Below are 56,832 nucleotides of genomic sequence, written 5' to 3'. Positions count from 1 at the left end.
CCGCACCGCTCCGACCAGGGCCCGCAGCCGCTCCACGAGATCGGCCGCGCTGGTCGCGGTCGAGTAGCCCCAGGCGTCCTCCGGGCCGTTCTCGGTGTACGAGATGCCGCCGAACTCGGTGAGCATGATCGGCGCGTCCGCCCGCTGGGCCGCATCCACGATCAGGCGCCGGCCGGGCAGCGTGAACGGGGCCGAGAGGATGCCCTCCCGGGTCGCGTAGCGCTCGGCGACCCGGCCCGCGTCGTGGTCGTAGTCGTGGATCGAGAGGATGTCCGAGTCCGCGTGCTCCCAGCCGTCGTTCGAGATCACGGGGCGGCTCGGGTCCAGCGTCTTGGTCAGCTGCACGAGCGTCTTCGCGTACGACACCATCCGATCGTCGTGGGCGATGTGCTGCACGCCCCAGCTCTCGTTGAGCGGCACCCAGGTGACGATCGAGGGATGCGAGCGGTCGCGGTCGAGGATCGCCGACCACTCGGCGACGCTGCGGCGCACCGCCTCCGGGGTGAACGCGTACGCCGCCGGGGCCTCGGACCAGACCAGCAGTCCCAGCCGGTCGGCCCAGTAGAGGAAGCGCGGGTCCTCGTACTTCTGGTGAAGCCGCGTGGCGTTGAAACCCAGGTCGAGGATGAGCTGCGCCTCCGCGCGGAGGGCGTCCGCGTTCGGGGCGGCGGAGTGCGACGCCGGCCAGTACCCCTGGTTCAGCACCGACCGCAGGTAGAGCGGCCGGTCGTTGAGCAGGAAGCGGCCGCCCTCGACGCCGACCGAGCGCAGCCCGAAGTACGAGCGCACCACGTCCTCGGCGGCTCCGGGCACCCGGAGGCTGACCGTCGCGTCGAGGAGCGTCGGGCGCGACGGGGACCAGAGCAGCTCCTCGTACGCCTGACCGTTGGTCTGCCGCTGGATGCGGAACGGCACCTCGATCTCGCGGCCGGAGACGGAGGTCTCCAGCGTCGCCAGCTCGTCGGAGCCGACGGCGACCTGGATGCGGATGCTCGTCCCCGCGGGGGCGGGCCGGCTCAGCCGCAGCTGCGCGGTCACCTCGCCGCGCGGGACGTCGGTGACCCAGTGGAGCTGCTCGACCCGGACGGCCGGAGCGGCCTCCACCCAGACCGGCTGCCAGATGCCGGTCGTGCGGTGATACCAGATGGAGTGCGGATGGTGCCGCCAGTCCTGCTTGCCGCGCGGCTGCGCCACGTCGGCGGGGTCGTCCTGGGCCCGGACCGTGATGGAGACGTCGCCGTCGCCGACCAGGTCGGTGATGTCGAGCGTGAACGGGGTCGATCCGCCCTCGTGGCGGCCGGCCGAGCGGCCGTCCACCCAGACCTCGCAGTCGTGGTCGACCGCGCCGAGGTGGAGGAGGATGCGCTCGCCCACCGGCAGGTCGTCGCGCAGGACGGTCCGCTGGTACCAGACGACGCGGTGGAAGCCGGTGTCGCCGACGCCGGACGCCTCCGACTCGAAGGGGAACGGCACCTGGATGACACCGGGCAGTGAGCCCCGCGACTCCCAGTGCTCGCGGCGGCCCCGGTCGTCGTCGTCGAACGCGAAGGTCCAGGCGCCGGACAGGTCGAGCCAGTCGGCCCGGACGAGCTGCGGGCGCGGGTAGCGTCCGTCCTGTGCGGTGGCCGCCCCTACGCGGCGTTCCTCGGTGAGCATCCACTTAGCATGCACGATTCGTGCAGCGCTGTAAAGCCGGTAAAGGTACCGGAACGGCCCGTCAGGGGATCGCGGGCGCGCTCTCCCGGGAGACCAGCGAGAACGGCGCCAGCTCGTGGCGGCCCATGCCGTCGTATCCGGAGATCCGCTCGAGGAGCATGTCGACGGCCCGCGAGGCGAGGCCGCGCATGTCCGGTGCGACCGAGGTGATGGACGGATACGTGACGGCGGTCATCGGCGTGTTGTCCCAGCCGGTGACCGCGACGTCCTCCGGCACCCGGAGGCCCCGTTCCTGCAGAGCGCGGAGCGCGCCGATCGCCGCCAGGTCGTCGCGGCACACCAGCCCGTCGAACCGGAGGCCGCCGTCGAGCGCGGCGCCCACGGCGCGCACGGCGTTGCCCGCGGTCACGGCCTGGCTGGAGATGAGGAGGGCCGGATCGGGCGTGATCCCGGCATCCTCGAGCGCCTGCTGGTAGCCCGCGATGCGCAGCTCGGAGGTGCGGGTGCGCCGGGGGCTCTCGTGGCCGGCGAAGGCGATCCGGCGGCGGCCCTGCGCCAGCAGGTGCTGGGTGGCGGTCCGGGCTGCCTCGACGTTGTCGATCATGATGCGGTCGACGGTGAGGGGCGCCGCGTTCTCGCCGAGCACGACCAGGGGGATGTCGGAGCGCGACTGCGCCAGCTCGGCCGAGTTCATGACGCTCGGCTGGAAGAGCATGCCGTCGACGAGGCCCGATTCGCTCGCCGTCACGACCGCGCGCTCGCCCTCGATCGTGCCCTCCGTCTGCTCCAACAGCACCCGGTAGCCGCGCCGCTCCGCCTCGTCGGCGACGACCCGGGCGAGCTCCGCGAAATAGGGCAGTGTCACGTCGGCGAAGGCGAGCGCCAGCAGTCCGGTGCGACCGGTCGCCAGCCGCCGGCCCATGATGTTGGGCCGGTACCCGAGCTCGTCGATCGCACGCTGCACGCGCTCCCGCATCTGCGGACTGACGTGCGCATAATTGCGGACGACGTTCGACACGGTCTTCATGGAGACGCCGGCGTGCTCCGCCACGTCCTGAAGCCTGACCGCCATCGCGCATCCTCTCGCGTCATGATGCGGTTTCCCGCGGGGTCACTCTACAGCGCGGCGCGCATACCGGTCACGCCTGGTTGACACCGGATGTCCAGCGCTGTAAATTCACGGAACATGCCGGGTGTCTCGGCTCCAGCACCAACCGATCACGTTCCCGCCCCGGCGGGGCCCCCGCGTGAGCGGCTCACTCAAGGGAGAGATCACATGAAGAAGCGATTCGCCGCACGCGCGATCGCCGTCGCGGTCACCGCGGGCCTCGGGCTCGCGCTGACGGCCTGCGGAAGCAGCTCCGGGTCAGGAGGAGCCGAAGTCTCCTCCGGCGACTACACCGGACCGAAGGTCACCATCAGCTTCTGGAACGGATGGACCGGTGGCGCAGCCCCCGTGCTCGTTCCGAAGCTCGTCGACAAGTTCAACTCCGAGCACAAGAACATCGTGGTGAAGGACGTCCCGATGGAGTGGGCGGACATCGCCCGCAAGATGCCGCTCGCGGTCAAGGCCGGCAAGGGCCCGGACGTCGCGGTCGGCCACGGCGACGACATCGCGACCTACGCGGCCCAGGGCCTCGTGCTCAAGGCCGACAGCATCGTGAAGTCCCTCGGCTACAAGGCCAGCGACTTCCCGGAGGGGCTGCTCGACGCCGGCCAGTACAACAACGCTCAGTACGCGGTGCCGTGGAGCGTCACTCCGCTCGGTCTGTACGTCAACAAGGACGTCCTGCAGTCCGCCGGCGTCGACGCGAACACGCTGCCGACCGACAAGGCCTCCTATACCGCCGCTCTCGAGAAGCTCAAGGCCGCCGGTGTCCAGGGCGAGTGGGTCGACGGCTACGTCTTCACCGGACAGTTCGAGTTCCAGTCGCTGCTGTGGCAGTTCGGCGGGGACCTGTTCGACAAGGACGTCACCAAGGCCGCGTTCAACTCCGAGGCGGGCGTAAAGGCGCTCACCTGGATGACGGACCTCATCAAGAACGGGTACAGCCCGGCCGACGTCCCGCAGGACGGCAACATCAACGCCCTGATCGCCGGAAAGAACGCGTTCAACTGGAACGGCGTCTGGCAGACGACCAACACGGGCTTCGGAAAGCTCAACTGGCAGGCGGTCGCCGTTCCGCAGATCGGTGACGAGAAGGCCGTCTGGTCGTCTTCGACCCACTGGATGTTCATGAACAACAAGGGTCAGGACAAGAACAAGACCGCAGCCGCCGCGACGTTCGTCAAGTGGATGAACGACCACTCGGCCGACTGGCCGCAGACGGGTGAGCTGCCCGCCAAGAACTCGGTTCGCAACGACCCGAAGCTGGTGGAGACCTACCCGAACCTGAAGCCGTTCCTCGACGAACTGAAGTACGCGCACTACGAGACCTCGGCCCCCGGCATCTCGCAGGTGATGGACACCGTCCGTCTCGGCGTGAACGAGGCCATCACCGGCAAGAAGGACCCCAAGCAGGCGCTGGACGACGCAGTCGAGAAGGCCAACGCCCTGCTGAAGCAGAACAAAGAGAAGTACGGTGACTGACACCGCTCCGATCGTGGCGCCCCGGGAGACCGGGGCGCCACGCCCGCTCCGTTCCGGCCGCTCCTCCGCGAAACGGCCCGGCGCCCCGCGCCGTACGGCGGTCGCCTATCTGTTCCTGGCGCCGTTCCTCATCCTGTTCATCGTCTTCGTGCTGGTGCCCGCCGTCTTCGGCCTCTGGGTCAGCCTGACGAACTGGAGCCCGTTCCGCACCGACCAGTCGTTCGTCGGTCTCAAGAACTACATCGACCTCTTCACCCCGGGCTCGGCCACCTCGGGCGACTTCTGGCAGTCGATGGTCGCGACGGGGATCTTCACGCTCGGCAGCGTCCCGCTGCTGCTGATCGTCCCGCTGCTGATCGCCGTGCTGCTGAATCAGAAGATCCGGGCCGGATCCTTCTTCCGCGGCGTCTTCTTCGCGCCCTACGTCCTCGGCGTCGCCGTCATCGGCGTGATTTGGAAGTACCTCCTCGACACGCAGTCCGGAATCGTCAACCACCTTCTCGGCATGATCGGGCTCCCCGACAACCTGCCCTGGACGGTCGACGTGCCATGGGCCTGGTTCACGCTCGTCGGCGTGACCGTGTGGTGGACGATGGGCTTCAACACCGTGATCATCCTGGCCGGTCTCAAGGGAATCAGCGCCGATCTCTACGAGGCGGCCGCGCTCGACGGCGCCGGCGCCTGGCGGCGGTTCATCAGCGTGACGCTCCCGGGCCTCCGGCCGGTCATGACCTTCGTCGTGACCATCACGATCCTCGCGAGCGCCAACATGTTCGGCCAGTCGTTCCTGATCACCAAGGGCGCTCCGGGGAATACGACCCGTTCGGCGATCATGTACATCGCCGACCAGGGCCTCTCCCAGAACAACATGGCCGCAGCCTCCGCGATGAGCTACGTGCTCTTCGCCTTCCTCGCGATCATCAGCATCATCAACTTCCGTCTCCAGCGGGAGCGGGTAGAGAAGAGCGCCTCATGACGACGACGACCGTTCCCGAGAAGACCGAGCCTGCCGCGCGGACCATCCGCGCGCATCGTAAGGCGACACCGCAGGCGAACCTTCGCAAGAGCGTTCTGTACGCCGCCCTGATCGTGCTGGCGCTCATCGTCATCCTGCCGCTGGTGTGGATCCTGATCACCTCGTTCAAGACCGACGGCGACGCCATCCGCAACCCGTACTCGGCCATCCCGAACCCCTTCTCGACGGACGCATACGCGACGCTGGCGAGCGGGCAGCAGCCGGTGTTCCGCTGGTTCCTGAACAGCCTCGCCGCTGCGGCGCTGCAGACGGTCATCATCCTCGTCACAGCGTCGATGGCGGCGTACGCCCTCGCCCGCCTGGAGTTCTGGGGCAAGAAGATCGTGTTCGGGCTGATCATCTCGACCCTGCTCGTGCCGCCGGTGATCTTCCTGATCCCGAACTACCTGATCGTGCAGAACCTCGGCTGGCTCGACACCATCTGGGCCATCACCATCCCCGGGGCCGCCAGCGCGTTCGGTGTGTTCTTCCTCCGCCAGTTCTTCGTCGGGCTCCCGGCGGAGATCGAGGAGGCGGCGCGCATCGACGGTGCGGGCGACTTCCGCATCTTCCTGCAGATCGTCCTCCCGCTGGCCCGCCCGGCGCTCGCCACGCTCGCCGTGCTCAGCTTCCTGGCGAACTGGAACGACTTCCTGTGGCCGGTCTACGTGCTCCTCAGCCCGGAGAACCTCACGCTGCAGCCGGGTCTGTCGCAGCTCCAGGGGGCGTACTCCACCCACTACGCCATCGTGATGGCCGGCGCGGTGATCGCCTCGGTGCCGGTGCTCATCCTCTTCTTCTTCGCGCAGAAGCAGATCGTGGAGAGCGTCGCCACCAGCGGGGTCAAGGGATGACGGCTCGCCGGCGCATGCTCGGAGCGGCGACGGCGGCGGCGGGCCTGCTCGCCCTCGCCGCCGCGCTCGCGGGCTGCTCGTCCGGCTCGGCGCCGAGCGGAGAGCCGTCGTCGTCGATCGCCCCGTTCCAGATCGACAGTGACTTCCCCGATCCCGGGGCGCTGGTGGTCGGCGACCGGGTCTACGCCTATGCGACGAACACCCCCGCCGTGAATGTGCAGGTGGCGTCCAGCACCGACATGAAGCACTGGACGGTCTCCGACCAGGATGCGCTGCCCCAGCTGCCGTCATGGGCCCTGCCCGGCAAGACGTGGGCGCCCGGACCGGCCGAGCTCGCGGACGGCCGCTTCGCCCTGTACTTCACGGCGTCGGATGCGGCCAGCAAGTTCCAGTGCATCGGCGTCGCGTTCTCCGACAAGCCGGAGGGCCCGTTCACGTCGACAGCCGACAAGCCGCTCGTGTGCCCGGTCGACGAGGGCGGAGCGATCGATGCGAGCGTGACGGCGGATGCGGACGGCCAGCGGTACCTCGTCTGGAAGAACGACGGCAACTGCTGCGGCTACGACACGTGGATCTCCGCGCAGCCGCTGTCCGCCGACGGCGCGTCCCTCGCCGGCGAGCCCACCCGGCTGATCAAGCAGACGGAGTCGTGGGAGGGCAAGCTCGTCGAGGCCCCGGTCATCGTCCGGCACGGCGACGAGTACGTGCTGCTCTACTCCGCCAACGACTACGCCAACTCCTCGTACGTGACCGGAGCGGCCACCGCGAAGAGCCTGCTCGGGCCGTACACGAAGTCGAAGCAGCCGCTCCTGTCGACCCCGGGGACCAAGGGACGTTATCTCGGACCGGGCGGCGAGGATCTCGTGACCTTCCAGGGCAAGGACTGGATGCTGTTCCACTCGTGGGACGAGGCGTTCGCCTACCGGGGGATGCACGCCGTCCCGGTGACGTGGAAGAACGGCCTTCCGGAGCTCGCATCGTGAGCGGGTCGTCGCTTCGCGTGATGCGGCACTGGGGTCCGGTGTGGGACGGCTACTTCGCCGACCCGTTCGTCCTCCGGCTCTCGGACGGCGGCTACGTCGCCTACGGCACGCACCCGGAGAGCGACGGCGACCGGGTCTTCGAGGCGCTCGTCTCGCCCGACCTGGAGCACTGGGAGAGCGCCGGACCGGTGCTCGAGCGGCTCCCCGGCCGCTTCGGCGACGACTACTGGGCGCCCGAAGTGGCGGAGGCCGACGGCGCGTTCTGGATGTACTACTCCGTCGGGCGCGGCATCGAGGGTCACCACCTCCGCGTCGCGCGTGCGGAGTCCGCGACCGGGCCGTTCCACGACCTCGGCGTCGACCTGACGCCCGGCGAGCTCTTCGCGATCGACGCGCATCCGTTCCGCGACCACGACGGCCGCTGGTACCTGTTCTTCGCCCGGGACGTGCTCGACCACGAGCGCCCGGGAACCCACCTGGCCGTCGCACCGCTCGACGCGGGCATGACGTCGCTTGCGGCTGCGCCCACGGCGGTGCTCGCCCCGGACGCCGACTGGCAGCTCTACGAGCGCGACCGGCTCATCCACGGACGCCGCTTCGACTGGCACACCCTCGAGGGTCCTGCGGTGCTGCACCGGGACGACCGGTACTGGCTGACGTACTCCGGCGGCGCGTGGACGGGCCCCGGCTATGCCGTCGGGGTCGCGGTCGCCGCGCATCCCCTCGGCCCCTGGACCCACGTCGATCAGCCCCCGCTGCTGAAGAGCGGCGGCGGCCTCCGCGGACCCGGACACAACTCGCTCACGACCGCGTCCGACGGCGGTGACGTGATCGCGTTCCACTCGTGGAACGCGGAGTCGACGGCCCGGCAGCTCCACCTCGGCACGCTGCGCATCGAGCAGCACGCGCGCGACGGACGGCTCGCGCAGACCACCACCTGAGAGGAACGACGACCATGGACGACGCGGTTCCGCACGTCACCCCCACCCTCCCGGACACCTCCGGCCTCGACCCGGAGCTCCGGAACGCCGTCGAGACGATCTACACCGACGGGATCGTCGGCAAGAAGGGCGCCTTCTCCGCCGAGTGGGCCGACCGGCTCCGCGAGGACATCGAGGTGGCCTTCGAGGAGGCCCGCGGCCGGCCGGGCGGCGCGGTCGGCCGCGGGACCAAGCGCTACTACGTCGAGATCCATCCCGAGCAGATGCGGGGATGGCTGGAGCTGGTCGATCACCCGTGGGTGCGGGGCGTCTGCGAGGCGGTGCTCGGGCCGGACTACCAGATCGTCGAGCTCGGCTTCGACGTTCCCGGGCCCGGCGCGAAGGACCAGCCGTGGCACCGCGACTTCCCGATGCCCGACGAGACCATCCAGACCGGACGGCTGACGTCGCTCGCCTTCAACCTCACCGCGGTCGACACCGCCGAGGACATGGGCCCGTTCGAGATCGCGCCCGGCACCCAGTGGGACCTGCCGGTCGGCTTCGAGCACGACATGTTCCCGAAGCCGGAGCTCTACCCCCGGTTCCTGGAGCGTGCCGTGCGCAAGTACCCGCAGCGCGGTGACATCTCCGCGCGCTCGGCGCTCACGCTGCACCGCGGCACGCAGAACACGTCCGACCTCTCACGCCCGGTCCTGGTGCTCGGTGTGGATGCGCCCGGCGCGGGGAACGCGGAGCACCACGACATGGCGGTCACCCACGGTTTCTACGAGTCGCTGCCCGAGCGCGTCCGTCGCCATCTGGTGTGCCCGGTGGTGGATGAGCTCACCCCGATCACGCAGAAGCACACGATCGAGGGCCTCATGATGGGCGACGCCTGACGGACCCGAGCGTTCGCCGTTAAACCACGATGCCGGGCTGTGGGAAGACTAGGGTTTCTTCCTACGGCCCGGCATACGTTCGGGGTTACGCAAGATGGATATTCGGGTTCCTCCTGCGCTCTTTGAGACTACACGAAAAGTCCGCGTTGTGTAGGTCAAATGGAGGACATTTTTGTACCCCGATACCTACCCAGTGTGGGGGGTAAGCGGTTCAGGCGTCCCGCAGCTCCTGCGTCAGCGCCGCCACGAACGCGTCGATGTCGTCCTCCGTGGTGTCGAAGGCGCACATCCACCGCACCTCGTTGTTGGCCGCATCCCAGTCGTAGAACCGGAAGTGCTGGCGCAGGCGGTCGGCGACGCCGGACGGCAGCGTCGCGAAGACGCCGTTCGCCTCAGTCTTCTGGCTGAACCCGACACCCTGGATGCTGCCGTCGGCGATGCCCGCCTCGAGGGCCGTGCGGAGGCGGGTGGCCATCGCGTTGGCGTGCGAGGCCGAGCGCAGGTAGAGGTCGTCCGTGAGCAGGGCGATCAGCTGCGCCGAGATGAAGCGCATCTTGGAGGCGAGCTGCATGTTCAGCTTGCGGAGGTAGATCAGGCCCTCGGAGGCCTCCGGGTTGAGCACGACGACCGCCTCGCCGTAGAGCATGCCGTTCTTGGTGCCGCCGAAGCTCAGCACATCCACCCCGGCGTCGGTCGTGAAGGCGCGCAGCGGCAGGCCGAGGGTCGCCGCGGCGTTGGAGATGCGGGAACCGTCCATGTGCAGCTTCATGCCGCGGGCGTGGACGTGGTCCGCGATCGCCCGGATCTCGTCGACCGTGTAGGCGGTGCCGAGCTCGGTGGTCTGCGTGATGGAGACGACCAGCGGCTGTGCACGGTGCTCGTCGCCCCATCCCCAAGCCTCCCGGTCGATCAGCTCGGGCGTCAGCTTGCCGTCGGGGGTCTCGACGGGCAGCAGCTTGATGCCGGCGACCTTCTCGGGCGCTCCCGCCTCGTCGGTGTGGATGTGCGCGGTCTTGGCGCAGACGACGGCGCCCCAGCGGGGGAGCATCGACTGCAGGCCGACCACATTCGCGCCGGTGCCGTTGAACACCGGGTACACCTCGACGCCGGCGCCGAAATGGTCGGCGAACACCTCGTGCAGGCGGGCCGTGTAGACGTCCTCGCCGTAGGCGATCTGGTGGCCGTTGTTGGCGGCGGCGATCGCGTCGAGGATCTCGGGATGCACGCCCGCGTAGTTGTCGGAGGCGAAGCCGCGCAGGGTCAGGTCGTGGAGTTGAAGCGTCACCCGTCCATCCTTTCAGGCTCGAGGGGGATGCGTCGGCCGTTGACCGCCGCCGCGTCCTGCTCCCACAGGCGCACGACCTCGTCTCCGAGCCGTGGCTCGAGGCCCTCCAGGGTCTTCACGACGAAGACGGTCGCCGCGGAGCGGGGTGCCTGCTTGGCGAAGCCCTGCGCGATGGCGCGCACCCAGGCGTCGGCCGCCGCCTTCGCCGCGGCGTAGTTCGCGCCGCCCGGGTACGGCTTGTCGACGGCGGTCGACGAGACGATGGCCAGCCGGCCCGCGGGGGAGGCGGCGAGGTCGTCGAAGAAGATGCGGGTGGTGTTCCGGAGGGTACGGAAGCCCCGCTCCAGGAACTCCCAGTCCTCGTCGCTCTGGCCGGCGATCCCGCCGCCGCCGCGCCAGCCGCCGACGAGGTGGATGAGGCCGTCGATGTGCCCGAACTTCAGGTGGATGCGCATGGCCAGCTCGGCCACCGCATCCCGGTCGGACAGATCGCACGGTCGCGTGTCGACGCCGGGGACCGCCGCGGCCAGCGCATCCAGCGCCTCCAGCCGGGTTCCGACCGCCAGCACGGTCGCGCCGGCCGCCACCAGCGCGCGGGCGACCGCTTCGCCCGACGCGCTCGTGGCGCCCGCGATCAGGACGAGACGGCCGCGGACGGTGTCCGCGCCGAGCGGCCCGGCCTCCGAAGAGGGCCGGGCCGCCTGGTCCGCCGTGAAGGCGTCGGTCATGCCGCGTCGGTCGTTCCGGTGATGCCGGCGGTGGACTCGATGACTCCCGCCATCTTCTTGTTCAGCGCCTCGTAGAACATCGAGAGCGGGAACTCGTCGTCCAGCACCTGGTCGGTGTAACCCTTCGGCGGTCCGGCCAGCACCTCATCCGACAGCCCGCGCGCCCAGTTGGAGGCGGGATGCGGGGTGACGGTCTCGGTGAGCATCTCGTAGGCGGCCAGCCAGTGCGCCACCTTCGGGCGGTCGATCGAACGCCAGTAGAGGTCGTTGATCCGGTCGCTCAGCGCGACGACCACGTCGGGGACGTTCTCCCAGTCGATGGTGAGCTGGGTGTCCGTCCAGTGCAGCACGTTGTGCTGGTGCATCCACGCGAACAGCAGCTGGCCGCCGAGCCCGTCGTAGTTGCGCACGCGGCTGCCGGTGATGGCGAACCGGAAGATCCGGTCGAAGATCACCGCGTACTGCACCAGGTGGGCGTGGTCGCGGATCGCCCGCTGCGCGTCCGACAGCTCCGACTCCGGCAGGGCTCCGAGCTCGCGCTCCAGCTTCACCGACTCGCGGAACGCCGTCAGGTCGCAGCGCAGCTCCTCCAGCGAGTAGAGGAAGAACGGCATCCGCTGCTTGATCATGAACGGGTCGAACGGCAGGTCGCCGCGCATGTGGCTGCGGTCGTGGATGATGTCCCACATCACGAAGGTGTCCTCCGTGAGGTGCTGGTCGTCCAGCATCGCGGCCGCGTCCGCGGGCAGCTCCAGCTTCGTGATCTCCGCGGCCGCCCGGACGACGCGGCGGTAGCGGGCCGCCTCGCGGTCCTGGAAGATCGCGCCCCAGGTGAAGGACGGGATCTCGCGCATGGCGACGGTCTCGGGGAACAGCACGGCCGAGTTGGTGTCGTAGCCGGGCGTGAAGTCGACGAAGCGCAGCGCGACGAACAGCTTGTTGCCGTAGTCGCCGGCCTCCAGCTCCGCGATGAAGTCGGGCCAGATGACCTCGACCAGCAGCGCCTCGACGAGCCGGTTCGGGCTGCCGTTCTGCGTGTACATCGGGAAGACGACCAGGTGGCCGAGACCGTCCACGCGGTGCTGCTGCGGCTGGAACTCGTTGAGCGCGTCGAGGAAGTCGGGCACGCCGAATCCCTCGTCCGCCCAGCGGCCGAAGTCGCGCTGCAGCGCGGCGAGGTAGGACGCGTCGTGCGGGAACGCCGGTGCGAGTGCGGCGATCGAGTCGACGATGGTGCGGACGTGCTCGGCGGCGGCGGGCCGGTCGGCCTCGTTCTCGACGGAGCCGTCCTTGACCTGCAACGCCTGCAGGGCGATGGCCGCATCCTTCAGGCGCAGCCAGGCGGGATCGTTCGCGACCTCGCGGACCGGTCGGCCGTCCTCGACGACCTCGGGCTCCCCGACAATCGCGTCTGCGGTGAAGTGCTGGACGAATTGAGACATGACGAACCTCCCGTCGCTGGTCGGCCGCTCGCACGCGGCAGTGGTGTGAATGGAACGAGCCTATCCGGGGATCGCAAGCGTTTTGTTGTCCATTCCGGCGGAAAAGTGCGCGATCTGCGCTGAAGGCGCAGCTAATCGCTAGCGTGCGGCCGGATCGGCGGCTGTCCACACAGGCGTGCACAGCGATTCGAGGCGGTCGCAGGCATCGAGCAGACCGCGCGGCTCGGTCCCTGCCGCGGCGACGATGTCGTCGAGCGCCCGAAGGCCGACCCGGTCGAGCAGCCGCTTCTCGTTCGTCACCCAGGCACCGCTCGCCGCGGCCGACGCGTGCGCGGTCTGGAGCGCGGCGACAATGAGGGTCGCGAGGCACTGGGCCGACCGCCCGGCGGCGGCGTGGCTCCGCGCGTACGCGGCGTGCAGGCGAGCCGTACCGGCCCAGACGGCGGGTGCCCGTTCTCGGAGCCGCGGCGGGTACGAGGGGCGCGGCAGCTCGCCGGCGAGCACCCGGGCGATCGCGAGTTCGGCCAGGAGGAGGTACCCGGGGATTCCGGCCAGGTGGAAGGACAAGGGCTCGATGTGCATCCGTCCCTCCTCGGCGTCGGCCAGTTCCCGCTCGACCATGTCGAGGTCGCGCCAGTGCAGGTCGACGGGCACGCCGCCGACGCGCAGCCAGGCGCCGCCGTTGAACACGCCCCCACCCCAGGCGCCGAGCTCGGACACCTCGCCGGGGTACCCGAGCGCCCGGACGGCGTCCGGGTCGAACGTGCCGCGGTAGTAGACCCCGAGGTCCCAGTCGCTGTCCGGGCGTTCGTCGCCCGTCGCGCGGGAACCGCCGAGAGCCACAGCCTGCACGCCGTCGAGGGCGGCCAGCTGCGTCACGAGTCGCTCGATCGCCTCATCCATCCCGCGATGGTAACGGCATCCCGCGATGGTAACGGTCCCTCGCGCGTCGGCAGGAGGCGGGGCGCGCCGGCGCCGACACTGCGATGATGGAGGCATGGGCAGGACGGTTCGCGGGGCGCGGGTGCTGGTGACGGGGGCGGCCTCGGGGATGGGGCGGCTCTATGCGGAGCGCGCCGTGCTCGAAGGGGCGCGCTCCGTCGTGCTGTGGGACCGGGACGAGGCCGCGCTGATGGATCTCACGCACCGGCTGCGCCGTGAGGTGCTCGCGGGGCGCACCTCGGCGGCGTGGGGCGCACCGCCGCGCTCGCCGAGCTCGGCCGGCGGCGCACCGGCTACCAGCGTGCTGCCGTACGTCGTAGACCTGACCGAGCTCGGAGCGATCGCGCAGAGCGCGCAGGCCGTCCGCAAGGAGCTGGGCGGGATCGATGTGCTCATCAACAACGCCGGGATCGTGCGCGGCAAGTACTTCTGGGAGCACGACAACGGCGAGGACACCCGTCCCACCATGCAGGTGAACGCGCTCGCTCCCATGTACGTGACCCGCGAGTTCCTGCCCGGGATGCAGCAGAGCGCCCGGGAGGCGCGGATCGTGAACATCGCGTCCGCCGCGGGCACCCTGTCCAACCCGCGCATGAGCGTCTACGCGGCGAGCAAGTGGGCGGTCATCGGCTGGAGCGACAGCCTCCGCCTCGAACTGGTGCAGCAGGGCTACGAGCACGTGAAGGTGACGACGGTCGCGCCGAGCTACATCGACACCGGGATGTTCGCGGGCGCGCGCGGTCCGCTGCTCACGCCGCTCATGACTCCCGACTACGTGGTCGACCGCGTGTGGCGCGCGATGCTGGCCGGACGTCCCATGCTGATGCTGCCGTGGACGGTGGGGCTGGCGAAGACGCTGCGCGGCATCCTGCCCACACGCGCGTGGGACGCGGTGGCCGGGCGGGTGTTCGGCGTCTACGACTCGATGGAGGAGTTCACCGGGCGGCAATAGCGTGCCGGTACTCCCGTTTCTGTGAGAACTCACATACAGTGCTCCCCAACGAGCGATCGAAGGAGCACACCGTGAGCGATCCGTCGTGGACCCAGGTGGTCAAGACCGTCGAACCGGAGCAACCGGAGCTGAAACGCGCCCTCGGGCCCGGCCTCCTCCTGCTCTTCATCGTCGGCGACATCCTCGGCACCGGCGTCTACGCCCTGACCGGGCAGGTGGCCGCCGAGGTGGGCGGCGCAGCGTGGCTGCCGTTCCTGCTCGCGTTCGGCGTCGCCACGGTGACCGCGTTCTCGTACCTGGAGCTGGTGACCAAGTACCCGCAGGCGGCGGGCGCAGCGCTCTACACGCACAAGGCGTTCGGCATCCACTTCCTCACCTTCATCGTGTGCTTCGTCGTCATGACGTCGGGCATCACATCGGCCTCGACCGCATCGCGCGCGTTCGCCGTGAACCTGACGGTCGCGTTCGGGCTCTCGGACGACAACCTGACCACCCTGCTCATCGCGCTCGCGTTCATCGTGCTGATCATGCTCGTGAACCTCCGCGGGGTGAGCGAGAGCGTCTGGCTCAACGTCGTGCTGACGCTCGTCGAACTGTCCGGCCTCCTGCTGGTGATCTTCATCGGGCTGTGGGCGATCGCCGGAGGCAACGCCGACTGGTCGCGCGTCGTCGCGTTCGAGACGCCGCAGGACAAGGGCGTGCTCCTCGCGGTCAGCACCGCGACCTCGCTGGCGTTCTTCGCGATGGTCGGGTTCGAGGACTCCGTGAACATGGCGGAGGAGACGAAGGATCCGAGCCGGATCTTCCCGAAAATGATGCTCAGCGGGCTCGGCATCGCCGCCGTCATCTACGTGCTGGTGTCCATCACCGTCGTGGCGCTCGTGCCGATCGGCGAGCTGGCCGGCAGCGAGACCCCGCTCGTCGCGGCGGTCGAGGCGGCCGCCCCCGGATTCCCGATCAACGACCTCCTGCCGTTCATCTCGATGTTCGCCGTGGCCAACACGGCACTGATCAACATGATGATGGCGAGCCGCCTGCTCTACGGCATGAGCCGGCAGAACGTCCTCCCGCCGTTCCTCGCCAAGGTGTCGCCGAAGCGGCGCACGCCGTGGACGGCCATCCTCTTCACCTCGGCGCTCGCTGCGGCCCTCATCGGCTACGTGTCGCTCGACCCGAAGGGGTCCATCGTGGCGCTGCTCGGAGGCACGACGTCGCTGCTGCTGCTGGCGGTCTTCGCGATCGTGAACGTCACCGTGCTGGTGCTGCGGAGGCAGCCGGTGGATCACAAGCACTTCCGCTCGCCGAGCGTCCTGCCGGTGATCGGCGCCATCACCTGCGTGTACCTGGTGCTGCCGTGGACCTCCGGACGCCCGGCCGGTCAGTACACGATCGCGCTCGGGCTCCTGGCGATCGGTGTGCTGCTCTGGGTCGTCGAGCGGATCTACTCCGCGGTGGCGCGGAAGCGCACGGCGGGCATCACGAAGTAGGTCACCGGGTGGGCCCGGGACCGGGGTCGCCGCGTTCCACGATGGCGGCCGGGTCCAGGTCGTCCTCCGGGGGCATGGGGACATCGCCGACGTCGTCCGGGCCGCCGGTGCCCGGGCGGACGCTTGCGCCGGTCGAGTCCGCCTGCTTGGCCTCTGTCTCGCGTTCGCTGGACGGGCTGTAGGAGCGGTCCTTCGCTGTCTGGTCCGCGTCGCTCTGGTGCTCGTCGGGCGCATCCGGTGTGGCGTTCATTGCGCGGACGGTACGCGCAGATGGCTCCCGGCTTAAGCCCCTGACCACCGACGGCGACGGGTGTTCCGTGGGGAGCACACGAATGGAGGTCATGGATGTCTTTCCCTGAGCAACAGCAGCAGCCGCCCGGCGAGACCGAGGCGATGGAACCGCGCCCCGACCACGGCGAGGAGAGCTATCGCGGCAGCGGCAAACTGACCGGCAAGATCGCGCTCATCACCGGCGCGGACAGCGGCATCGGCAAAGCCGTCGCCATCGCGTACGCGCGGGAGGGCGCCGACGTGGCGATCTCGTACCTGTCGGAGGACGAGGACGCGGAGGACACGGCCAAGTGGGTTCGTGAGGCGGGGCGGAAGGCGCTGCTCCTGCGCGGCGACGTCTCTGATCCGGCCCATTGCCGCGAGATCGTCCGGAGGACCGTGGAGGAGCTCGGCGGCATCGACGTGCTCGTCAGCAACGCCGCCTTCCAGATGAACCACGAGTCGCTGGAGGAGATCCCGGACGACGAGTGGGATCACACGATCGCGACGAACCTGTCGGCGTTCTTCCACCTCGCGAAGGCGTCGGTTCCGCACATGAAGCCCGGAGCGAGCATCATCGGGTCGTCGTCGGTGAACTCCGACATGCCGTCACCCACGCTGCTCCCGTACGCGGCCACCAAGGCGGCCATCGCGAACATGACCGCGTCGCTCGCGCAGCTGCTCGGCGAGAAGGGCATCCGCGCCAACAGTGTGGCCCCTGGGCCGATCTGGACGCCGCTCATCCCGTCGACAATGCCGGAGGAGAAGGTGAGCCAGTTCGGGAGCGACACCCCGCTGGGACGCGCCGGGCAGCCGGCCGAGCTGGCACCGGTCTACGTGCTGCTGGCCGGCGACGACGGCTCGTACATCTCGGGCGCGCGCGTCGCGGTCACGGGCGGGCGGCCCATCCTGTAACCGTCCGTACGGCGCCTCGGCACACGGAGCGGCGCCCGGTGCGTGATGCACCGGGCGCCGTGTTTGTCGTGGTTTTGCGTCGTGGGGGAGCGGTCAGACCGTCTCGCCGCGGTCGACCTCGCCGCGCCAGGCGCCGGTCTCGGTGCCCTGCGACTCGATGAACTTCTTGAAGTTCTCGAGGTCCTTCTTGACCGCGTGGTCGTCGAGGCCGAAGACCGAACCGATCTTCTCCAGGGCGTCCGAGGGCGCCCACTCGAGCTGGACCGTCACCTTGGTCTCGGCGTCCGAGAGGCGGTGGAAGGTGACGACGCCGGCGTGCTCGGTGTCGCCGGCCACGGACTTCCACGCAACGCGCTCGTCCGGGAGCTGCTCGGTGATGACGGTGTCGAACTGACGCTCAGCACCGCCGATCTTGACCCGCCAGTGGTTGGTCGTGTCGTCCACCTGGGTGATCTCCTCCACCTCGTCGAGGAAGTGGGGGAAGGACTCGAACTGGGTCCACTGGTTGTAGGCGGTGGACACGGGCACGTTCACGTCGATGGACTGGGTCACTGCAGCCATATCGGCTCCTTTCGTCGTCTGTTCGTCTCTGTCCTCCGCGACGGTAGGCCGGGCCCGGGTTCGATATAGGGCCTCGACTTCACAGGGAGTTCGTGCGATGGGAAGCGCTGTAAGACTCAGCTGCGCGTGCCGCTGGTGCGACCGCTCCAAGAGAGGGAGTGACGCGCCTGTTCCGCCGTGAGGGCGGTCTCGCCTCCGCAGTTGGTGCACTGGTTCACGTAGCGCGTCGACACGGGGAACAGCGGAATGAAGAACAGCGTGAAGCGGTTCGAGCGCTTCACGACGTTCTGGGGCGCGTCCACGCCGCAGTAACCGCACACGAAGCGGACCACGTTGATGATCGTCTCGTGCAGGCTGGAACCGAATATCAGGAGCATGCGTCGGGCCTTCCTCTGGGCAGCCGCTCCATCTAGCAGCGCTGTTCCCCATCGGGGTAAGCCCTTGACCGGGCCGGGGAACGGCGCTCAGAAGGTGGCGCCGGGCACGCCCGAGATCACGAGGGCGGCGCCGCCGACCCAGACGCCGACCGCGAGCAGCATGCCGACGATCGGCACCCAGAAGCTGATCCGGCGCAGCACGAGCAGGACGACCGCGGCGATGATCGCGACGACAGTCACCGCCGCCGGTCCGATCAGCGCCACGAAGAATCCGATGCCCATCCGTTCGGTGTCGCACACGGTCGACCCGCCGCACGGGTCGCTCGCGAACACCAGGAAGAACGCCGCGAACGTCAGGATGCCGGCGAGGACGACGCCGACGACCATCAGGACGATCGACGTGACCAGGTCCCAGACGATGACCGGGCGACGCGTCGTCGTCCCGGGCGGAAGCGTGGTCACGAGCGGATGCTCCTCAGCCGAAGATCATCGGACGGTCGTCGTCGTCCTCGGCCGCGGGAGGCGATGCGAGTTCGACGAGCACGGGTACGTGATCGCTGGGCGCGGTTCCCTTGCGCTCGTTGCGGTGGATGCTCGCACCCACCACGCGGTCGGCGAACGCGCGCGATCCCAGGATGAAGTCGATCCGGAGGCCCTCGTTCCGCGGGAAGCGCAGCTGCTTGTAGTCCCAGTAGGTGTAGCCGTCCGGGACGATCGGGCGCACCACATCCGTCAGGCCGGCCTTCTCGAACGCCGCAAAAGCCGTCCGTTCCGGCGGCGAGATGTGAGTGGACAGGCCGGGCACGAGGCTGGGATCGCCGACATCCGAGTCGAGGGGGGCGACGTTCCAGTCGCCCATCAGCGCCAGCTGGAGCTCGGGGTCATCGGTGAGCCAGCGCTGCGTGTCGGCCGCGAGGGCGGCCAGCCAGTCGAGCTTGTACACGTAGTGCGGGTCGGACAGGGAGCGGCCGTTGGGCACGTACAGGCTCCACAGCCGGAGGCCGTCGACGGTCGCGCCGATCGCGCGCGCCTCCTTCGGGAGGCCGGGGCCGTCGTGGTCCTTGAGGAATCCCGGCATGTCGGGGAAGCCGATCGTCACATCCTCGATCGGCAGACGGCTGGCGATCGCGACGCCGTTCCACTGGTTGAGACCGTGCAGCACGACCTCATAGCCCGCCGCCTCGAACTCGGCGTAGGGGAACTGCTCGGGCTTGCACTTGATCTCCTGCATGGCAAGCACATCCACGTCTTCGCGGACCATCCAGTCGACGACCCGGACGACGCGGGTGCGGATCGAGTTCACATTCCAGGTGGCGACGCGCATGCCCCGATCGTATCGGCCCCCGCCGACGTCGCCGGAGCCGGGAGCCGCAGCTGTGGACGGCGGGCGGCCTGTGCACAACTCCCGGTCGCACGCCCCTTCCCCTCTAGAATCGGGGATGTGACCGACGCACGACAGCAGCTCATCGACTACATCGCCGCCGAGGCCGTCTTCCACGGCGACTTCACCCTGACCAGCGGCAAGAAGGCGAGCTACTACGTCGACCTCCGCAAGGTGAGCCTCGACCACCGCGTCGCGCCGCTGATCGGCCAGGTCATGATCGACCTCATCCGCGATGTCCCGGACGTGGTCGCGGTCGGGGGGATGACGATGGGCGCCGACCCGGTCGCCGCCGCCATCCTGCACCAGGGCGCCGCCCAGGGTCTGTCGTACGACGCCTTCGTCGTGCGCAAGGAGCCGAAGGACCACGGCCGCGGCAAGCAGGTGGAGGGTCCCGACCTGCAGGGCAAGCGCGTCATCGTGCTCGAGGACACCTCGACCACCGGCGGCTCCCCGCTCAAGGCGATCGAAGCGCTCACCAAGGTCGGCGCCGAGATCGCGGCCGTCGCCGTGGTCGTGGACCGCGACACGGGCGCCCGCGAGGTCATCGAGGGCGCCGGCTACCCGTACTTCGCCGCCATCGGCCTGAAGGACCTGGGGCTGGCGTAGTGTCCGACGAACGCGGGAGGGGCGCGGGGGACGACGCCCACCTCGACGACGAGCGCCCGGGTGACGAGCGCCTCGGCGGCGAGCGTCCCGGTCACGACGACGCGGCACCGGCGGAGCCTGAATTCGGGAGCTCGGAGTGGCTGCTCCAGCAGCTCACCGGTGGCCGCCACGTCGACCGGCCCGTGGATGCGGACACCGCAGAGCCGGACGCGAACGGGCCCGAGGCCCCCGCGGAACAGCCCTCCGTCGACCAGCCGGCGTCGTCGGTCTCCGAACCCTTCGAGGATCTCCTCGGGCCGGGAGAGCAGCCCACCGCGGCCGCTGACGAGCCTGCCACCGAGTTCCCGGTCGCGTTCTCGTGGAACCTGAAGCCGGGCGAGGGCTACGACCCGCTGGTGGGAGAGCCCGCGGCGGAGTCCGCTCCGGCCGCCGCGGAGTCCACTCCCGTCGTCCCGGCCGCCGAGCCGGCACCCGAAGTTTTCTCGCTCGCCGAACCGACGCCCACTCCGACCACCGGCTGGGCATCGGGCATCCCCGCCGACGACGAAGACGTCCGTAACGAGGACGTCCACGACGAGGACGCCGACGGCGAGCCCGCGGACGAGCGATCCGACGCACCCACCCCGACGTCGGAGACACCCGTCGCCGCCGGCTCCTGGATCATCGAGACGCCCGCGCCGGCGCCCGCGGCTCCGGAGCCGACGCGCACCATCTTCGATCCGCCTGCGCCGCCTGCCGACTCGGACGACACGTCCGAGAGCCACGGGCTGGCCGCCCTGCTCGGTTTCGGCGCGCCGGAGGCGGACACCCCGTCCGGCCGCTCGATCATCGGTGACACGACCAGCGTCATCCCGATCCTTCCGGCGGACCTGAGCCGCCCACCGGCGAGCGACCCCGTCGAGGAACCGCCCGCCGGGCCGGACCGTTCCGTCGCCGATACGCCCACCCAGCAGCTCGACGCAGCGGCGATGGCAGCGCTCCTGCGCCACGACGAGCGGGACGATGTCCTCCCGTCGGAGCCCGCCATCCCCGCCGCGGAGGCCGAGCTCGCGATGGGCGGCGTGCCGTCCCCCGCCACGAGCCCGATCGACGCCGCCAGCATCGCCGCCGCGTCCGAGCCGGAACCGTTCGCGCCCGCCACGGAGGCGGCCGAGGCCCCGGAGGACGTGGATGCCGCCGACGACCGCGAGCAGACGCCGTCGGACGGGATCGCCGCGCTGTTCGGAGAGGTCGCCGTCCCGGTGGAGGACGTCGCCGCCCCTGCGGAGATCGACGAGCCCGCCGCCGAGGAGCCAGAACTCGCCGCGGAGCCGGAGCCGCAGCCGGAGCCGGAGCCGGAGCCGGAGCCGGCGCCGGGGCCGGAGCCCGAGCCTGCGCCGAGGCCGGAGCCCGCGCCGGACGCGGAGCCCGAACCCGAGCCCGCCGCCGACCTCGAGGGCCCGCAGCTCACGGCCACCATGCCCTTCTCGCGCATCGCCCCGGACGCCGAAGAGCAGCTGGACGGTCGCGCAGACGTCCTGTCCCCGCCGACGTTCACCCCGCTGGCGACGCAGCCGATCGCCCCGGCGAGTGCGACTCCGCCGGTGGCTGCCGCGACGGCGACCTCCGCGACCCCGCCGGGTGAGCCCGGTGACCCGGGCGCACCCTCCGGCCCGACCGGCCCCACTGGCCCCGGTGGCCCGACCGGCCCCGGAGGCCCCGGAATCTGGGCTTCGCGCAACAACCGCATTCTGCTGCTCGCGCTCGCCGGTCTCGCCGTCGTGCTGGTGCTCGTCGGGCTGTTCGCGCTGGGCACCCGCATCCCGTCGCTCGTCGGTGCGCCCGCACCCGCCGCGCAGCCCACCGGCTCGGCGAAGCCGTCCGCTCCGTCTCCGACGCCGACCCCGACTCCCACGCCGGTCCCGACCGTCACCCCGAAGCCCGCTTCCGCGGTCGGCCCGGGCACGCACCCGTGGGATGCGCTCGGCGGCGGCGAGTGCATCCAGCCGTTCACCTCCGTGTGGGCCGAGGAGTTCACCGTCGTCGACTGCGCCGCCCCGCACACCGCGCAGCTGCTCTACACGAATGTGCTCTCCGCCGATCCGGCAGCGCCGTATCCCGGGGCGGATGCGCTGGCCCAGCAGATCCCGGGCCTGTGCACCGCCTCCGGCGTCGTCGACCTCGGTGCGGCCGGCGCCTACCCGGACCTCCAGGTCATTGGCTCCTTCCCGGCCACGGAAGAGCAGTGGAAGAACGGCCAGCGCTCGTACTACTGCTTCGCGAACCGGTCGAGCGGCCAGCCGCTCACGTCGTCCGTCGCCGGTCCCGGCCCGTCCGCCTGACCGGGTCCGGGGCCGGGAACCCGCGCCGCGACCCTCAGAGCTCGGTCTCGACGGGCTCCCGCACGACCAGCTCGTCGACCCCGCGCAGAACCTCGTCCGGGCGGAACGGGTAGCGCTCGATCTCGCTGTGGTCGCTGATCCCGGTGAGCACCAGGATGGTGTGCAGGCCGGCCTCGATGCCCGCGACGACGTCCGTGTCCATCCGGTCGCCGATCATCGCGGTGTTCTCGGAGTGCGCGCCGATGCGGTTCATCGCCGAGCGGAACATCATCGGGTTCGGCTTGCCGACCACGTACGGGTCGCGGCCGGTGGCCTTGGTGATCATCGCGGTCACCGCGCCGGTCGCCGGCAGCGGCCCCTCGGCGCTCGGGCCGGTGGCGTCGGGGTTCGTGGAGATGAACCGTGCGCCCTTGCCGATCAGCCGGATGGCCTTCGTGATCGCGTCGAAGGAGTAGCTGCGCGTCTCGCCGACGACCACGTAGTCGGGGTTCGTGTCCGTCATGATGAAGCCGGCCTCGTGGAGCGCCGTGGTGAGTCCCGCCTCACCGATCACATACGCGCTCCCGCCGGGCATCTGCGACTTCAGGAAGTCCGCGGTCGCCAGGGCGGAGGTCCAGATCGACTCCTCGGGCACGTCGAGGCCCGAGGTGCGCAGCCGCGCCGCGAGGTCGCGCGGCGTGAAGATGGAGTTGTTCGTCAGCACCAGGAACGGCGTTCCCTGGTCGCGCCACTGCTGGATGAGGTCCGACGCGCCGGGCAGGGCCTGGTTCTCGTGGACGAGCACGCCGTCCATGTCGGTGAGCCAGCACTCGATCTCGTCGCGACGCGTCACGCGGACTCCTTCCACGGGGGATTCGATGCGTCCAGCTTAGGGGCCGGGGCCGCACAGCGGTGAGGCACCGCATCCGGTGGTGGATACGCTTGTGCGGTGGACGACACGCCCAACCCGACGCACGAGCTGACGACGCACGGTGTCGGACCGTGGCCGGGCGAGTGGCCGGACGACCCGCGCTACGACCCCGAGCTGCTGCGGCACGGGGACACCCGCAACGTCATCGACCGCTACCGGTACTGGCGCATGGAGGCGATCGTCGCCGACCTCGACGAGCACCGCCACCCCTTCCACGTGGCGATCGAGAACTGGCAGCACGACATGAACATCGGGTCGATCGTGCGCAGTGCGAACGCGTTCGCGGCCGACACCGTCCACATCATCGGGCGTCGCCGCTGGAACAAGCGCGGCGCGATGGTCACCGACCGCTACCAGCACGTCGTGCACCACGAGGACGTCGACTCCTTCGTCGCGTGGGCACGCGCACAGGGGCTGCCGGTGATCGCGATCGACAACGTCCCCGGCTCGGTCGGCATCGAGACGTTCGCGCTGCCACGGGAGTGCGTCCTGCTCTTCGGTCAGGAGGGTCCCGGGCTCTCGGAGGCGGCGCTGGATGCGGCGGACGCGGTGGTCGAGATCGCCCAGTTCGGCTCCACCCGCTCGATCAACGCCTCTGCGGCCGCGGCGATCGCGATGCACACCTGGATCACGCAGCACGTCCCGTTCGCCTGACAGCCGTGGTCAGCGGTTGACCCTCCGCCAGACGAGCTTCAGCCCCGACCAGTCGGTGTCGATCGCGGCGACCTTCACATCCACGAGTCCGCGCTCCAACGCCGCATCCCGGATCACGTTCTCGTTCAGGTCGCTCACGTGCCCCGCGGCCTTGCGCGGCCAGGCCGCCCAGATCATCCCGTCGGGTCGGATGCGCTCGCCGAGGGCGTCGAGCTCGGCGAGGAACTCCGCCGCCGAGCGGTAGAACGCCAGCACGAGTCTCGCCGGGCCGTCGTCGGCCCAGTCGACGGACGCCGGATCATCGAGGGGGATGCGCCACCCGGCGTCGGCGTGGAGCACGGACACCCGCATGCCGGGTTTCACACCGAGCTTCTTCCACAGCGGCGTGCCGGAGTATCCGGCGGCAGTGCTCACCGGCGCCAGCCCGCGTCATCCGCGATGCGCCGGATCGCCTCCGCGTCGAGGTCGTAGACGGTCTCGCCGTCGTCCTTCGCCGGTGCGGCGATCATGTGTGCCCGCATCGGGCCATCCGCGGGCAGCTGGATCCAGGCGAACCCGGCGCCGCGCACGGCACGCTCCCGCGGCGGCGGCCAGAGCACGTCCGTCGTGTTGGCGACCGCCGGCGCCACGACCACCGGGATGCCCGTGCCACCCGCCTCGGTGACCAGGCCGTGATGGAAGTGCCCGGCGAGGATGAGCCGGACGCCGCCTCCCGCGCACATCTCCAGCAGCGGCTCGGGCTCGACCAGCCGGAGCGGCTCGAACAGCACCGTGGTCGGCGGGACGGGTGGATGGTGCAGCACGACGACCGTGCCGTGCTCGGCCGGCGTCGACAGGGTCTCGCGGAGCCGGTCGAGCTGCGCTTCCGTCACCTTGCCGTACCCGGCTCCCGGCACGGAGGTGTCGACGGTGATGATCCGGAACCCGCGCACCGAGACCTCGGTCTCGCGGTCGCCGAGCACCTCCTCGAACCCGTCGCGGAGGTCGTGGTTGCCCATCGCGTAGACGACGACCGCACCGCGTTCCGCGGCCCACGGGTCCAGCGTCGCCTTCAGCCGCCGGTACGACGCGGCGCTTCCGTCCTCGGAGAGGTCGCCTGAGACGACCACCGCATCCACCTCGGTGAGCGACGCGGCGCGCGCCAGAACGCGGTCGAGCGCGCCCAGGGTGTCGACGATGCCGTAGTGCAGCCGCCCGTCGCCGAACAGGTGCGTGTCGGAGAGGTGGAGGATGCGCAGCGAATCGGTCACGCCGCCACCCTAGCGCCGGCCACCGTCGTCGCCCGGGCGCCGCCCGTCACTCGGTGTCGAGCGCCTGGATCAGCGCGTCCACCGCCGTCACCAGGTTGTGCAGCGCCTGTCGTTCGATGGAGTCCTCCGGCAGCTTCTGGATGTCGTAGCTCGCGGCGCTGGCCGCCTGTCGCGCCTGGGAAAGCGCCGCCTGGACTTCGAGATCGGCCATGGTCGTCCTCCTGAAGGTCGAGTGCTGGTGGGCGCCACACTAGCGCCAGGCGATAGGCGCCCACCAGAGTCTCCGGGCCCTCTCCGGGACGGGTCCGGCCGTCAGCCGATCAGCGACGGCCGGAGGTCGCGCAGAGTGCGGAAGTGCGTCATCCGCGTCACCCCGATGGCGGCGATCAGCAGGGCGATCAGCATCCACAGCGCCAGCACGCCGGCGTCCGCCCAGGCCGTCGCCGGGTTGCCGCCGTACATGAGCTGACGGATGCCGTCCACGGCGTACGACATCGGCAGCGCGTGGTGCAGGGCCGCGAGCGGACCGGGCAGCGTCTGCCAGGGGAACGTTCCGCCGGCGGTCACCAGCTGCAGCACCATCAGGACCAGGCCGAGGAACTGCCCGACGCTCCCCAGCCAGACGTTGAGCGCCAGGATGATGGCCGCGAACGTGACCGAGGCGAGCGCCATCATCCCGAACATCCCGGCGGGGTTGTCGATGCGGAACCCGAGAGCCCCCGCGACGATCGCGAACAGGCCGACCATCTGGATCGCGCCGAGCAGGCCCGGGGTGAGCCAGCCGGCGACGGTGATCTTGAGCGGCGAGTGCAGCGCCGTGATGGCCCGGCGCGAGACCGGCTTCACGATCAGGAACAGAGCGTAGATGCCGATCCAGCCCGCCAGTGCGACGAAGAACGGGGCGAGTCCGGCGCCGTACGTGCCGGCGGAGGTGATCGAGTCGTTCTTGAGGTTCACCGGATCGGAGATCGTCGACGCCTGCTTCTTCTGCAGGGCGGGGGAGTTGTCCGGGATGCGGTCCACACCCGACTTCAGCCCATCCGCCAGCTGCGTCGTGCCGTCGTGCAGCGTCGTCAGGCCGTCCCGGAGCTGCGCGGCCCCGGACGCGGCGCTCGAGGCGCCAGACGCCAGCTGCGATGCGCCCGCGGCCGCCTGCTGCGAGCCGGAGGCGACCTGCGACGCCCCGCCCGCCACCTGGTCCGCGCCCGCCGACAGCTGGTTGATCTGCCCGACGGCGGTCTGGATCTGCTCGTTGCCGGACGTCACCTTCGTGTCGAGGTCGCCGAGCACCGCCTTCACCTGGTCGAGCTGCTCCGGCGTGGCGCCCGCGGCGGTGAGGCGGTTCAGCAGGTCCTGCTGGGCAGCCGGCGCTGCCGCTGCGATCTGCGTCGCGGCCGCCGCGGCGTCGTTCGCCTTCGCGGCGAGCTGCCGATTGCCCGCTGCCACCTGTGCCGCGCCGTCGCTGACCTGCTGGGCGCCGGAGGCGAGCTCGCCGAGCTTGCCCGCCAGTTCCTGCGATCCGGACGCGAGCTGTGCGGTTCCATCGGCCAGCTGCGACGCGCCCGACTGCGCGGTCGCACTGCCGTCGACAAGTTTGTCCGCGCCGTCGGCGGCGGTCACGAGGTTCGAGCGGATGTCGGCGAGGCCGACGAGGAACTGCTTCGCCGCCTCCTCGTTGACCTGCTTGACGATGGAGGTGCGGATCTTCTCGGCGGCCTGCGTGCCGATGGTCGACGCCAGGTAGCTGTTGGTGTCGTTCGTGGTCAGGGTCACGACCGCGCGGTGCGGGTCGGTGCCCGACGCGGACGCCAGCGCCGAGGAGAAGTCCTTCGGGAACGTGATGCTGAAGTCGTACTTCGAGTCGTCCACGCCGCTGGCCGCGGAGCCCTCGGCGACGCGGTGCCACTGGAACGAGCCGTCCTCGATGAGCTGATCGGCCACCTGGTCGCCGTAGTTCACGGTGGCGCCGTCGACCGTGGCGCCCGCGTCGTCGACGACGATCGCGGCGGGGATGCGGTCGAGGTTGGCGTACGGGTTCTGGTTCGCCCACAGGTACAGCCCGCCGTACAGCACCGGAACGCACATCAGGGCGATGAGCGCCACGATGGACATGGGGCTGGCGGTCAGGCGGCGGAACTCCGCCGCGATCATCTGCGGGATCTTCATGCGCCTTCTTCAATCGGCTGGGTCATGATCAGGTCCGGGAGATCGTCGGTGTCGTCCCGGCCGGGGTCTTCGTCAAAGGTCTGCTGGTCGGTCTCGTCGATGCGCGAGACCAGGGATGCCGCGGCGATCGCGGCGGCGGAGGCGTCACCCGCCACCACGAGCACGGCGATGCCACGTCCGGCGAGCTCGCGCGCGAAGCGCCACCACTCGACGGGGTCGCCGCCGTGCCGGTCGGGCGAGACGAGCACCAGGCCGTCCACGCCCGCGCGCAGCAGCGCCAGCTCGGCGAGCAGGCGGATGCGCACCGTCGGCGGAACCGTCCCGATCGACTGCCGCGCCCATTCGGAGGCGCCCAGTTCGCGCAGGCAGCGGTTGACCGCGACGGGATGCGACGCGCGGCCCGCGAACATCAGCTCCTCGGCGACGATGCCCGCGACCGTCACATCGGCGGCCGGCTCCGACACGTCCGGCGCGTCGATCAGGGCGATCCGCCGCCGCATGGTGCGGAAGTCGGTGGCGCCGTCGATCGTCACGGTTCCTGCGTCGGGGCGCATCCGTCCGGAGGCGATCAGGCCGAGAACGGTGGGCCGCTGCTCCGTCTCGGCACGGGCGAGCGAGGCGCGCCCGGTCTCGAACGAAGCGGACGTGGGCGGCAGGGCGGCGCCCTTCGCGACGCGGTCGAGGACGATCTTCATCGGCGTGCCCCTTCCGCCGTGGTGGATGCTGTGGATGCGGGGGATGCGGTGGCTCCGGCGGCGCCGAAGGCCAGTTCCGGCGTCGCGGCGATGAGCGCTCCGGCGTCCGTCCATCCCATCCCCGCGGCGCCCAGCCCGGCCAGCATGACGAGGCGGTGACCCGCCTCGGGGCTGAGCCGTGCGCGGGTCGCCTCGTCGAGCACGGACACGGCGGCGTTCTCGATCAGGCGGGTGACCGTCTCGCGGTCGAGGTCGGTGCGGATGCGCCCCGACTCCATCCCGCGGCGCACCGTCTCGCGCAACCGCTCGCGGGCGGGGTCGAGCGCGGTGCCGACCAGCTCGCGGTGCGGTCCGCGGACCGCCAGAGCCGCGCTCACCCGGACGTGCTCGACCTCGGCCCACAGCGTGGCGCCGAAGAGGGCGATCTCGACCAGCGGGTCGGGATGCGACACCGGGTCGAGCAGGGCGGCCAGGCGACGTGCGCCTCGCGTGAACACCTCGACGAGGAGCTCGTCACGGGTCGCGAAGTGTCCGTACACAGCACGGCGGCTGAGGCCGGCGCGGGCGGCGATGTTCTCGAGGGAGGCGTCGATGTCCTCGTTCAGCGCCACCGCGGCGGCGGCGAGGATCGCCTCGCGGTTGGCGGTCGCGTCGCGGCGCGGTGCGCGGGTGGAGGGGGTGGGCATGCCACCAGTGTACTCCCTTCTTGCACACGTGTGTGCAACTTAGTGTCTCGCGATAGGATCGAGTGCGACGGTCGTCCGGGTGGCGCCGACGCGTTCCATCCACCGAGAGGACATCCACGTGCCCGCGATCGTGATCATCGGCGCCCAGTGGGGCGACGAAGGCAAAGGCAAGGCGACCGACGTCCTGGGGAGCCGCATCGACTACGTGGTCAAGTTCAACGGCGGCAACAACGCCGGCCACACCGTCGTCGTCGGCGACGAGAAGTACGCCCTGCACCTGCTGCCGTCCGGCATCCTCACCGAGGGCGTCACCCCGGTCATCGCCAACGGCGTCGTCGTCGACATCGAGGTGCTGTTCGAGGAGCTGGATGCGCTGATCGCCCGCGGCGTCGACGTCTCCCGCCTCAAGGTCAGCTCGAACGCGCACGTCATCACCTCGTACCACCGCACGATCGACAAGGTCACGGAGCGCTTCCTCGGCAAGCGCCAGATCGGCACCACCGGCCGCGGCATCGGCCCGACCTACGCCGACAAGATCAACCGGGTGGGCATCCGCATCCAGGACCTCTTCGACGAGAACATCCTGCGGCAGAAGGTCGAGGGCGCCCTCGACCAGAAGAACCACCTGCTCGTGAAGGTCTACAACCGCCGCGCGATCACGGTCGACGAGGTCGTCGAGCAGCTGCTCGAGTACGCCGAGCGCCTGCGCCCGATGGTGGTCGACAGCTCCCTGCTGCTCAACCAGGCGCTGGAGGACGGCAAGTACGTGCTCTTCGAGGGCGGTCAGGCGACGATGCTGGATGTCGACCACGGCACCTACCCGTTCGTCACCTCCTCCAACTCCACCGCCGGCGGCGCCGCGACCGGTTCGGGCATCGGACCCAACCGCATCGACCGCGTGATCGGCATCGTGAAGGCGTACACCACCCGCGTCGGTGCCGGTCCGTTCCCGACCGAGCTCTTCGACGAGTGGGGCGAGTTCCTGCGCGAGCGCGGCTTCGAGTTCGGAACCACCACCGGCCGTCCGCGCCGCACCGGCTGGTACGACGCCCCGGTCGCCCGCTACACGGCGCGCGTCAACGGCGTCACCGACTTCGTGCTCACCAAGCTGGACACGCTGACCGGCATCGACCGCATCCCCGTCGCGGTCGCCTACGACGTGGACGGCGTGCGCCACGACGAGGTCCCGGCCTCGCAGAGCGACTTCCACCACGCGACGCCGATCTACGAGGAGTTCCCCGGCTGGACCGAGGACATCAGCGGCGCGCGCACCTTCGAGGACCTGCCGAAGAACGCACAGGACTACGTGCTCGCCCTCGAGCGCATGTCCGGCGCCCGCATCTCCGCGATCGGCGTGGGCCCGGCCCGCGACCAGATCGTGGTGCGCCACGACCTGATCGACTGAGGCGGACGCTCTCGGCGCCTGAGGGTTAGGTGGCCCCAGGCCGGCGAGCGGCGAGCGCATTCCGCGGGGCCATAGCGGGTAATTGTGGCCACCAGACATTTCACACTGCAACGTGTCGCGTCATACGCTCCTGCGAGTGTTCAAGCACTTGCGTCTTCTCCCAGCGGCCCTCGGCATCGTGGCAGCCACCGCCCTGGTCGCCTCCGACCTCCAACCTGCCGCGGCGGCAGAGCCGGAATCAGCTGCCCGGAACATCCTCGCCCTGCCGCAGCAGGCGTCGGAGCCTCTCGACACCCCCGAAGGATCGGCGTCGAGCGGCGACTTCGAGTCCGCGCCTCGGCCGGAACCTGTCCCCGACGGGGAGGAGGCGACGCTTCCGACCCCGCCCGCGCACAAGAAGCGCACCTCGCAGGGTCCCGAGGAGGGCGCCACTGTCGATCGACGCGACGAGTTCTCGACGACCTGGAAGAACCCGGACGGAACCAAGACGCAGCAGATCTCGACGGATCCGCTGAACGTCAAGGATGGCCGCGGAGACTTCGTACCGGTGCGGACCGAGGTCGACGGTAGTGGTTCGTTGTCCATGGTCGGGTTGGGCGGTGGGGTGGTGGACGACCATCCCCTGCATCCGACGTTCTCGGAGTTCGCGGACGCGGATGACGCGCTGACGGTGACCAAAGACGGTCACACGGTACGGTTCACCCTTCAGGGTTCGCGCAATTCGCGGCTCGTTCGCAATCTGAACCCGTTCGCGTCGAAAGCCGACCGATCCAACGTCGTCTACGGGGATGTTCTAGACGACACCGACGCTGAGTACGCGGTCGAGAACGCGGGCGTCAAAGAGACGCTCAAACTGAAGGCGCGACCGGGTGTGAAAGGCAAGGCGTCGTGGAGCTGGACGGTGGATGCGCCGGGTCTCACGCTCAGCAAGAACCCGCGCACGGGTGACATCGAATACTGCGATGAGTCAGACGACGTGGTGTTCGTGACGCCAGCGCCGCGCATGTGGGACTCCTCCGGGAAGGCCGGGGTCAAAGAGCCGGATGATCACCCTGTCGATGTCGCCGTCAAGCGCACCGGGAAGACGTGGCGGCTCACTCTCGATGCTGATCGCTCGTGGTTGAACGACGCAAAGCGCGCCTATCCGGTTTACGTGGACCCGTCCGTATGGTCGGACAACCAGGATGTGCACGCCTTCCGTTCGGACGGCGCCACCCGTACGAACACGGGGACGTTGGTGGGGAACGCGCGCGCGAATGGAGACACGTTCTGGCGGACGATCACTCACTACAACTACGAGGCCTTCTTCGGCAAGCAGATCACGGATGCCTTCATCTACGGCGTCGTGAATGGCGAAGGAACGACCAACGCGTATCCGGGTGGGGTGCACTATGCCACGGCGTTCTCCTACTACGGGGTGGGCGACCATCTCTCGTCATTCCCTGTCGCTGCAGACGGCTTCGCCCAGGACGGCGGCCTCGAGCAGCGCGTCGCGTCCTGGGTGAACGCGCGTTCCGCCGGGAACTACCTGATGGTCGCTGGAGACGACCGCGGCGGGATCTACTCCTATAAGCGGCTCGAGACTTCCATGTACATCACGTACAAGGACTTTCCCACAGCGGGCACCTTGACGGCACCCTCGCCGGCCAATGGCGGGTCCTCCTCGGTGAACCCCACCCTTGCCATTGCGGGCTCCACGGACCCGGGTGCGACGGGTTTGATCTACCAGTTCCTCGTCTCCGAGAACCCGAACCCGTCCGTCGGCACGGCTTGGGCTTCCGGCTGGACGAGCCAGCCCAGCGTCAAGGTGCCACAGACGGCTCTGCAGGGCAACAAGACCTACTACTGGAAGGTACAGGTTAAGGACGGTTACGACGGTTGGCTGGGCACCTCCACGCTGCGGGAAAGCGCCACTTGGCGATTCAGCACCATTCCTCCTCCCACGCCCAATGCGGCCACGGCGGCCCCGACGGCCGACCAGATCGTCACCACTGTGACACCCACCTTCGCGATCGACCCCGTCTCGTCGCAGTCGGGTGCAACGCAGTACCAGTTCCAGGTCGCCACGGGAGCTGACGCCGTCACCGGTCAGGTCGTCTCGTCCGGCTGGACGACGCGCACGACATGGACGCCTCCCGCCGGGACGTTGCAGGACGGCGGCCGATACCGCTGGGGTGTCTCGATCAAGGACGGCGCCACCACCTATCTCCCTTTCTGGGCCAAGGCGTTCACCGTCAACCTCCGTATCGGCGAATCCGGGCCAGCTCCCACCGACACGGCAGGCCCGCTGACCGTCAACCTCGCCAACGGCAACGCGCACCTATCCTTCTCGTCGCCGACCGTCCGCACCCTCGGCGGTGAAATGGGGCTGTCGTTCACGTACAACTCACAGCAGCAGTCCAACCGGGGGCTCACTGCGCGCTACTTCGACGTGACTCCAGCTCCCGGTGGGAACGCTGCCTTCACTTTCGGTGGTCGCACTCCTCAGCTGGTGCGGACGGACGCGTCGGTATCCTTCAACTGGGGACTCGATTCGCCAGGGCCAGCGATCCCCAGCGACTACTACACCGTCCAGTGGACCGGTTTCATCAATCCGCCGAAGCCAGGGAACTACACCTTCGGGTTCACCCGCGATGACGGAGCTCGCCTCAAGCTCGACGGCAAACTGATCGCAGACCTGTGGTCCGCGTCCAAAGCGGACCACATCGACTGGATGCCGGCTTCTGCACTGAAGGCGGGCGCGACGCCCATCACCGTCGAGTATTTCGAGGGTACGGGCGCTTCTCGGATCGAACTGTGGGTGCGCGACATCGATGGGCGCGAGTATGTCGTCCCGCCGGACTGGTTCAGCACGAGTGCCCCCGTGCTTCCCGGTGGATGGGCTTCTTCGACCGCGCTCACCGGCGTCGACAGCTACCTGCGCGCGCAGATCACGGAGTCGGCTGTCATTCTCACCGATTCCGCGGGCGGGGCCCACACTTATACGAAGACTGCGAATGCGGCGGGCCTGGGCGCGGCGAACGGCTACGCGGCACCGCCGGGCGAGAGCGGCGTTCTCGCGCTCGACAAGTCAGGGAATTTCACACTCACCGATGAGGCGGGCACCGCCTACGTGTTCGACGCGACCGGGGTGGTGAAGTCCATCTCGGCCATCGAGGACACCCGCAAACCGTCCTCCCCGATCCCGTCCTGGAGGGCGGGCACCGCGCAGCTGGACCGGATCAGCGACCCGCTGTCGGCGAGCGGTGGCGGATATGGCCGCGAGGTGCGGTTCGCGTACACCGGGGACTCGGCGGCATCGGTCGGCCTCTCCGCTGCCGATTCCGACCTGTCGGGTGCGGCGGTCCGCTCCGGGTACGCCGCGGCACCGCCCGGAATGATCTGCCGCATCATCTACCCCGGGCACGTCGCCGGCTGGTGGGACAACACCGAGATCCTCTACAACGACAACGGTCAGCTCGCCGGCATCCTCGACCCCGGTCCTGAGCTGACCACGTTTGCCTACGACAAGGCCGGCCGGCTGACCACGATTCGTGACGCGCTGGCCAACGAATGGATGATTGCGGACCCCGCGCGAGCGATGCTGGCGACCTCGCCCACGACCGCAACCACGGTCGGATACGACGGCGATGGGCGCGTCACATCCGTCACCCTCCCCGCCCCAGACGGTGTCACCAGCGGCACCCAGGCAGCCAAGACCTACAACTACGGCGACCACAGCACCACAGTGGACGTGAAGGGCATCACCGTCCCCACCGACGGTGCCTCGAACGGTCACGCACGCACCGTCACCTACAACGACGCGCTGCAGCAGGTCACCGACAGTTCGGCGTCAGGTCTCACGGGCCGCTCCGAATGGAACGTCTTCGACCAGGCGATCTCGCTCACCGACCCGCAGGGTCGGACATCAACCCGGCTGTACGACGTGCGCCACCGGCTCACCGACACCTACGGCCCGGCTCCGCAGTCATGCTTCGCCGCTAGCGGTATGCCGGAGGGGGCGTGTCCGGTCACTCCCGCTCACTCCCACACGGGGTACGACGAGGATCTCCACGGCCTCAACGTGCAGTACTTCGACAACCCCTCCTTCGCGGGCAAACCGAAGGCGTACTCCCTCGGGATCGGACCGAGCGATGGAACAATGTCCAAAGACTGGGCCAGCAACTCACCAGCGACCGGCGTCCCGGGCATCAACTGGTCTGCACGTATGACAGGCGTGATTACCTTCCCGACGGCTGGAACGTACAAGCTCTCCACCTACGCCGACGACGGAACCCAACTATGGCTGGACGACATCCTCACAATGTCGGACCCGTCGCCCGGCGCCCCCCACTGGAGTCCCGACGGCGTGGTGACCGTCGCTGCCGGGCAGAGCGTGCGTATCCGAGCCCAGTATTGGCAGATCACCGGAGTGGCCGTGTTCAACCTTTACTGGATCGCGCCCGGAGGCAGCACCCGCACTCTGGTCCCCGGCACGCTGCTCACGCCTGACTACGGTCTGGTGACATCCACGGTGACGGACGACAGCGTTCCTGCTGGCGCGCCAAGGGCAACTGCCGACCAGGTGACGGGACTGCGCACCAGCACTGGCTACGGCAACACCCCCTGGTATGGGATGCCGGTCACAGAGACGTCGGACCCCTCGGGACTCAACTTGACGACCATGCACGGTTACGAGCCAGAAGGATCCGGCTACCTCCGCGAACAGTTCACAGCGCTCCCCGGTGCTGTCGCCCGCAATCTCCCCGCTAACTCCGCCACCACAAACTCTTACTACGGAGACGCGCAGACGCTGCAGATGATGTGGGGATCCGGGGTCTGCGGGCTCCCTGGTTCCACACCGCAATATGGAATGCTCGCCCGGCACACCGACCCCGCCAACTCCAGCGGCGTCATGATCACGACCGACACAGCCTACGACCTCATGGGCCGCGTGGTCGGAACACGCCAGACCGGTGACGCCGACTGGACCTGCACAACCTACGACGGACGCGGACGGGAAACCAAGAGGAGCATTCCAGCGTTGGGCGCCGCGAAAGCGCGCACCGTTTCCACCAGCTACACAAAAACCGGTGCTGTGGGCGGAGATCCCCTCACGACGTGGGTGGAGGATGCGGAGGGCCGCATCACCACTCAAACCGACATGCTGGGTCGAACAATCTCCTACACAGATGCCAGCGGATCGACCACGAAGACGACCTATTCGATCGCCGGATTCGTGGACCGCAGCGAGACCCAGTACCCGAAGGGTGGAGGCACGACAACCTCGTATTCGTACGATCTCGACGGCAAACCGCTCACTATCACCGTCGATGACGCAGTGATCGCTCACATCCAGTACGACCACGGAGAGCCGGTATCGGTGTCCTACCCGTCCGGACCCGGGTCCGCGGGGAATGGCACAGCGATCGCGAACGCACGAGACGCAGCCGGCCGGGTCGTTGCAGGCAGCATCACCTTCGCCGACGGCTCGACTCTTACCGACACCGTTGTGCGCTCGCAATCAGGTCGAGTGATTCACGACACCATCAACGACGGGGAAGCTGCCTTCGACTTCTCATACCGCTTCGACCCAGCAGGCCGGCTAGTGCACGCCTCGATACCTCGGCACGAATTGGACTACGGCTTCAGCGTCTCCGGCGGCTGTGGCGCCGACCCCGCCGCAGGCGCGAATAGCAATCGCACCACGATGAGTGACTCCTTCGACGGCGGGCCGGCCTGGACGATCGCGTACTGCTATGACAACGCCGACCGTCTCACGGGGACACTCACCGCAGGCGCTCCCGCTGACCCGGACCCGGCGAACGGGACACCGCTGACCTTGGTCGGCCCAGCCGCGTCGCTGGCCTACGACGCTCATGGAAACACCACCCGGCTGGCTGGTCAGACCCTCGCCTTCGATGCCACGGATCGTCACATCTCGACCACATCAGATGACGGTTCGAGAGTCAGCTACGCCCGAGACGCGCTCGACCGCATCATCAGTCGCACCACCACGTCCTCCTCCGGCGCCTCCGATGTGACCTGGTATGTCTACGCCGGAACCGGCGACGCACCCGTGGCCGAACTGAACGACCGTAAGGTTCTTCGCAGGACGACCCTCGCCCTGGCGGGCGGAGTCGTGCTGACTCGCCCCGTGGACGGCGACCCGGTGTGGTCGTACCCGAACCTGCACTCGGATGTCGTCGCCACAGCGGGAGCCGCAGGCGAGAGGACGGGAGGCACGTACCTCTACGACCCGTACGGCCAACCCCTCGACCCGATCACCGGACGAATCGGCACGGTGTCATCCGGAAATGCCGCTCCCGACAATACGTCCAGTCCGATCACGTCAAACGCGTGGGTCGGCCAGCACCAGAAGATCTACGAGCATGGCACCGGCACACCCTTCATCGAAATGGGTGCGCGGGTCTATGTTCCCGCCCTGGGACGGTTCCTCTCCACCGACCCCGTTGAGGGAGGGACGCCCAACGACTACGTCTACCCCGACGACCCCATCAACGAGTTCGACCTCAACGGGCAGTTCGCATTCCTGCTCCCCTTGGTGGCGGCGGGAGCAACGATGTCGTGGAATCCGGTCGGTTGGGCACTTCTCGCCGCGGTCGTGGTCGTCGGCGCTGTCTATCTCACCTCACTTGCCGTCAAGCAGGCGAACCGCAGCAGCGGGACAATGGAGATGTCCCACAAGAAGCGCGCTCCCGCCAAGAACGCGGAGCGTAAGGGACACGATACAAGTAAGGCAAAGAGCAAGCGGGATAAGCATACGAAGGCGCAGAGTCACGGTGGCGGCAAGCGAATCGTAAACCCGAACAAGAGGCGAAAATGAATGACGACGATCGCACGGCACAAGCTTTGGTGGATGACGGCAACGCTCTTGCGGCCGCGGGCTCTCATGAGGAGGCGATTGCACGTTTCCGAGAGGCCGAGCGCCTCGGGGCGACGTGGGTGGGCCTCAACATCGGGAACAGCTTCAGGGCCCTTCACCGCGATCGCGAAGCTGAAATTGCTTACAGATCCGCGTGGAATCAGGCTGGTGATGAAGAGGCCGCAGTCAATCTCGCCGTGGTGCTGGCCGAACGAGGGGACGCCGACGCTACTTCTCTCTATGAGTCGTTGATCGCTCGAGGTAATCCGCAGGCGGTGTTCAATCGAGCGCTGGATCTGGCTGAGGAGGGCCAGAGGCGCCGTGCCATCGGGCTGCTGAGAAGCGTGCAAAGTGCTCCGTCCTTGAAGCAGCATGTAGCTGGGGAACTCGGAATCCTTCTCGAGGAGGAGGGCCGATACGTCGAAGCGGAACCGCTGCTTCGACAGGCTGTTGATGCAGACCCGCGGGCACGTGCCAGCCTGGCGATGCTCCTCCTGAACCGCAAGCGCAGCGACGAAGCTCTTATCGTGCTTCGCTACGGCGTGGATCGCGGAGAGGTCGAGAGCATGGTGCCGCTTGCGAACTACCTGTGCGACCACGGCAGGGCCGCGGAAGGGAAAGTGCTCTATGAGCAAGCGTCCCGATTGGGCGACGCCTACGCCATGACAAATCTTGGAATCGAACTGCTCCGGGAAGGCGAGGAAGACCCCGCCCGCAAGTGGCTCCAGCGAGCCGTCGACCATGGAGATCCCATGGCGAGGTCGATCCTCGAGGACATAGGCGATCTAAGTACTTGGAGCGAATGAGGCTGAGGGAGCGTTCACGTGGGTGGTGTCACCTTGCTGATACGTGGACGGCGCGCGCCACGACGAGGTCCCGGCCTCGCAGAGCGACTTCCACCACGCGACGCCGATCTACGAGGAGTTCCCCGGCTGGACCGAGGACATCAGCGGCGCCCGCACCTTCGAGGACCTGCCGAAGAACGCACAGGACTACGTGCTCGCCCTCGAGCGCATGTCCGGCGCCCGCATCTCCGCGATCGGCGTCGGCCCGGCCCGCGATCAGATCGTGGTGCGCCACGACCTGATCGACTGAGGCGGACGCGCTCGGGCCGCTCCGGCCTCAGAACCAGGTGCTGAGGCGCGGGGGCACCGCCGTGCGGAACAGCCGATCGAGCGCCTCGGCGTCGCCCTGGATGCGGCCGGCCAGCGCGAGCGCCCGGGCCGTGTCGTGGCCGAGGTACACGCTGCCCAGCGAGGCCACGGGCAGGGTCACGTCCGCGTCGTCCTCGGTGGTGGCGACCTCGGCGCGGCCGTCCGTCACCGTCAGGCGGTAGCGGCCGCCGGCCATGCCGAGGTCGTCGGCCACCTCGAGCACGATCGAGCCGTCGCCCTCGTATGTCCGCGCCTGCAGCGCCGCCGGGACGTCGAGGATGCGCACCCACAGGTGGTCCTCGACCGCGGTGACCTGGGCGCCGCGGATGTCGGAGACCAGCGCGGGCAGCGGCTCGTCGACGCCGCGCGTCCAGACCTTCACGCTGGCCACCAGGTCGAGCTCCAGCAGGTAGCGCCACAGGGCGGTGAGCGCCTCGTCGGTGGCCGCCGCCAGGTAGCTGACGTCCACCGTGTGGCGCGTGAAGTCGTCGTCGCCCTTGACCGTGTACGACACGAACCCCTCCGGCTCGCCGGACGGCGAGTCGTAGCGCACCAGGCGGTACTGGTCCGCTTCGGTGTTGCCCTTCAGCGGTCCGGTCAGGCGGTGGGCCAGGTAGGTCTCCAGGCCGATCTCGCCGTGCCGGCCCGCCATCACGCGGTCGAGCACCCGCTCGGCGGTGTCCCGGTACTCCTCGGGATCGGTGAACGACAGGCGCCCGGTGGTCTCGGCGCCCGCCCAGCGGACGCGCTTCGTGTCGACCGTCCAGGCCGTCGCGTACGTCGCGGGACCGAAGCCCCAGCGTCCGTAGATCACCGACTCGGACACGGTGAGGATGGCGAGCGGAACCCCGAGCGCGTGCGCGGTGCGCAGCTCGCCGCCGAGCAGGGCGCGGGCGATGCCGCGGCGCCGGTGCGTCGGCGCCACGGTGACGGAGCTGATCGCCCAGGCGTCGACGCGGGCGCCGCCCGGGACGGTGAGCGGCGCGACCCACGAGTTGACCGTGCCGACCGGTTCCCGCGTCGGGATCGCGTCGTCGTACACGCCGGTGGTGCGGCGGCCGCCGAGGTAGCCGCGCGCCTCCTCCAGCACCTCCTCCTTGGGGCGCCCGCTGTGGAAGCCCCGGAAGTCGGCGCGGATCCAACCGTCGAAGGCGGCCGCATCGGTCGTGTCGACCAGCGCGAGGCGCAGGCCGCCCGCGGAGAGGTCACGTTCGGAGGTGGGATCGATGGGCTGGGTGCGGTAGTCCATCCCTTCACCGTATCGGCCGCGGGGCGGCCGCGGCAGGTCCGGCCGTCCGATACCGTTGGAGCATGAAGGTGCGGGGACTCATCCAGACCAGTCTGACGAGCGAACTCACCGCCGAGGCGGACGATGCGGAGTCGGCCCGCGCGCTGATCGAAGCGCAGGTGCCCGGCGGATTCGACCTCCTCCAGGTGCACAACGCCATGCCGCGAGGCGGGCGGGTCATCGCGACCGCCGTCATCCGCGAGTCGGCGGTCCAGGAGCTCGAGGCGGAGGGCGCGGACTATGACGCTGCCCGCGATGCCCTCCGCGCCAAGGTGCCGGCCGACCACCGGCTGCTCTCCATCGTCGTCGCCGCGTAGGCGCGCCGGGCGACCGGCGCGCCTAGCGGGTCAAACGTCGCGCCGACGCACCAGCACCAGCCCGGCGACGAGCGGCACGACCGCCCAGCCGACCACGATGAGGAGGCTCTGCCACGGGGCCATCGCGCCTTCGGCTCGGGGTATGACGACACCTGTCGCCGCGTTGCTCAGCAGGTAGTCCTGCGCGTGGGCCAGCCACTCGGCCTGGGTGACCCCGATGACGATCTGGACCACGATGGTCAGCACCAAGAGCACCCCGACGCAGATGGAGATCGCGACGGCGGTGGACCGGACGATCGCGCCGACGGCGAGCCCGAAGACCGCGGTCAGAGCCAGGCACCCGGCCGTGCCGAGGATCGACCAGAGCGGGACGGAGAGGTCGGGGAACGCGATCGACGCGCCGCGCGCCACCAGGATCGCGTACGAGGCCGCCCACGAGAGCACAGCCGTCACGGCGCCGAGAACGAACGACGCCGAGCCGACGATGATGGCCTTGCCTCCGAGCAGGGAGATCCGGCCGGGGACAGCGGCGAACGAGGAGCGGATCATGCCGGTCCCGAACTCCGAGGTGATCGAGATCACACCGAGCACCACGACGATCAGCTGGAGGAAGGCGAGGGCGATGCCGACCGGGAGGGCGACGGTGCTCGTGCCGTCGTGATTCCGCGGGTCGTCGAGGACGTCGCCGCCGAGGGAGAACGCCAGGAGTGCGCTGATCGCCACGCCCAGGACGACGAGGCTGCTGGCGACCCACCACGTCGACCGCAGCGATCGCAGCTTGACCCACTCCGACGACAGGATGCCGCCGAAGCTGACTCCGCCGCCGCGCGGTCGGGTGCGCTCCCGTTCAGGTGCCGCGACACTGCCGCTCATCGTGCGACCTCCGTCCGGTACTCGACGGCGTCCTTCGTCAGATCCAGGTACGCCTCCTCGAGGGATGCACGGACCGGGGTCAGCTCGTGCACCGGGATGCCCGCCGACGCGGCGGCGTCGCCGATCACCTGTGCTCCGACACCGCGCACCTCCACCGTGTCGTCGCCGACGGGTGTCACCGTCACATCCGGGGACTGGATCGCGGCCGTCAGCGCGCCGACGCGTGGGCTGCGCACCCGGACGTGGTCACCGGAAGCCGAGCCGACGATCTCGCTGATCGGCGCATCCGCCAGCACCCGGCCGCGGCCGAGCACGATCACGTGGTCGGCCGTCTGCGCCATCTCGCTCATCAGGTGCGACGAGAGCAGCACGGTGCGGCCCTCGCGCGCGAGCTGCCGGGTGAACTCCCGCACCCAGCGGACCCCCTCGGGGTCGAGTCCGTTCACCGGCTCGTCGAGGATGAGGACGCCCGGATCACCGAGCATGGCGGTCGCGATGCCCAGCCGCTGACCCATGCCCAGCGAGTAGCCGCCGACGCGCTTGTCGGCGACCGATTCGAGGCCTGTCATCCCGATGACCTCGTCGACGCGGCGACGTGGGATGCGGTTCGTCGCGGCGAGGGCGATCAGGTGATTCCGGGCGCTGCGCCCGGGGTGGGCCGCCTTCGCGTCGAGCAGGGCGCCGACCGTGCGCAAAGGCGCGTCCAGGTCGGCGTAGCGGCGTCCCTCGACGAGTGCCGAGCCGGCATCCGGCCGGTCGAAGCCCATGATCATGCGCATCGTCGTCGACTTGCCCGCGCCGTTCGGACCGAGGAAGCCGGTGACCGCACCCGCCTGGATCGTCGCCGAGACGTCGTCCACCGCGCGCCGATCCCCGTAGCGTTTCGACAATCGATCCAGTGTGATCACGCGCAGTCCTCCGTCGCCGGTCGCCCGCGGTCGATCCGCGGGCTGTGCTTGTTAAGACGGCGGCGCGGTCGTGTCGTGACGGGAATGCGACGAGAGTCTCAGAGCAGGGCGAACGGCTGGCCGGAGGCCTGCTCGAGCAGCGGCCACAGGCGCGCTCCGAGCCGCGGCGACCGCGACGCCCGGGTGGCGGGTGCGTGGACCGGGGCGCCCTTGGTCCAGAGCGCTGGGCCGAGGTAGTCGCCGCCCTCGATGTCCGCGTCGAGCACGGCCCGGACCGGCACGTGGGCGCCGTCGTCCTTGCCCTGCGTCCAGGCCGCCTGGAGGTTGTCGGCGAAGCGCTTCAGCCGTGTCGGCTGATTGACCCCGCGGATGCCCGGCGTGCGACCCGAGGTCGAGTACCCGGGGTGCACCACGATGCTTCGCACCGGCGTCGCCGAGGCGCGGAATCGCCGGTCCAATTCGAAGCCGAAGGCCTGAGCGGCGATCTTCGACCCCGCGTACGCCCGCCACGACGTGTACGACCGTTCCAGCTGCAGGTCGTCGAGGCGGAGGCGGCCGAGACGGCTGGCCAGCGAGCCGAGGGTCACGACGCGCGCGTCCGGAGCGGAGGTGAGCGCGGGCAGGGCGCGCGCCACCAGCCGGAAGTGGCCGAGGACGTTCGTGGAGAGCACGAGCTCGTTGCCCTCGTCATCGGTCCGCCGAGACCGGGGAGGGTGCACGATCCCTGCGTTCAGGACCAGCGCATCCACTGTGCCGTGCTCGAGGATCGCCTCCGCGGCTGCGTCGATGGAACGGCGATCGGTCACGTCGAGCGGCATCGCCTCCACGCTCGCGCGGGTGACCCTGCGGCGGATCGCCGAGACCGCGGCCTCCGCGCGCTCGGGGTCGCGGCAGGCCAGCACGACGTGCGCTCCGGCGCGCGCGAGCTGCTCGGCGGTGAAGTAGCCCACGCCCGCGTTCGCGCCGGTGATGACGACCGTGCGGCCGCTCGCGTCCGGCAGGGACGCCGCATCCCAGCCCACCGGCTCAGCGACCGTTCTCGCCGGCGATGCGCTCGTGGTGGTGGATGACCTCGGCGACGATGAAGGTCAGGAACTTCTCCGCGAACGCGGGGTCGAGGTGGCTCTCCTCCGCCAGCGCGCGCAGCCGCTGGATCTGCTCCTTCTCGCGCTCCGGGTCGGCCGGGGGCAGTCCGTGCTCGGCCTTCAGCGCGCCCACCTGCTGGGTGAACTTGAACCGCTCCGCGAGCATGTGGATGACCGCCGCGTCGATGTTGTCGATGCTCTGACGGATGCTGTGCAGCTGCGCCAGCGCATCCTCCATCTCGCGCTCCCGGTTCTCTCCCATGCCTCGACCCTACTGGACCGGCGGACCGGTCACAGGCTCGGTGACGGCTCCGCAAGCACCCGGGAGAGCACCGGCCGCGTCGCGCGCAGCGCGCCCCAGACCAGGCCGATGCCCGCCGCGAGACAGCCCGCGATCGTCGCGAGCGTGAACGGCGACAGGAGCAGGCTCAGACCGGTCAGCGGGAAGAGGACGACGGCGGCGGTCACGGCGGAACCGATCGACGTGATCCGCAGCGGCCACAGCACGGCGCGGCTGCGGGCGGCGTTCATCTCGGCGACGGGCATCCCGATCCGGTCCAGGCTGACGTAGAGGTCGCGCCGGTCGAGGATCGCCGCGGCCTGGTTGACGCCGACCGAGCACGCGACCATGAGGAAGGAGACGATCAGGGTGATGATCACGCCCGTGCGGAGGTCGGCGACGAGCTGGCGGGTCTCGGCGTCCGCCGACCCGCCTGCCGCATCCATGACCGCCAGGCCGACGCCGGCAACGACGGCGACGAAGCTCGTCATGGTCACACCGGAGACCTGGCGCCAGGCCGCCTTGGGCGATTCCAGGATGCTGCGGGCGGCGAGCAGGCGGCGCGCGGTCGTCGCCCGCCGCGCCTGCCGGGAGGCGAGCACCCGCAGCAGCCACGGGCCGACGAGGTGCGAGACGGTGAGGCTGCCCGCGAAGGCGATGGTGAGCACGACCAGCACCACGCCGAGGTCGGGCACGACCTGGACCAGCGCCATCAGCCCGACGATCGCGGCCAGGGCCAGCACCGTGGCGATCGCCCTGACCCAATGGATGCGCGGAGCCTGCTGCCGGGTGCGGATGCCCAGCGGTGAGAGCACGACACGACGAAGCCCGACGACGGCGCTGACGGCCGAGAGCACGACCACGCCCGCGACCATCGCCAGAATGCCGACCGGAGCGAGCAGCGACGACGGGCCGAGCGGCGCGCCGCGGAAGGGGATGATCGCCACCAGCGGCGAGGCGGCGACGGCGAGCACCACGCCCAGGACGGCACCCGCCAGGGCGAGGCCGGCCGACTCGATGACGGCCAGGCTCTTCACCATCCGGGGGGTGGCCCCGAGCAGCCGCAGACCGGCGAGCCGGTCGTCGCGTCGGCGTGCCGACAGCCGGGCCGCCGAGCCACCGAGCGCGAGGAGCGGCGCCACCAGCAGCGATAGCGCGACGACGGCCAGCACCTGGTAGAGCCCCGCGCGGTCGTCGGTCCACGAGAAGAAGGCCTGCGCCCCTCCGGCGACGATGATCAGGAGGGCGGTGACGACGGCGAAGGCGGTCAGCGGCAGCGCGACCGTCGACCGGTCGGAGCCGCTGCGCCGGGCGAACAGCCAGGCGAGACGGAGGGTGGTCATCGCGCGCTCACCCCGTCCACGATCCGCCCGTCCGCGAGGCGCACGGTGCGCGCGCAGCGCGCGGCGACGGACTCGTCGTGGGTGACGACCACCAGCGACCGCCCCCGTCCCGTGGTGGAGCGGATGAGCGCATCCATCACCTCCGCGGAGGTCACCGAGTCGAGTGCTCCGGTCGGTTCGTCCGCGAACACGACCGACGCGCCGGTGGTCTGCGCGCGGGCGATCGCCACGCGCTGCGCCTGGCCGCCGGAGAGCTCGCCGATGCGGCGCGACTCGAGACCGGCGAGGCCGAGGTCGGCCAGCCAGCCGGCCGCCGTCGATTCGGCCGAGCGGCGATCGGATCCGGTCAGCATGAGGGGAAGCGCCACGTTCTCGACTGCGGTCAGCTCCGGCAGCAGAAGTCCCTGCTGGAAGACGAAACCGAACTCCTCCCGTCGGAGGCGCGACCTGCCGGTCTCGTCCATCCCGGTGACGTCGAACCGGCCGGAGCCGGTGGTGAGGACCACGGCTCCGCTGTCCGGACGGACGATCCCGGCCAGGCAGTGCAGCAGCGTCGTCTTGCCCGAGCCGGACGCGCCCATGATGGCGACGGACTCGCCGGCGGCGACGCGGACATCCACCCCGGCGAGGGCGGTGGAGGGACCGTAGCTCTTGACGAGGCCGGTCGCGACGAGGGCGGGTGCGGAGGCAGGTGCGGAGTCGGGGGATGGTGCTGTGTTCATGCCCTCAGCCTGGCGGCGGGGCCGCGGGCGGACATCGTCCGGTGGAGGCATCTCCGGGGGCCGGCGTCATCCTCGGGATGTGGTCCCGCGGTACGAGAGTTCAGCCGGTGGCGACGCGGCCGACCTTCTCGGTCTTGTCCCAGCGCGCCTCGGTGCCCGCGAGCTCCTTCAGGTAGGAGTCGAAGGTGATCGCGCAGAGCAGCGAGCCGTAGCCCGCGAGGTAGATCAGGGCGGGGGACAGCCAGCGGCCCGCACGCGTCTTCTCGGCCTTGCGCGCCAGCCACGCCACCACCATCGAGAACGGGATCCAGATGTAGATGGCCAGCGTGATGGCGAACAGGGCCGGTCCGTCGAGCGTGACGCCGAAGAGCCCGGGCAGCCAGACCAGCATCACGGGCGGGAACAGCGCCGTGACCATCACCAGCATGTTGATGATCCCGGGGAACAACAGCACGTGACCCAGTTCGCGCTTGGTCGTCGCCCCGTCGGTCTGCGAGCCCAGGATCAGCACGAAGAGGTACGCAAGGGCCGCCGAGATCCACAGGACGCGGAACACCCCGGTCGCCACCTCGTTCGAGAGGAACAGTAGCCCGGCCAGCCCGATCGACGACAGGATCATGATCAGCGGCAGCAGCCAGAGCGAGAACCAGACGATCCCGAAGCTGATGCCGCCGAGGTGGTGACGGCGGGTCGGGCGGAACCAGACCTTCGCGTAGCGGGCGGTCACGGACACGTTGCCGCGCGCCCAGCGCAGCCGCTGCTTCCAGAGCCCGTCGATGGCGCGCGGCTCCTCCGCGAGCACGTGCGCGTGCGGCTCGAAGACGACCTTCCGGCCCTGCAGCTGCGTCTCGAACGTGGTGATGGTGTCCTCGGCGAGGGTGGAGGTGTCGATCCGGCCGCCGATGGCGAGCAGGTTCTCACGTGTGTGCAGCTGCGCGCCGCCCGCGAGGCAGGCCTGCGCGCCGAGCACGTTCTGCGCCCGGCGCGCGGCCGGCTGCGAGAGCACGTACTCGGTGCTGATGAACTTGGTCAGCCAGTTGCGGTCCTCGCTGCCCTCGTGGATGTACGCCGACACCGCGCCGACCTCCGGGTCCGCGAGGTGACGGGTCATGCGGCGCAGCGAGGTGGGCGTGTAGATGACGTCGGCGTCCATGATGAGGAGCGCTTCCATCCAGTCGTCCTCGAGCACCTTGGCGATGCCGTGGTTGAGGGTGTGCGCCTTGCCCTGGCCGCCCTGTTCGCGGCGCAGCAGGTGGACGTTGCCCGGGTAGCGGGATGCGCGGTCGCGCACGACATCCGGGGTGTCGTCGGTGCTCGCGTCGTCGACGACATAGATGCGGAGCGCCTCCAGCGGGTAGTCCAGCTTCATCAGCCGGTCGATGGATGCGCCGATCACCGCGCCCTCGTTCCAGGCCGGGACGACGATGGCGACCCGCGGGAGGTACGGTGCGGCCTTCTTGTAGTGGTTGATCCACGCGTGGAACGGGATGACCACGAACGTCGCCGCGGCCGCGACCACCGGGATGAGCCCGGAGAGCGCGAGGATCAGGCAGACGACGACGCCGATCCACTGCAGCACGCTGAGAACGTCCAACCCCAAGACCTCCCTGTTCTACCCTGCACCCTACCGCGGCCGCTCCGGTCCCGAGACGGCAACAGGCCCCGGCGATGCCGGGGCCTGTTCGCGGACGGAAGGCTGTCCGCGGTTATCGCCGGGCGCCGGGAAGGGTCCCGCCCGCGGCGAGGCGCATCAGGTCGGAGCCGAGGTCGATGCCGAGCTCGTTCCCTCCGGCCGAGCCGAACTCGTGCTGGTAGCTGTCCCACGACGTGTCGGTGATCTTGGACTCGACCTCCGACTCCATCAGCACGACCAGCTCGCGGGCCGCGCGGTCGATCCGCTTGCCGAGCGACTTGTCCTGCCAGTCCTCGGTCGACGCGAACACCGAGGTCGGCGCGGTCATCGTGCGGAGGAAGGCGAACAGGGAGCGCATCTCGCCGTCGACCACGAGCGCGTGCCGGGCCGTGCCGGCGGTCGCGCCGAGCACGACGGGCTTCGCGATCAGCAGGTCGTTGTCGAGCACCTGGAAGAAGGAGGTGAACAGCCCGCTCGGACCGGCCTTGTAGACCGGCGCGGTCGCGATGATGCCGTCCGCCGACTTGAGCGCCTCGATCGCCTTGGTGAACTTCGGCCCGAGGTGACCGGAGGCCAGGGCTGCGCCGAGCTCGGGCAGCACCTCGCGCAGGTCGAGGTTGAGCGTCTCCACGGTGCGGCCGTCGCGCTGGGCGGCGGCCTCGACCCGCAGGGCGAGCCGGTCGGCGAGCATCTTGGTGGACGACGGGTCGCTGACGCCCGCGTTCACCACGACGACGCGGAACGGTCGCGGGGATGTGGTCATGATCTTCCTTCTCTCAGGTGCGCTGTTCTCACGGCCGCCGTCAGAGCGACGGGTAGCTGGCCTGGAACTGCTCCTCGGTGTCCTGGTAGGGGGACGCGCCGGTGACGTTGTCCCCGCGGTTGGCGTTCGGCCGCGGCTGGCGCGGGTCGGCGTCGCCGTACTTGGCCTTGATGAGCGACTCGTGCGTCGGGGCGTCGGGCGTCTCCGGGTCCTTGCGGGCCTCGGTCTCCTTGCGGAGCACGGGGATGACGTGCTCGCCGAGCAGGTCGAGCTGCTCGAGCACCGTCTTGAGCGGCAGGCCCGCGTGGTCCATCAGGAACAGCTGGCGCTGGTAGTCGCCGGCCCACTCACGGAAGGTCAGCGTCTTGTCGATGACCTCCTGGGGGCTGCCGACGGTCAGCGGGGTCGCGTCCGTGAACTCCTCCATCGTGGGGCCGTTGCCGTACACCGGCGCCTCGTTGAAGTACGGACGGAACTGGTTCTTCGCGTCCTGCGAGTTCTTCGCGATGAACGCCTGGCCGCCGAGGCCGACGATCGCCTGCTTGGCGGTGCCGTGGCCGTAGTGCTCGAAGCGCTCGCGGTAGAAGGCGATCAGGCGCTGGAAGTGCTCCTTGGGCCAGAAGATGTTGTTGGCGAAGAAGCCGTTGCCGTAGAAGGCGGCCTGCTCGGCGATCTCCGGGGTGCGGATGCTGGCGTGCCAGACGAAGGGCGGCACGTCGTCGAGCGGGCGCGGCGTGGAGGTGAAGCCCTGCAGCGGTGTGCGGAAGCGTCCCTCCCAGTCCACGACGTCCTCACGCCACAGCCGGTGCAGGAGGTTGTAGTTCTCCAGCGCGAGCGGGAGGCTCTGGCGGATGTCCTGGCCGAACCACGGGTACACCGGGCCGGTGTTGCCGCGCCCGACCATCAGGTCCATGCGGCCCTTGGAGAGGTGCTGCAGCATCGCGTACTCCTCGGCGATGCGCACCGGGTCGTTCGTGGTGATCAGCGTGGTGGACGTGGTGACCGTGAGGCGCTCGGTGAGCGCGGCGATGTGGGCCAGCAGCGTGGTGGGGGACGAGGAGAAGAACGGCGGGTTGTGGTGCTCGCCGATGGCGAAGACGTCCAGCCCGACCTCCTCCGCGTGCTTCGCGATCTTCACGATCGCGTCGATGCGCTCCGCCTCGCTCGGCGTCTGCCCGGACACGGGGTCGCGGGTGATGTCGCTGACGGAGAAGATTCCGTACTGCATGGCTGGCTCCTCTTTTCGGTCTTGCTGTTCTATGCAAATGCATACAACGTGGAGGCGCGGGAAGTATTCCCGCCTCCATGATGGCCGCTGGGAGGCGGCTCGGCGAGGCTCCGCGGATGGCCGGATCTCATCCATTCGTGTCCCATTTCCGCGCGCGGAGGGTCGGCGGCACCCGCTAGCGTCGAGGGGTGAAGGTCGCTCTGCAGTTCGCCGCGATGGGGCTCGTCTGGGGCGCCAGCTTCCTGTTCATGAAGGTCGCTCTCACGGGCGTGAGCTTCGGGCAGGTCGCCTGGGCGCGCCTGGTCTTCGGAGCGATCACCCTCGGCATCATCGCGCTCGTGATGCGCGCCCGTCTCCCGCGTGAGCCGATCATCTGGCTGCACTTCACCGTCGTCGCCATCACGTACTGCGTCATCCCGTTCCTCCTGTTCGCGTGGGCGGAGCAGTACGTGTCGTCGAGCCTGGCGAGCATCTACAACGCGGTCACGCCCATCACCACCGCGATCCTGGTCACGGCCGCGTTCCGGGTCGAGAAGCTGAACCGCGACCAGGTGCTGGGCGTGCTCATCGGCATCCTGGGCGTGGTCATCGTCGTCGGACCGTGGGCGGTGGATGCGCTCGCCGGCAGCCTCTGGGGCCAGCTCGCCTGCCTCGGCGCGGTCACCTGCTACGGCTTCAGCTTCGGCTACATCCGCCGCTTCATCAGCCCGCGCGCGATCTCCGCGACCACGAGCGCCCTCCTCAACATCGGGTTGGCCGCGGTGATCATGATCCTGCTGACGCCGATCGTCGCCTGGCATCCGATCGCGTTCAGCTGGCCGGTGCTGCTGTCGCTTCTCGCGCTCGGCGCGCTCGGGACGGGCGTCGTCTACATCTGGAACATGAACGTCCTCCGCGCCTGGGGACCCACCACCACGTCGGGCGTCACCTACGTGACGCCGGTCGTCGGAGTCGCGCTCGGCATCCTCGTGCTCGGCGAGCACCTGACGTGGAACGAGCCGGTCGGCGCGGTGGTCGTGCTCGCGGGCATCCTGCTCACGCAGCAACGGGTGCGGCTGTTCACGCGGCGGCAGGCCGAGCTCGCGGCGCAGGAGGCGGCGACCCGCTAGGCCGCACTCTCGGCCGTCGGGCGCGCCGGAACCTGGGGTCTGTCTGGGAATCGGACGCATCAGGCGAGCCCGCGTCAGAAAGCGGGCATTACTTCGTCTCTAAGTCCGAGGGACATCCGCCGTTTCCGTTCCAGAGGTGAGCGTGCAGGGTTCCCGGGACTTTTCCGACTCGAAGGTATGGAGCACACATGTACAACTCAACGGGCGTCGTCGTCGGCGTGGGAGCGGCTGGTACGCAGGCCCTCGCGATGACAGGATCCAGCGTCGGCTGGCTGGGATACTCGCTCGCCGCGGCGGCGATCGTCATCGGCGGGCTGATGACCCTGCGCACCTACCTGCTGAAGCGCCGCCAGGAGGTCGCCGGGGACGCGGACTGATGAGGGATGGATCACCGGCGGCGGAGGTTTTGAGGCTGTGACCGCCATCATGATGGTCATCAACGTCCTCGCGGCGCTGGTGATCACCCTCTCGCTGGTCTACTTCCTCTGGGTCACCTTCGCCGGCTTTCACGAGCTCCGGCGACGCAGGCTCACTGTCGGTGTGCAGGGGGACGCCACCTACGGCCGGCCCTTCGTCGATGAGCCGGCGACGTTCGACACGTATGTGCTGGTCCCGTGCCTGAATGAGGAAGCGGTGATCGGCGCGACGGTCGCCGCGCTCAACGGCGGTCGGCGGAACACCACCATCGTCATCGACGACGGCTCCGACGATCGCACGGCGGCCATCGCCGAGGATGCCGGCGACTCCAGCACCATCGTCCACCGGCGTACTGCCCCTCACGCGCGACAGGGCAAAGGCGAGGCCCTCAACGACGCGTTTCAGCTGGTGCGGAAGCTCGTCGCCGAGCGGGGGCAGGATCCGTCCCGCGTGCTGATCGTGGTGATGGATGCGGACGGGCGGCTCTCCGACGGGGCGTTCCGCGAGATCCTCCCCGTCTTCGAAGATCCGGAGGTGGGCGGCCTGCAGGTCGCCGTGCGCATCCGGAACCGGGAGACCAACTTCCTGACCCGCTTCCAAGACTTCCAGTTCTGGTCGCTGGCGGCGCTCGCACAGTACGGCCGCCGCAAGACGGGCACCGTGAGCCTCGGAGGGAACGGGCAGGTCACCCGATTCACCGCACTCGACGGCATCGGAGCCAAACCGTGGTCGAGCTCCCTGACGGAAGACCTCGATCTGGCCATCACCCTGGCCCAGCAGGGCTGGGCGCTCGAGACCGTTCCGACGGCATCCGTCGACCAGCAGGGGGTGACCGAACTCCGCCGACTGTTCGTCCAGCGGCGGCGCTGGTACCAGGGTCACATGATGACGACCAAGCGCCTCGGCGAGATCTGGTCGAATCCGCGGCTCACGAATGTCCGTGCGCTCGAACTGAGCGCTTACCTGCTTGTTCCGTGGCTGTTCGATCTCCCGTGGTCGCTGCTGTGGCATTGGAACATCGTGCAGACGTTGCTGCGCCTGGATGCGATCTTCGCCTACGTCGACGGCATCCTCAGCCTGTGCATCGGACTGGCAGTCGGTTACGTTCTGGCGTTCGGTCCCACGATCCTCTCGGTCGTCGTCTTCCTCCGTCGCGATCGGCGGCACTCGCTGATCTCGGCTCTCGTCCTCGGGCACTCGTTCCTGGTGATGAACTACCTGGCGTTCGCCTGCGCGTGGGGCGCCTTGTGGCGGATCATCACGGGCAAGCGCGGATGGGACAAGACGAAGCGGGTCGCCGAGGGCGCTGCGCCGCCGGCTCTCGAGGCTCAGGAGGCTGCGTCGTCCTGAGTGACGGCAAGCCCGTGGAGGAAGTCGACGAGGGCGGTCAGCGCCTCCTGCGCCTCGTCGAATCGCAGGTGGAACTGGTACTCGTGGGGCAGGGACGGCTCGTGGTCGACCGGCCAGAAGAGCTCGGTCACGTCCACGCCGGCTGCCCGCAGGGCGGCCGCCATCGGCAGCGACTGCGACGCCGTGAGCCCGTCGCCGTTTCCTCCGGAGATGAAGGTGGGCGGAAAGTCGCCGGTGACCGCGCGGATCGTCGACATCGTCCGGCCGGCTGCCGAGTCCGACCAGTCCTTCGTTCCGCTGTAGGCCCACATCGCGGTCTTGAATCCCCAGCCGAGGAGGCCGGTCAGGTCGGCGAGCGCCTGCAGGTCGTAGACGCCGCAGAACAGGACGACCCCGGCCAGGTGCGACGGTTCGAGGGCCGGCCGGATGCCCACCTGCCGCGCGTACGCCGGGTCGCTGGTGATCGCGGCGAGCTGACTGGCGAGCTGTGCTCCCGCGGAGTCTCCGGCCAGGATGATGCGGGCGGGGTCGATGCCGAGTTCCGCCGCGTTGTCGACGAGGTGGGCGAGCGCGGAGTTGAGCTGCCGGAGCGCCGTGGGGTAGACCGCCTCGGGCGCGATCGTGTAGTCGGGCGCGACCGCCGTGAACCCCTCGGCGGCGAGGATGCGGAGGTACGGCGTCACGTCCGCGGCCACGCCGGACAGCCAAGCGCCACCGTGGATCCAGACCACGGTGGGCAACGGTCCCTCGGCCGCCGCCGGGCGGAAGATGTCGAAGGTGGTGTCGCGCGATCCGGACGCGTACGCCACGCGGGTGCGAGCGGTCACCCCGTCCGGCACGAACGGCTCCATCTCGGCCACCGTCTCGGCGGCGCCCTTCGTGAACACGCGGCGGATGATGAGCGCCGCGGGCCACGGCGTCGCTCGCAGAGCGGCGAATACTGCGGATCCGAGGAGCGCGACGCCGGCGATCCAAGTCACCACGCGCCGCGCTCTCGTCATGCCCTCACCGTAGCGGCATGCGGCGGCGACGCCTCATCAGCCTCGGCGCTCGACACGCCGAAGCGACGTCGGTATCGCGGTCGCGCCCGCGCCCGTCAGGCGACGGTCGGACCGAAGTGCTCCGGAAGCGTCGAGCGGTGCACGCCGTGCAGCTCCTCGAGGCCGATCGTGAAGACGTCCTGCACCTCGAGCACCGGCTGGGCGCCGACCTCGGCGTCCGTGACGCCGATGCGGAGGGCGGGGATGCCGCGTCCCTCGCACAGGCCGCGGAACTTCACGTCGTCCTCGCGCGGGACGGTGACGATCACGCGGGCGGTCGACTCCGAGAACAGGGCGGTCGCCGCATCCACACCGTCGCGCTCCTGGATCTCGGTGAGCCAGACCCGCGCTCCCACGCCGAAGCGCATGACGCTCTCGGCGAGGGCCTGGGCGAGGCCGCCGTCGGCGAGGTCGTGTGCGGACGAGACGAGACCCTCGAGCGAGGCCGCGTGCAAAGCCTCGGCGAGCGAGCGCTCCGCATCCAGGTCGACCGCGGGCGGACGTCCGCCGAGGTGGCCGTGGATGGTGCCCGCCCACGCCGAGCCGTCGAGCTCCTCGCGGGTGGTGCCGAGCAGGTAGATGTTCTCGCCCTCGTCCTGCCAGCCGGCGGGGATGCGACGGGCCACGTCGTCGATGACGCCGAGCACGCCGACGACCGGGGTCGGGAAGATCGGGGTGTCGCCGGTCTGGTTGTAGAACGAGACATTGCCGCCGGTGACCGGGATCTCGAGCTCCAGGCACGCGTCCGAAAGGCCCTCGACGGCCTGCGAGAACTGCCACATGACCTCGGGGTTCTCCGGGCTGCCGAAGTTGAGGCAGTCGGTGACCGCGACCGGTACCGCGCCAGACGCGGCGACGTTGCGGTACGCCTCCGCGAGCGCCAGCTTGGCGCCCTGCTTCGGGTCCAGCTGGCAGTAGCGTCCGTTGGCGTCGGTCGCGATGGCGAAGCCGAGGCCGGACTCCTCGTCGACGCGGATCATGCCCGCGTCGTCCGGGAAGGCGAGCGCGGTGTTGCCGCCGACGAAGTAGTCGTACTGGTCGGTGATCCAGCCCTTGTCGGCCAGGTTCGCGCTGCCGAGGAGCGCCAGCGTCTGCTCGCGGAGCTCGTCGCCGGTGGTCGGGCGGGGGAGCGCCGAGGCGGTGTCGTCCTGCAGGGCGTCGATCCAGGTCGGGTAGGCGACGGGTCGCTCGTAGACCGGGCCGTCGACCGCGACGGTTCGCGGGTCGACGTTGACGATCTCCTCGCCCTTCCAGTTGATGACGAGGCGGCCGGTCTCGGTGACCTCGCCCAGCACGCTGGTCTCGACATCCCACTTGGCGGTCACGGCGAGGAACGCGTCGAGCAGTTCCGGCTTCACGACGGCCATCATGCGCTCCTGGCTCTCCGACATGAGGATCTCCTCGGCCGTGAGGCTCGGGTCGCGCAGCAGCACCTTGTCCAGCTCGATGAACATCCCGCCGTCGCCGTTGGAGGCGAGCTCGCTGGTCGCGCACGAGATGCCGGCGGCGCCGAGGTCCTGGATGCCCTCCACGAGCTTGTCGCGGAACAGCTCCAGGCAGCACTCGATGAGCACCTTCTCGGCGAACGGGTCGCCGACCTGGACGGCCGGGCGCTTGGTCGGGCCGCCTGCGGAGAACGTGTCGGAGGCGAGGATGCTCGCTCCGCCGATCCCGTCGCCGCCGGTGCGCGCACCGAAGAGGACGACCTTGTTGCCGGCGCCGGAGGCGTTGGCCAGGTGCAGGTCCTCGTGGCGGAGCACGCCGACGGAGAGCGCGTTGACGAGGGGGTTTCCCTGGTACACCGGGTCGAAGTAGGTCTCGCCGCCGATGTTGGGCAGGCCCAGGCAGTTGCCGTAGAACGAGATGCCCGACACGACGCCGTGCACGACGCGGGCGGTGTCCGGGCTGTCGATCGCGCCGAACCGCAGCTGGTCCATGACCGCGACGGGGCGCGCGCCCATCGAGATGATGTCGCGCACGATGCCGCCGACGCCGGTCGCGGCGCCCTGGAACGGCTCGATGTAGGAGGGGTGGTTGTGCGACTCCACCTTGAAGGTGACCGCCCAGCCCTCGCCGACATCCACCACGCCGGCGTTCTCGCCCATGCCGACCATGAGGTTCTTCTTCATGGCCGGGGTGACCTTCTGGCCGAACTGCCGCAGGTAGATCTTGGACGACTTGTAGGAGCAGTGCTCCGACCACATCACCGAGTACATCGCCAGCTCGCCGCTGGTGGGGCGGCGGCCGAGGATCTCGCGGATGCGCGCGTACTCGTCCTCCTTGAGCCCGAGAGCCGCGAACGGCTGCTCCCGCTCCGGGGTCTCGATCGCGTTCGCGACGGTGTCGACGACGTGGGCGGTTGCGGTGTCGGTCACGCGGGCACTCCTGGCTGGGCGGGGCAGGCGGGGGATGGGGTCCAGTCTACCGGGCGTCAGGCGGGGCATTGCCTTGCGCGTAGATCCGCCCGCCCACCGCGCTCGTTCGGCAGACCGGTTCAGCCCTGCTCGAGAACGACCGTCACACCCAGCGGCGCGCACTCGTCCCGCGCTTGCGCAGCGGCGGTCTCCAACGCGTGGATTCCTTCGGGGGTGTTTTCATCCAGGTACTCGATCAGTCGCGCCTGGGCCGCAGTCACCGCGTCCGCGAGCTCGTTCCATTGCGGGTCCGCGTTCCGCGCTGCTGTCGCGTCGGCGACCACGACCGCCCCACGCGCTTGAGCGTTGGCTTTGGTCTCGGCCTCGGAAGCGCCATCCACCTGGAACATCCGCCCGAGCACGGTACATGCATTGATCGCTTGATCGCTACCGGCGGGAACAGGGAGCTCAGCCGTTGGTGTCGGCGTGGATGTCGGCGTCGGCGTGGCCGTCGGCGTCGGCGTCGGCGACGGGGTCGGTGCGGCGACCGGCGCCGGGTCGAGCAGTCCGGTGCCGAGCGCGTACGCGACGGTGCCGCCCGAGATGGTCAGCGCGATCACCACGAGCGAGGCGACGAGCGCGGTGCGCTTGCGTCCCCCGGCACGTCCCGGATGGGCCGCGGCGTTCGCCACGACGAGATCGCGGATCGCCGCCTTGCGGCGCGGGTCGAAGGTGGGCTCGGTGCTCATCGCGCTCCTCCGTTCGTCTGCAGTGCGGCCTGATCGTCGAGCAGGGCCGCCAGTCGGCTCTTCGCCCGGGACAGCCGCGACTTGACCGTTCCGGGCGCCACTCCCAGCGCGTCCGCGGCCTCGGCCGTGCTGAGTTCTTCGAGTACGCAGAGCGTCAGGATGTCCTGGTCGCGTCTCGGCAGCGTCGCGAGCGCCGTGCGCAGTGCCGCCCGGCGCGCATCCCTGTCGATGCGGTCGTCGACGGCGTCCGAATGGTCGGGGGCGTGCTCGGGAGGCGGGAGCTGTCGCAGTCCGTCGCGGTAGCGGCGCGACGATCGGGCGTAATTGCGGAAGACGAAGTTCGTCATCACCAGCAGCCAGCCGATGACCGAGCCGTTCACGACCCGCATCGCATCCCGTCGGCGCCACGCCTCCAGGAACACGACGGCTGTCACGTCCTCCGCGTCGTGGATCGACGCCGTCAGCCGGATGGCCTGGCGGAACACGCGGTCGTGGTGCAGGTCGAACAGTGCCCCGAACGCATCCGGATCACCGGCGTTCACGCGTTCGAGCACGTCCGGCTCGTCGATTCGGATACCCCTCACATCTATGAAGTGTCCACGACGGGTGCGGTGGTTCCCGAATTCATCGACCTTCGGCGGTGCACGCCGACGGAGAGAAGGGGTTCAGGCCTCGACGAGCGCCGAGCGGATGACGGAGGTGAAGAAGGTGAGGCCGTCGGTGCCCGAGCGCATGGCGTCGTGGGTGTCGGGGCCGAAGCCCGGCTCGACCGCGTGCTCGGGGTGCGGCATGAGGCCGACCACGTTGCCGCGCTCGTTGCGCACGCCCGCGATGTCGTCGAGCGAGCCGTTCGGGTTCACGCCCGCGTAGCGGAAGACGACGAGGCCCTCGCCCTCGAGCCGCTTCAGCTCCTCGGCCGAGGCGATGAAGCCGCCCTCGCCGTTCTTCAGCGGGATGACGATCTCCTGGCCCTGCTCGAAGCCGTTCGTCCACGGCGTCTGCGTGTTCTCGACGGTCAGGTGCTGGTCGCGCCGGATGAAGGTGCCGTGGTCGTTGCGGATCAGGCCGCCCGCGACCAGGTGCGCCTCGGCCAGCATCTGGAAGCCGTTGCAGATGCCGAGCACGGGCATCCCCTTCTGCGCCGCATCCACGACCTCGGTCATGATCGGCGAGAGGGAGGCGATGGCGCCGCAGCGCAGGTAGTCGCCGTAGCTGAAGCCGCCGGGGAGCACGAGGGCGTCCACGCCCTGGAGGTCGTGCTCGCCGTGCCACAGCGCGACCGGCTCGGCGCCGGCGAGGCGGACGGCGCGGAGCGCGTCGCGGTCGTCGAGCGAGCCAGGGAAGGTGATGACGCCGATGCGCATCAGGCGTCCACCTCGGCCGGGTAGTGGATGCCCACGA

Annotated in this window: 53 protein-coding genes and 1 pseudogene (2 of these 54 cut by a window edge); 20 read left to right on the top strand and 34 right to left on the bottom strand. The window is 69.6% G+C overall.

Translation table 11 applies throughout. The features are described 5' to 3' along the window. Both J2W45_RS11235 and J2W45_RS11230 read right to left on the bottom strand, forming a co-directional pair. Positions 1-1,656, bottom strand: partial view of a glycoside hydrolase family 2 protein gene (locus J2W45_RS11235; RefSeq protein WP_310131841.1) — the 5' portion only. 132 nt of this gene lie to the left of the window's left edge; 1,656 of the gene's 1,788 nt are visible here — the first part of the coding sequence; it begins with the start codon at positions 1,654-1,656; its stop codon lies beyond the left edge, outside the window. Positions 1,657-1,717: 61 nt separating this feature from the next. After that, positions 1,718-2,728 (bottom strand): LacI family DNA-binding transcriptional regulator, encoded by a 1,011-nt coding sequence (locus J2W45_RS11230; protein WP_310131839.1) that lies wholly within the window; start codon positions 2,726-2,728, stop codon positions 1,718-1,720. Between the two features lie 204 nt (positions 2,729-2,932). On the opposite strand from J2W45_RS11230, the gene J2W45_RS11225 reads away from it, so the two are divergent. Genes J2W45_RS11225 through J2W45_RS11200 form a run of 6 tightly spaced genes read left to right on the top strand, consistent with a single transcriptional unit; the run spans position 2,933 to position 8,917 of the window. After that, on the top strand, positions 2,933-4,246 hold the full coding sequence (locus J2W45_RS11225; protein WP_310131838.1) for an ABC transporter substrate-binding protein: 1,314 nt from the start codon (positions 2,933-2,935) through the stop codon (positions 4,244-4,246). After that, the gene (locus J2W45_RS11220; RefSeq protein ID WP_310131836.1) at positions 4,239-5,222 is read left to right on the top strand and encodes a carbohydrate ABC transporter permease; all 984 of its coding nucleotides are present in this window, start codon (positions 4,239-4,241) and stop codon (positions 5,220-5,222) included. Before J2W45_RS11225 ends, J2W45_RS11220 begins: the two co-directional genes overlap by 8 nt. After that, complete coding sequence (locus tag J2W45_RS11215; RefSeq protein WP_310131833.1) at positions 5,219-6,115, top strand: carbohydrate ABC transporter permease; 897 nt, start codon at positions 5,219-5,221, stop codon at positions 6,113-6,115. Before J2W45_RS11220 ends, J2W45_RS11215 begins: the two co-directional genes overlap by 4 nt. Next, positions 6,112-7,098 carry a glycoside hydrolase family 43 protein gene (locus J2W45_RS11210; RefSeq protein WP_310131832.1) on the top strand — a complete coding sequence of 329 codons (987 nt, stop codon included), beginning with the start codon at positions 6,112-6,114 and terminating at the stop codon, positions 7,096-7,098. The genes J2W45_RS11215 and J2W45_RS11210 overlap by 4 nt, the downstream gene beginning before the upstream one ends. A gap of 20 nt (positions 7,099-7,118) precedes the next feature. Beyond that, positions 7,119-8,039: a glycoside hydrolase family 43 protein gene (locus J2W45_RS11205; RefSeq protein WP_310131830.1), complete on the top strand. Its 921-nt coding sequence runs from the start codon at positions 7,119-7,121 to the stop codon at positions 8,037-8,039. Between the two features lie 14 nt (positions 8,040-8,053). Then, positions 8,054-8,917 (top strand): phytanoyl-CoA dioxygenase family protein, encoded by an 864-nt coding sequence (locus tag J2W45_RS11200; protein ID WP_310131829.1) that lies wholly within the window; start codon positions 8,054-8,056, stop codon positions 8,915-8,917. A 211-nt stretch (positions 8,918-9,128) separates the two neighbouring features. On the opposite strand, the gene J2W45_RS11195 is transcribed toward J2W45_RS11200, so the two are convergent. From J2W45_RS11195 to J2W45_RS11180, 4 genes are all read right to left on the bottom strand, one after another. Continuing rightward, the gene (locus J2W45_RS11195) at positions 9,129-10,202 is read right to left on the bottom strand and encodes a threonine aldolase family protein (RefSeq protein WP_310131827.1); all 1,074 of its coding nucleotides are present in this window, start codon (positions 10,200-10,202) and stop codon (positions 9,129-9,131) included. Next, positions 10,199-10,930 (bottom strand): SDR family oxidoreductase, encoded by a 732-nt coding sequence (locus tag J2W45_RS11190; RefSeq protein WP_310131825.1) that lies wholly within the window; start codon positions 10,928-10,930, stop codon positions 10,199-10,201. The genes J2W45_RS11195 and J2W45_RS11190 overlap by 4 nt, the downstream gene beginning before the upstream one ends. Then, positions 10,927-12,372, bottom strand: a complete 1,446-nt coding sequence (locus tag J2W45_RS11185; RefSeq protein ID WP_310131822.1) for a DUF6421 family protein — start codon at positions 12,370-12,372, stop codon at positions 10,927-10,929. The genes J2W45_RS11190 and J2W45_RS11185 overlap by 4 nt, the downstream gene beginning before the upstream one ends. Before the next feature lie 138 nt (positions 12,373-12,510). Beyond that, the gene (locus J2W45_RS11180; RefSeq protein ID WP_310131819.1) at positions 12,511-13,275 is read right to left on the bottom strand and encodes a nucleotidyltransferase domain-containing protein; all 765 of its coding nucleotides are present in this window, start codon (positions 13,273-13,275) and stop codon (positions 12,511-12,513) included. Positions 13,276-13,369: 94 nt separating this feature from the next. Here J2W45_RS11180 and J2W45_RS11175 point away from each other — a divergent pair, with 94 nt between their 5' ends. Then, positions 13,370-14,266, top strand: coding sequence for an SDR family NAD(P)-dependent oxidoreductase (locus J2W45_RS11175; RefSeq protein WP_310131816.1), 897 nt, complete (start codon positions 13,370-13,372; stop codon positions 14,264-14,266). Between the two features lie 71 nt (positions 14,267-14,337). After that, positions 14,338-15,753 (top strand): APC family permease, encoded by a 1,416-nt coding sequence (locus J2W45_RS11170; protein ID WP_310131814.1) that lies wholly within the window; start codon positions 14,338-14,340, stop codon positions 15,751-15,753. Position 15,754: 1 nt separating this feature from the next. Here the strand turns inward: J2W45_RS11170 and J2W45_RS11165 are convergent, their stop codons facing one another. Beyond that, positions 15,755-16,003 (bottom strand): hypothetical protein, encoded by a 249-nt coding sequence (locus J2W45_RS11165; RefSeq protein WP_310131813.1) that lies wholly within the window; start codon positions 16,001-16,003, stop codon positions 15,755-15,757. 95 nt (positions 16,004-16,098) lie between these two features. On the opposite strand from J2W45_RS11165, the gene J2W45_RS11160 reads away from it, so the two are divergent. Continuing rightward, a complete protein-coding gene (locus tag J2W45_RS11160; RefSeq protein WP_310131812.1) occupies positions 16,099-16,938 on the top strand; it encodes an SDR family oxidoreductase in 840 nt (279 codons plus the stop codon). A 93-nt stretch (positions 16,939-17,031) separates the two neighbouring features. Here J2W45_RS11160 and J2W45_RS11155 read toward each other — a convergent pair whose 3' ends face one another. The 4 genes from J2W45_RS11155 to J2W45_RS11140 all read right to left on the bottom strand — a co-directional run bounded on the left by J2W45_RS11155 (position 17,032) and on the right by J2W45_RS11140 (position 19,200). Further along, complete coding sequence (locus J2W45_RS11155) at positions 17,032-17,499, bottom strand: SRPBCC family protein (protein WP_310131811.1); 468 nt, start codon at positions 17,497-17,499, stop codon at positions 17,032-17,034. 116 nt (positions 17,500-17,615) lie between these two features. Continuing rightward, positions 17,616-17,876, bottom strand: a complete 261-nt coding sequence (locus tag J2W45_RS11150) for a zinc-ribbon domain-containing protein (RefSeq protein ID WP_310131809.1) — start codon at positions 17,874-17,876, stop codon at positions 17,616-17,618. Positions 17,877-17,963: 87 nt separating this feature from the next. Beyond that, a complete protein-coding gene (locus J2W45_RS11145) occupies positions 17,964-18,338 on the bottom strand; it encodes a hypothetical protein (RefSeq protein WP_310131808.1) in 375 nt (124 codons plus the stop codon). A gap of 13 nt (positions 18,339-18,351) precedes the next feature. After that, positions 18,352-19,200, bottom strand: coding sequence for an exodeoxyribonuclease III (locus J2W45_RS11140; RefSeq protein WP_310131807.1), 849 nt, complete (start codon positions 19,198-19,200; stop codon positions 18,352-18,354). Positions 19,201-19,317: 117 nt separating this feature from the next. Between J2W45_RS11140 and pyrE the strand changes: the two genes are divergently transcribed. Next, entirely contained in the window at positions 19,318-19,866 is a 549-nt protein-coding gene (gene pyrE / locus J2W45_RS11135) for an orotate phosphoribosyltransferase (protein WP_310131804.1), read from the top strand. Further along, positions 19,866-22,187: a hypothetical protein gene (locus J2W45_RS11130; RefSeq protein ID WP_310131803.1), complete on the top strand. Its 2,322-nt coding sequence runs from the start codon at positions 19,866-19,868 to the stop codon at positions 22,185-22,187. The genes pyrE and J2W45_RS11130 overlap by 1 nt, the downstream gene beginning before the upstream one ends. 34 nt (positions 22,188-22,221) lie before the next feature. On the opposite strand, the gene J2W45_RS11125 is transcribed toward J2W45_RS11130, so the two are convergent. Then, a complete protein-coding gene (locus tag J2W45_RS11125) occupies positions 22,222-23,019 on the bottom strand; it encodes an HAD-IIA family hydrolase (RefSeq protein ID WP_310131799.1) in 798 nt (265 codons plus the stop codon). 96 nt (positions 23,020-23,115) lie between these two features. On the opposite strand from J2W45_RS11125, the gene J2W45_RS11120 reads away from it, so the two are divergent. After that, the gene (locus J2W45_RS11120; RefSeq protein ID WP_310131797.1) at positions 23,116-23,751 is read left to right on the top strand and encodes a TrmH family RNA methyltransferase; all 636 of its coding nucleotides are present in this window, start codon (positions 23,116-23,118) and stop codon (positions 23,749-23,751) included. Between the two features lie 9 nt (positions 23,752-23,760). Here J2W45_RS11120 and J2W45_RS11115 read toward each other — a convergent pair whose 3' ends face one another. The 6 genes from J2W45_RS11115 to J2W45_RS11090 all read right to left on the bottom strand — a co-directional run bounded on the left by J2W45_RS11115 (position 23,761) and on the right by J2W45_RS11090 (position 28,548). Next, positions 23,761-24,165 carry a DUF3052 domain-containing protein gene (locus J2W45_RS11115; protein ID WP_310131794.1) on the bottom strand — a complete coding sequence of 135 codons (405 nt, stop codon included), beginning with the start codon at positions 24,163-24,165 and terminating at the stop codon, positions 23,761-23,763. After that, positions 24,162-25,001, bottom strand: coding sequence for a metallophosphoesterase (locus tag J2W45_RS11110; protein WP_310131792.1), 840 nt, complete (start codon positions 24,999-25,001; stop codon positions 24,162-24,164). The genes J2W45_RS11115 and J2W45_RS11110 overlap by 4 nt, the downstream gene beginning before the upstream one ends. Positions 25,002-25,047: 46 nt before the next feature. Further along, entirely contained in the window at positions 25,048-25,212 is a 165-nt protein-coding gene (locus tag J2W45_RS11105; RefSeq protein ID WP_310131790.1) for a hypothetical protein, read from the bottom strand. Positions 25,213-25,313: 101 nt separating this feature from the next. Then, positions 25,314-27,167 carry a YhgE/Pip domain-containing protein gene (locus J2W45_RS11100; protein WP_310131786.1) on the bottom strand — a complete coding sequence of 618 codons (1,854 nt, stop codon included), beginning with the start codon at positions 27,165-27,167 and terminating at the stop codon, positions 25,314-25,316. After that, positions 27,164-27,862 carry a hypothetical protein gene (locus tag J2W45_RS11095; protein ID WP_310131784.1) on the bottom strand — a complete coding sequence of 233 codons (699 nt, stop codon included), beginning with the start codon at positions 27,860-27,862 and terminating at the stop codon, positions 27,164-27,166. Before J2W45_RS11095 ends, J2W45_RS11100 begins: the two co-directional genes overlap by 4 nt. Continuing rightward, the gene (locus J2W45_RS11090; RefSeq protein WP_310131783.1) at positions 27,859-28,548 is read right to left on the bottom strand and encodes a TetR/AcrR family transcriptional regulator; all 690 of its coding nucleotides are present in this window, start codon (positions 28,546-28,548) and stop codon (positions 27,859-27,861) included. Before J2W45_RS11090 ends, J2W45_RS11095 begins: the two co-directional genes overlap by 4 nt. A 118-nt stretch (positions 28,549-28,666) precedes the next feature. Here J2W45_RS11090 and J2W45_RS11085 point away from each other — a divergent pair, with 118 nt between their 5' ends. The 4 genes and pseudogenes from J2W45_RS11085 to J2W45_RS11070 all read left to right on the top strand — a co-directional run. Next, complete coding sequence (locus J2W45_RS11085) at positions 28,667-29,953, top strand: adenylosuccinate synthase (protein ID WP_310131781.1); 1,287 nt, start codon at positions 28,667-28,669, stop codon at positions 29,951-29,953. 136 nt (positions 29,954-30,089) lie between these two features. Further along, positions 30,090-36,779, top strand: coding sequence for a PA14 domain-containing protein (locus J2W45_RS11080; protein ID WP_310131779.1), 6,690 nt, complete (start codon positions 30,090-30,092; stop codon positions 36,777-36,779). After that, complete coding sequence (locus tag J2W45_RS11075) at positions 36,776-37,624, top strand: tetratricopeptide repeat protein (RefSeq protein ID WP_310131776.1); 849 nt, start codon at positions 36,776-36,778, stop codon at positions 37,622-37,624. The genes J2W45_RS11080 and J2W45_RS11075 overlap by 4 nt, the downstream gene beginning before the upstream one ends. Positions 37,625-37,667: 43 nt before the next feature. Then, positions 37,668-37,913: pseudogene (locus J2W45_RS11070) on the top strand (adenylosuccinate synthetase); the annotation flags it as partial. Between the two features lie 27 nt (positions 37,914-37,940). Here the strand turns inward: J2W45_RS11070 and J2W45_RS11065 are convergent. Further along, positions 37,941-39,221, bottom strand: a complete 1,281-nt coding sequence (locus J2W45_RS11065; RefSeq protein ID WP_310131775.1) for a GNAT family N-acetyltransferase — start codon at positions 39,219-39,221, stop codon at positions 37,941-37,943. Between the two features lie 62 nt (positions 39,222-39,283). On the opposite strand from J2W45_RS11065, the gene J2W45_RS11060 reads away from it, so the two are divergent. Beyond that, positions 39,284-39,577: a hypothetical protein gene (locus J2W45_RS11060; protein WP_310131774.1), complete on the top strand. Its 294-nt coding sequence runs from the start codon at positions 39,284-39,286 to the stop codon at positions 39,575-39,577. A gap of 30 nt (positions 39,578-39,607) precedes the next feature. On the opposite strand, the gene J2W45_RS11055 is transcribed toward J2W45_RS11060, so the two are convergent. The 9 genes from J2W45_RS11055 to J2W45_RS11015 all read right to left on the bottom strand — a co-directional run bounded on the left by J2W45_RS11055 (position 39,608) and on the right by J2W45_RS11015 (position 48,412). Continuing rightward, entirely contained in the window at positions 39,608-40,450 is an 843-nt protein-coding gene (locus tag J2W45_RS11055; protein WP_310131771.1) for an ABC transporter permease subunit, read from the bottom strand. Then, complete coding sequence (locus J2W45_RS11050) at positions 40,447-41,358, bottom strand: ATP-binding cassette domain-containing protein (RefSeq protein ID WP_310131769.1); 912 nt, start codon at positions 41,356-41,358, stop codon at positions 40,447-40,449. The genes J2W45_RS11055 and J2W45_RS11050 overlap by 4 nt, the downstream gene beginning before the upstream one ends. Before the next feature lie 98 nt (positions 41,359-41,456). Then, positions 41,457-42,380 carry an SDR family NAD(P)-dependent oxidoreductase gene (locus J2W45_RS11045; RefSeq protein WP_310131767.1) on the bottom strand — a complete coding sequence of 308 codons (924 nt, stop codon included), beginning with the start codon at positions 42,378-42,380 and terminating at the stop codon, positions 41,457-41,459. Between the two features lie 4 nt (positions 42,381-42,384). Then, the gene (locus J2W45_RS11040) at positions 42,385-42,705 is read right to left on the bottom strand and encodes a chorismate mutase (RefSeq protein WP_310131764.1); all 321 of its coding nucleotides are present in this window, start codon (positions 42,703-42,705) and stop codon (positions 42,385-42,387) included. Positions 42,706-42,734: 29 nt separating this feature from the next. Continuing rightward, positions 42,735-44,066 (bottom strand): FtsX-like permease family protein, encoded by a 1,332-nt coding sequence (locus J2W45_RS11035; RefSeq protein ID WP_310131761.1) that lies wholly within the window; start codon positions 44,064-44,066, stop codon positions 42,735-42,737. Beyond that, positions 44,063-44,788, bottom strand: a complete 726-nt coding sequence (locus tag J2W45_RS11030) for an ABC transporter ATP-binding protein (protein WP_310131759.1) — start codon at positions 44,786-44,788, stop codon at positions 44,063-44,065. The genes J2W45_RS11035 and J2W45_RS11030 overlap by 4 nt, the downstream gene beginning before the upstream one ends. A 100-nt stretch (positions 44,789-44,888) precedes the next feature. After that, positions 44,889-46,367: a glycosyltransferase gene (locus J2W45_RS11025; RefSeq protein WP_310135009.1), complete on the bottom strand. Its 1,479-nt coding sequence runs from the start codon at positions 46,365-46,367 to the stop codon at positions 44,889-44,891. Between the two features lie 127 nt (positions 46,368-46,494). Then, positions 46,495-47,184, bottom strand: a complete 690-nt coding sequence (locus tag J2W45_RS11020) for a CE1759 family FMN reductase (RefSeq protein ID WP_310131756.1) — start codon at positions 47,182-47,184, stop codon at positions 46,495-46,497. 40 nt (positions 47,185-47,224) lie between these two features. Further along, positions 47,225-48,412 carry an LLM class flavin-dependent oxidoreductase gene (locus tag J2W45_RS11015; protein ID WP_310131754.1) on the bottom strand — a complete coding sequence of 396 codons (1,188 nt, stop codon included), beginning with the start codon at positions 48,410-48,412 and terminating at the stop codon, positions 47,225-47,227. A 188-nt stretch (positions 48,413-48,600) separates the two neighbouring features. On the opposite strand from J2W45_RS11015, the gene J2W45_RS11010 reads away from it, so the two are divergent. The 3 genes from J2W45_RS11010 (at position 48,601) to J2W45_RS11000 (ending at position 51,288) form a co-directional block, all read left to right on the top strand. Further along, complete coding sequence (locus tag J2W45_RS11010; protein WP_310131752.1) at positions 48,601-49,521, top strand: DMT family transporter; 921 nt, start codon at positions 48,601-48,603, stop codon at positions 49,519-49,521. Between the two features lie 188 nt (positions 49,522-49,709). Further along, a complete protein-coding gene (locus J2W45_RS11005; RefSeq protein ID WP_310131748.1) occupies positions 49,710-49,898 on the top strand; it encodes a hypothetical protein in 189 nt (62 codons plus the stop codon). Positions 49,899-49,935: 37 nt separating this feature from the next. Further along, the gene (locus tag J2W45_RS11000; protein ID WP_310131746.1) at positions 49,936-51,288 is read left to right on the top strand and encodes a glycosyltransferase family 2 protein; all 1,353 of its coding nucleotides are present in this window, start codon (positions 49,936-49,938) and stop codon (positions 51,286-51,288) included. On the opposite strand, the gene J2W45_RS10995 is transcribed toward J2W45_RS11000, so the two are convergent. The 6 genes from J2W45_RS10995 to purS all read right to left on the bottom strand — a co-directional run. Further along, complete coding sequence (locus tag J2W45_RS10995; RefSeq protein WP_310131744.1) at positions 51,267-52,289, bottom strand: alpha/beta hydrolase; 1,023 nt, start codon at positions 52,287-52,289, stop codon at positions 51,267-51,269. The two genes, J2W45_RS11000 and J2W45_RS10995, sit on opposite strands and share 22 nt — an antisense overlap. A 95-nt stretch (positions 52,290-52,384) precedes the next feature. After that, positions 52,385-54,703, bottom strand: coding sequence for a phosphoribosylformylglycinamidine synthase subunit PurL (gene purL, locus J2W45_RS10990; RefSeq protein ID WP_310131742.1), 2,319 nt, complete (start codon positions 54,701-54,703; stop codon positions 52,385-52,387). 119 nt (positions 54,704-54,822) lie between these two features. Then, entirely contained in the window at positions 54,823-55,431 is a 609-nt protein-coding gene (locus tag J2W45_RS10985; protein ID WP_310131740.1) for a hypothetical protein, read from the bottom strand. After that, a complete protein-coding gene (locus J2W45_RS10980) occupies positions 55,428-56,015 on the bottom strand; it encodes an RNA polymerase sigma factor (protein ID WP_310131739.1) in 588 nt (195 codons plus the stop codon). The genes J2W45_RS10985 and J2W45_RS10980 overlap by 4 nt, the downstream gene beginning before the upstream one ends. Before the next feature lie 81 nt (positions 56,016-56,096). Beyond that, positions 56,097-56,795 (bottom strand): phosphoribosylformylglycinamidine synthase subunit PurQ, encoded by a 699-nt coding sequence (gene purQ / locus J2W45_RS10975; protein ID WP_310131738.1) that lies wholly within the window; start codon positions 56,793-56,795, stop codon positions 56,097-56,099. Next, positions 56,795-56,832 carry the end of a phosphoribosylformylglycinamidine synthase subunit PurS gene (gene purS, locus J2W45_RS10970; RefSeq protein ID WP_310131736.1) on the bottom strand. Its footprint extends 223 nt past the window's final position, so 38 of the gene's 261 nt are visible here — the last part of the coding sequence; the start codon falls outside the window, past its right edge; it ends in the stop codon at positions 56,795-56,797. The genes purQ and purS overlap by 1 nt, the downstream gene beginning before the upstream one ends.

It is taken from the genome of Leifsonia shinshuensis (assembly GCF_031456835.1).
GTDB lineage: Bacteria > Actinomycetota > Actinomycetes > Actinomycetales > Microbacteriaceae > Leifsonia > Leifsonia shinshuensis_C.
Note: the sequence above shows the minus strand (reverse complement) of the source record. Positions and strands in the feature narration are given on the sequence as shown.

Bases quoted from the DNA above. Each gene is read 5' to 3' on its own strand.
- J2W45_RS11165 (WP_310131813.1), bottom strand. From the start codon at position 16,003: ATGAACGCCACACCGGATGCGCCCGACGAGCACCAGAGCGACGCGGAC.
- J2W45_RS11090 (WP_310131783.1), bottom strand. From the start codon at position 28,548: ATGCCCACCCCCTCCACCCGCGCACCGCGCCGCGACGCGACCGCCAAC.
- J2W45_RS11210 (WP_310131832.1), top strand. From the start codon at position 6,112: ATGACGGCTCGCCGGCGCATGCTCGGAGCGGCGACGGCGGCGGCGGGC.
- J2W45_RS11030 (WP_310131759.1), bottom strand. From the start codon at position 44,788: ATGAACACAGCACCATCCCCCGACTCCGCACCTGCCTCCGCACCCGCC.
- J2W45_RS11140 (WP_310131807.1), bottom strand. From the start codon at position 19,200: ATGCGCGTCGCCACCTGGAATGTGAACTCGATCCGCACCCGCGTCGTC.
- J2W45_RS11060 (WP_310131774.1), top strand. From the start codon at position 39,284: ATGAAGGTGCGGGGACTCATCCAGACCAGTCTGACGAGCGAACTCACC.
- J2W45_RS11155 (WP_310131811.1), bottom strand. From the start codon at position 17,499: ATGGCTGCAGTGACCCAGTCCATCGACGTGAACGTGCCCGTGTCCACC.
- J2W45_RS11105 (WP_310131790.1), bottom strand. From the start codon at position 25,212: ATGGCCGATCTCGAAGTCCAGGCGGCGCTTTCCCAGGCGCGACAGGCG.
- J2W45_RS11185 (WP_310131822.1), bottom strand. From the start codon at position 12,372: ATGTCTCAATTCGTCCAGCACTTCACCGCAGACGCGATTGTCGGGGAG.
- J2W45_RS10985 (WP_310131740.1), bottom strand. From the start codon at position 55,431: ATGAGCACCGAGCCCACCTTCGACCCGCGCCGCAAGGCGGCGATCCGC.
- purQ (WP_310131738.1), bottom strand. From the start codon at position 56,795: ATGCGCATCGGCGTCATCACCTTCCCTGGCTCGCTCGACGACCGCGAC.
- J2W45_RS11005 (WP_310131748.1), top strand. From the start codon at position 49,710: ATGTACAACTCAACGGGCGTCGTCGTCGGCGTGGGAGCGGCTGGTACG.
- J2W45_RS11150 (WP_310131809.1), bottom strand. From the start codon at position 17,876: ATGCTCCTGATATTCGGTTCCAGCCTGCACGAGACGATCATCAACGTG.
- J2W45_RS11075 (WP_310131776.1), top strand. From the start codon at position 36,776: ATGAATGACGACGATCGCACGGCACAAGCTTTGGTGGATGACGGCAAC.
- J2W45_RS11175 (WP_310131816.1), top strand. From the start codon at position 13,370: ATGGGCAGGACGGTTCGCGGGGCGCGGGTGCTGGTGACGGGGGCGGCC.
- J2W45_RS11055 (WP_310131771.1), bottom strand. From the start codon at position 40,450: ATGAGCGGCAGTGTCGCGGCACCTGAACGGGAGCGCACCCGACCGCGC.
- J2W45_RS11100 (WP_310131786.1), bottom strand. From the start codon at position 27,167: ATGAAGATCCCGCAGATGATCGCGGCGGAGTTCCGCCGCCTGACCGCC.
- J2W45_RS11180 (WP_310131819.1), bottom strand. From the start codon at position 13,275: ATGGATGAGGCGATCGAGCGACTCGTGACGCAGCTGGCCGCCCTCGAC.
- J2W45_RS10995 (WP_310131744.1), bottom strand. From the start codon at position 52,289: ATGACGAGAGCGCGGCGCGTGGTGACTTGGATCGCCGGCGTCGCGCTC.
- J2W45_RS11160 (WP_310131812.1), top strand. From the start codon at position 16,099: ATGTCTTTCCCTGAGCAACAGCAGCAGCCGCCCGGCGAGACCGAGGCG.
- J2W45_RS11040 (WP_310131764.1), bottom strand. From the start codon at position 42,705: ATGGGAGAGAACCGGGAGCGCGAGATGGAGGATGCGCTGGCGCAGCTG.
- J2W45_RS11015 (WP_310131754.1), bottom strand. From the start codon at position 48,412: ATGCAGTACGGAATCTTCTCCGTCAGCGACATCACCCGCGACCCCGTG.
- J2W45_RS11020 (WP_310131756.1), bottom strand. From the start codon at position 47,184: ATGACCACATCCCCGCGACCGTTCCGCGTCGTCGTGGTGAACGCGGGC.
- J2W45_RS11205 (WP_310131830.1), top strand. From the start codon at position 7,119: ATGCGGCACTGGGGTCCGGTGTGGGACGGCTACTTCGCCGACCCGTTC.
- J2W45_RS11225 (WP_310131838.1), top strand. From the start codon at position 2,933: ATGAAGAAGCGATTCGCCGCACGCGCGATCGCCGTCGCGGTCACCGCG.
- J2W45_RS11190 (WP_310131825.1), bottom strand. From the start codon at position 10,930: ATGACCGACGCCTTCACGGCGGACCAGGCGGCCCGGCCCTCTTCGGAG.
- J2W45_RS11035 (WP_310131761.1), bottom strand. From the start codon at position 44,066: ATGACCACCCTCCGTCTCGCCTGGCTGTTCGCCCGGCGCAGCGGCTCC.
- J2W45_RS11200 (WP_310131829.1), top strand. From the start codon at position 8,054: ATGGACGACGCGGTTCCGCACGTCACCCCCACCCTCCCGGACACCTCC.
- J2W45_RS11065 (WP_310131775.1), bottom strand. From the start codon at position 39,221: ATGGACTACCGCACCCAGCCCATCGATCCCACCTCCGAACGTGACCTC.
- J2W45_RS11230 (WP_310131839.1), bottom strand. From the start codon at position 2,728: ATGGCGGTCAGGCTTCAGGACGTGGCGGAGCACGCCGGCGTCTCCATG.
- J2W45_RS11215 (WP_310131833.1), top strand. From the start codon at position 5,219: ATGACGACGACGACCGTTCCCGAGAAGACCGAGCCTGCCGCGCGGACC.
- J2W45_RS11095 (WP_310131784.1), bottom strand. From the start codon at position 27,862: ATGAAGATCGTCCTCGACCGCGTCGCGAAGGGCGCCGCCCTGCCGCCC.